The sequence below is a fragment of the Shewanella sp. S1-49-MNA-CIBAN-0167 genome (assembly GCF_040310145.1).
In the GTDB taxonomy this organism is placed as follows: domain Bacteria; phylum Pseudomonadota; class Gammaproteobacteria; order Enterobacterales; family Shewanellaceae; genus Shewanella; species Shewanella psychromarinicola.
The window spans coordinates 1-57,671 of record NZ_JBEOPO010000024.1; the positions used below are offsets into that span (position 1 = coordinate 1).

Sequence of the window (57,671 nt, forward strand, 5' to 3'; positions counted from 1 at the left end):
CCATTCGTCTAGAGGCCTAGGACACCGCCCTTTCACGGCGGTAACAGGGGTTCGAATCCCCTATGGGATACCATATTCAAATTTTAGTTATATTAGCTAGAATTTGGGGCTATAGCTCAGCTGGGAGAGCGCTTCGCTGGCAGTGAAGAGGTCCACGGTTCGATCCCGTGTAGCTCCACCAAATATTTGGTAACTAATGCATATTCAGTATATGACATTAATAAAAAACCACCTTCGGGTGGTTTTTTATTACCTGATAATTCTCTTTATTTAATCCATTTAAACTCATATTGTTCAGCCACCACTACCCTATAACATCACCATCAACGCTAACGTATGACTTTCCAACCATGACCATCTCTCGCTGCGTGACAATCCTCACACAAAATAACTTCCCACATAGCTATATAAATTAAAGCTATTACACCTCAATTAGTTACATATTAATAACATACGGCCAGATGCTTGCTTCTTATTATCTATCCTCATAAGTATTTATGGCGTACTTGTTCTAGAGCAAGTCAGCTCCTTGAGGAAAATATAACCCTAAAAAAAGGAAGCTAATTATCATAAAAAAATCAACAATCACCTTTTACACCGCCACTAAAGTCAATGGCTAAGCTAGTAACTATTGCTTCAGTTTTCGCGGCGAGTTTTAATGTTTTTGCTGACACTATAGAAATTACTTTTTCGCATCTCGTGGCCGAAAGCACGCCAAAAGAACAAATAGCACTTAAGTTTGAAGAATTGAGAGAACAGCGTTTACCCGGTGAGTAAGTTGTTAAAGTATTTTTAACTTACCGCTAATTGGCTGGGCATTGCTATATATGATATTAATATGCCGCAACTCGATGGTTTGAGTTTATTGCAACAACAGAAACAACAAGACGTTGAATTGCCAGTGGTACTATTAACCGGTCTGGTGATATGGCTATGGTCGTAGACGCTCAAAAAATGGCGCTTACGACTTTATTGAGAGTTAATCTACTTCGGAAACATCAATAACTTGCTTTTGGTGTTTCCCTAAGCGCCAAATAGTAACTAGGAGCAACACCAAAAGACTCATAGAGCCCACTACCACGCCATTCCATTCAGCTTTATGCCAAAACAACATTAAATATGGCCCACCTAAAGATGCACCAAGATAATAGCAACATAAATACAACGACGTCGCTTTAGCACGGTGACTCGTGGCACGAATAGCCACAAACGAATTACAGCAGCTATGAGTTAAGAAAAAACCGCAAGCGGTAATCAAAAATCCGACCACAATCGCAGTCAAGGTATCCACCAAGGTTAATAATGTGCCTGCAACCATTAAGCATAATGCCACTCTAAATAACGGCATTGACCCATATCGTACAATCCATTTAGCCGACAGCCAAGCAGCAAAGGTGCCACTCAGGTAGCATAGAAAGATTAATGTGGCTTGAAAACGACTGAGTCCATAAGGTTCGGCCATAATATGTAACTGAATAAAGCTAAACTGATTAACCATCATCATAAATGCTAATCCGCCAATTATATAAGCCAAACGCATTTGAGTGTCAGATAAATGGAACATAAAACCATTAAAATCTTGTTTGGCTTTGCGGCGCCAATTAATTTTTTCCTTTATAACAGAAGGTTTAATCTCCCTACGTGGCAATAAGTATGTAACAAACGCAACCCCCATGAATGTCACAATAAAAATTAATCCCATTGAAGATTGCCACGATAAATATTGGGCCATTAACCCCCCCAATAATCGACCCGCAATGCCACCAATGCTGTTTGCCATTATGTACACAGCAGCCGCTTTAAGCATAAAAACTGGATCTAACTGCTCTTTAAAATAGGCCATTGAAATAGCAGGCACTGCTGCTAATAATATCCCTTGCAGTAATCTAACCCACACTAAAGCATCAAAGCTTTGTGCAAAAACCAATAAAATATTTGATGCTGCCAGCAACCATAAACTCATAACAATGGGCGCTAAGCGTCCAATTCTATCGGATAACAAAGCATAGAAAAGTAACGAGAAAGCTAAGGTAAAGCTAGTCACAGACAACACTAACGTGGCTTGTGCGCCCGACACATCAAAATGCTCCGCAATAGACGGCAGCATACCTTGCAATGTGTACAAGTTAATGTAAATCACCATAGAAGCTAAGCACAACGCCCAAATGAGGCGCGTTTCAGCATGGGAGCGCAACGTTGGCGTAAACTCTGTCATAGACCACCTAAACAACAAAATAGGGCAGGAAAAAGATTATTACCCGCCGAGTATATTAATCAATGGCGGGGATAAGAGTTTGTGAGCAAGGTTACGAAGCGGCTATTTAACGCGTTTCATTAACACTTGAGTGGTAAATTGACCGTTGTTGATCACACGGAACTTATCATAGGTCTGAAAAATCGCATTACCTTGGTAAGTGATCATCGCCACCACACCATAATCGACACCACGACTAATTAGCCCTGCTGGTAAGCTAAATTTAAACGGAACAGGCACTCTGGCAATATCAAAGTTTTTTTGAGCAATTATGGCCCCTGGGGTATTGAAATCAATTAATGCAATATTGATTTTACAACCCTTTGGCAAGGTAATTTTTTCTGCATATCCTGCATAACCATTAACAATAATGGGTTTTTCAGGCTCGATTGTCGTACATCCATGTAACATCATAGCAATCAAAGCGACAACCGCTAATTGTATGCCTTTGTTAATTATTATCATATTAGCGTCCTACTTGGTCATTCTGAGTAAACCTTCCTGTGTGGCAGAAGCCACAAGACGTCCTCGCTGATCAAAAAACTGCCCTTTCACAAATCCACGTCCACCGCCAGCATTAGGGCTATCAATACAGTATAGGAGCCATTCTCCCATATTAAATGGACGATGAAACCACATAGCATGATCAATGGTGGCCATACGCATACCTGGGGTTAAAAATGACACACCGTGCGGTTGAGTTGCCGTCATTAAAAAATTAAAATCCGATGCATAAGCTAATAAATATTCTTGAATGCTGTGGTCTGATGGGATTTTTCCATTGGCACGCAACCATACATACCGTTTAGGCTCTGTGGCACTTGGCGCAATAGGATGAACGGGGTGAACTAAACGCATTTCAATCGGAGAATCTGCCATAAATTTTTCGAGCATTTTCGCAGGTACTTTATCACGCATGGTCATCGCGAGTTCTTGCTGATTCAATAAACCTTCAGGTCCTGGCACATCAGGCATGAGATCTTGATGTTCAAAGCCTTCTTCGACTGTTTGGAACGAACATATCATGTAAAAAATGGGTCGACCTTTCTGAATAGCCTTCACACTACGCGCACTAAAACTGCCTCCATCACGCATATTTTCAACATCATAAATTATCGGTAACTTTTCATCACCGGCACGCAAAAAGTATGAATGCAAAGAATGTGCATGGCGATCTTCGCTAACCGTTTGTTTTGCAGCACTTAACGCTTGTCCCATCACTTGGCCCCCAAACACATGCCCGAAGCCTAAATCTTGACTCTGACCACGAAACAAGCCTAATTCAATTTGCTCAAGTGACAACAATGACAATAAATCGTTTAATACCTGACTCATAACACCTTCTTTACGACATGGATTAACGTTAAGGTTACCTTAGTTAAGCTTATGTTTTCTAGCTTATTCTATGGTAATTGTTGTATTTCAGCTATCTTATGACAAATCGCAAAAGAGTGATGCAACGCAAAGATTCATATCTGCACCGTAATTGAATTTTTGGTATGCTATTAACATGACTAATCAACACTGCGTTTCACAATATTATGCAACCTAGCTCAATGCAATCATGGTTTATTGCTATTCGTCCTCGAACGCTCCCTGCGGCAATTGGTCCATTATTAATCGGAAACATGCTGGCAATTGGACTCGAACACTTTAGCTTACTCATCGCGTTTACCTCAATGCTATGTGCCGTATTATTACAAATTTCAGTTAATCTCGCTAATGACTACTTTGACTTTAAAAATGGCATTGACACCGAAGAGCGTATCGGACCTGTAAGAGTGACTCAAAGTGGTATCCTAGCGCCCTCATCAGTTCGAAATGCCATGATAGGCTGCTTGATCACATCATTATTAGTCGGTTCATTATTAATACTTCACGGAGGATGGCCTATTGCCATTCTTGCTGCAGCCTCTATTTTAGGCGCGTTATGTTATAGCGGCGGTCCCTATCCACTTGCCTCACATGGATTAGGCGAAATAGCAGCATTTGTTTTTTTTGGTTTAGTGGCCGTTGTTGGCAGTTACTATTTACAAGCAGGAACTACCACCATAACAGCATGGTTACTCGGTTGTGCCATTGGCTTTTTTAATGCTGCCATCATGCTGGTCAATAACACTAGAGATATTTCAACCGACACCAAAGCAGGTAAAAACACCCTTGCGGTGAGAATAGGAGAAGCACAGGCTAAAGTGCTATATCAAAGTTTTGTCTACTTACCTTTTGGTATCATTATCGCGGGATTTTTATTAGGTTCATTGGATGGATTACCGGTATTGTTATCGGGAGCCTCGTTAATCATTGCGCGTAATCTCAGCCGCGAATTTCACGAGAATTCTGGTGAAGCATTGAATCCGATATTGGGACAAACCGCTAAATTAACTATGATTTTCAGCGTGCTGTTTAGCGTTGGATTGTACTTTTCACTAACCTGAATGTCCTATTTGTTAAATGTCATCTATCACTTAACGTCCTGAATAATTAAAAAGGCGCCTCATTGTAAAATCAGGCGCCTTTTTAAAGTGTGAAGGTCATTACACTTTAGATAAAGTACGCTGCTTCGCACTCCAATCTAAATGGTATTTCTCACCCGCTGGCTTATCAGTACGTTCAAAAGTGTGCGAGCCGAAAAAATCACGTTGGCCTTGTAGTAAGTTCGCTGGTAACGTTTCACTGCGGTAACTGTCATAATATGCAATCGCCGAACTAATACATGGTGCTGGAATGCCTTGCATAACAGCGGCCGCAACGGTTTTACGCCAGTTAAGCTGCTTCTGTGACAAGGTTTGACTAAAGGTATCGGCCATCAATAAGTTTGTAAGGCTTACATCTTCTTGATAAGCCTTAGTAATTGATTGCAAAAACGTCGCGCGAATAATACAGCCTGCACGCCATATTTTAGCTATTTCAGCAAAATCTAAAGCCCAATTTTGCTCTTTTGCTGTCATCGCCATGAGCTCAAATCCTTGAGCATAACAACAGACTTTAGCGCAATATAAAGCATCTTCAAGATTGGCAATAAATTCCGTTTTCTCTGCACCACTAAAACTAACGGGAGCTGGACCCGCTAGCGTTGTGCTTAGCTGCATACGCAAGTTTTTTTGAGTACTGACAGCACGAGCATATACCGCTTCTGCAATCGTTGGCGCCGGACAACCAATTTGCAAGCTGCTCACTGCCGTCCATAAACCAGTGCCTTTTTGACCTGCTTTATCAAGGATCATTTCAACTAATGGCTTACCCGTTAGCGGATCGGCTTGTTGCAAGACTTCAGCGCTAATGCCCATAAGGTAACTGTTAAGAATACCTTTATTCCAGCCATTGAAAATGTCACCGACATCATGAGCTGACATGCCTAAACCATCACTAAGCAATTGATAAGCTTCGCAAATAAGCTGCATATCCGCATATTCAATGCCGTTATGAACCATTTTAACGTAATGACCAGAACCTGCAGGACCTATATACGCAGTACAAGGCTCACCTTCGGTGACCGGATTACCCGGCTCAAAACGTTCTATAGGTAAACCAGTGGTTGAATCAACTTTAGCGGCAATCGCTTTCCAAATAGGTTCAACATAACGCCATGCTTTTTCATCGCCACTGGGCATTAATGAAGGGCCAAAACGCGCGCCAACCTCACCACCTGAAACAGCCGAACTGAAAAAGATAAACTGTTCTTTATAGCGAGACTCTCGCTCTACTGTGTCAGTCCAAAGACTATTACCCGTATCAATAACGATATCATTGGCTTCAATACCAGCTTCGATTAACGATTTACAGACTCCGTCAACAGGCGCTCCTGCAGGCACAGATAATACAATGACTCGAGGCTCAACTAAATTAGCAAGCATTTCTGTAAGATTATTACAAGCTTGCATGCGCGGTGCCGTACCCGCTTTACGCTCATTTTCTTCTTGAGCCACAGCTGCGTTGACTTTTGGAGTATCTAAATCGAAAACTGCAACATGGTAGCCGTTGTCAGCAATGTTTAATGCGAGGTTCTTGCCCATAACACCAAGGCCGATAACGCCGACGTGTGATTGTTGGATGTGGTTATTCATTAGTGTAGTTCCCACAGGTCACAGAGATTAATCGCGTAGTGCGAATCCATTTGGTTGGCAATTATAGCGATTCTTGTAACTAAATTACCAGTAACAAAATGCGGAAACGCTGTTTTTTACAATGTATGCTCAATTTAATTAACAGATTGCTACAATAGGAAAAATCAGAAACACCATTGGCGTTTCTGATTTTTTATTAGTCGAATACAATGTCGACGCGCTACTGAAGCTAAAATAAAATGACTAAAAAGTATACTAGCAGGTCGACTAACACCGCTGTGCCTGAGTAATGGTCTCATTACAAGGGATGAGTACCACAGAAAGCTCTGAACTAAGATTTAGTCAACTCAGTCGTTAACGCATTGGCATAACCCATTTTAGTGAGCGCATTACGTACTATGTCTAAGGTTTGTGGATCTTCAATGGTGGCCGGCATGGTGTAATCTTGATTGTCAGCAATTTTACGCATTGTGGCTCGCAATATTTTTCCTGAACGGGTTTTAGGTAATTTTTGTACTGCACTCACTAGCCTAAAAGAAGCCACGGGGCCTATTTCATGGCGTACCAGTGCAAGCAACTCTTTATACAATGCTTCATCTGACAAGGTAACGCCGTTTTTAAGCACCACCAACCCAAGAGGCACTTGGCCTTTTAGTTTATCTTGCACACCAATCACCGCCGCCTCAGCAACCGCATCATGTTGACAAAGTACTTCTTCAAATCGGCCTGTTGATAAACGATGTCCTGCGACATTAATAATGTCGTCGATGCGACTCATAATGTACAAATAGCCATCTTCATCTATGTAGCCAGCATCACCGGTTAAGTAATATCCAGGATACATAGATAAGTAACTGTCAATATAACGTTTATCGTTTTGCCACAAGGTCGTTAATGTGCCAGGAGGTAATGGCTGCTTTATCACCACATTGCCGCTTTCATTGGGTGCCACTTGTTGCCCCATCGCATCGAGGATCTCCACTTGATAACCCGGCACGGCACGCGCTGGCGATCCCGGTTTAATTTCTATCGGATCGGTTCCCATCAAGTTTGCCGCTACTGGCCAACCTGTTTCAGTTTGCCACCAATGATCAATCACAGGTTTACCTAAATGATGCTGACTCCAATTTAAGGTGTCTGGATCACAGCGCTCACCCGCTAAATACATTTGCTTGAGGCAGCTTAAATCAAATTTCTTAATGAAGTCGCCTTCAGGGTCTTCGCGTTTAATGGCTCTAATGGCAGTCGGCGCAGTAAAAAAGCTGCGAACTTGCTTTTGTTCGATAATCCGCCAAAAGGCGCCAGCATCAGGAGTACCAATGGGCTTACCTTCATACATAACGGTGGTTGCACCAACCAATAGCGGTCCATAAACAATATATGAATGCCCTACCACCCAGCCAACATCCGATGCAGCCCAAAACACATCACCTACACCGGTGTCGTAAATGTGTTTCATCGACCACGCCAATGCAACTGCATGACCGCCATTATCACGCACCACCCCTTTCGGTTGTCCTGTCGTGCCTGAGGTATACAGCACATACAATGGGTCAGTTGCATCCAGCGATACACAATCAGCATCAGGCGCATCCACCAGCGCATTATACCAATCAAGATCGCGGGGCGAGAGTAATTCAGCCTTGTATTCAGTACGATTTAAAATAATACAGTGATCGACTTGGTGGCTAGCTTGAGCTAAAGCATCATCTAGTAGCGGTTTGTAAGGCACCACACCTGAAGGTTCGATACCGCATGAAGCAGACAAAATCAATTTTGGCTTGGCATCATTAATCCGCGTAGACAACTCATTGGCCGCAAAACCACCAAAGACCACAGAATGAATCGCGCCAATACGCGCGCACGCCAACATGGCATAGGCCGTTTCAGGCACCATGGGCATGTAAATCACCACACGGTCACCTTTCTTTACACCCAGCGAGACCATTAAGCCCGCCAGTCTTTTAACCTGCGCTAGTACCGATTGATAACTAACGGAATATTCATGCTGTGTCACTGGGCTAATATAATGGATCGCTGTTTGTTCGCCTCGGCCAGCTAACACATGACGGTCTACCGCATTAAAACAGGTATTCATCTTGCCATCGGCAAACCAGCGATAAAAAGGTTTTTGACTGGCGTCTAATACTGTTTTAGGAGTAAGGTCCCAACTGATGGCTTCGGCGGCTTGTAGCCAGAATACTTCGGGCTCGGCTATCGATTGTGCGTGCATTGATAGTCCTAAATCAGCCATATCGCTCTCCGTTAATCAACTTGTATTACAATGATTATGAGCAGAATTCATTAAATTGCCCTATTAGACAAAAGGATAATAGCCACGATAATCAATAAGAAAACCGTTAGATCCATCCAAGTGTTTAGCTTAAGGTTGAACGTTCAAGTTATTAAAATAAAACACAATATAACAATTAGTTAGAGTACAACAACCGATAGAGTGGAAAGCAAAAATAACACTTTAACTGTCGGTATTATATCGAAAAAAGCCATGCAAACTTTACCTTTACGTAAACTTCATATATCTTGCATCAAAAGAAACACTTTTGGTGACATGATGAGCACAACCCATAGCCCTCAATCAACGTATTCAATCAGTGACTTATCAAAAGAATTTGATATCACCACCCGCAGTATTCGTTTTTACGAAGACCAAGGTTTGATTAAACCTAAGCGGCGCGGACAAACCCGTATATACAGTCTGAAAGACCGAGTGCGGTTAAAACTCATTTTACGCGGCAAACGCCTCGGTTTTTCGTTAGCAGAAACGCGTCGTCTATTTGAACTTTACGATGCAGATAAAAGTAGTTCAACGCAGCTCAACACCATGCTTGACTTAGTTAATGAAAAAAAATCGGCTCTACAGCAGCAAATGGACGACATTAAAGTGGTGCTAATGGAGCTGAATTCGGCCGAGCAGCAATGCCGAGTCGCGTTAGAAGACAATAGCCTCAAAAAGAGCAAGTAAGCCAACTAGCGACATAATACTGATAATAATAAAAGGCTTACTCAATTAAGTCTAACGTAATACTCCACTGCCAAAAACGCATATAAGCGTTGGTAGATAATGTTTTGCCAGATAATAATAAATTCAACAGGACACATGCATATGAGCGACTTATATACCAGCCTAAACTTTGGTTTAGGTGAAGACGTAGACATGTTACGTGATGCCGTTCGTGGTTTTGCCGCTAACGAGATTGCCCCAATGGCCGCCCAAGTCGATATCGACAACGCCTTCCCTAATCAATTATGGCCAGTGCTTGGCGATATGGGGCTATTAGGCGTAACCGTTGATGAGCAATATGGTGGCGCCAACATGGGCTATCTTGCCCATGTCGTTGCGATGGAAGAAATTTCACGCGCATCGGCATCCATAGGCCTAAGTTATGGTGCTCACTCAAACTTGTGTGTTAACCAAATTAACCGTAATGGAAATGACACTCAAAAAACAAAATATTTGCCTAAACTGATCAGTGGAGAGCATATTGGCGCCTTAGCCATGAGCGAACCTAATGCCGGTTCAGATGTGGTGTCAATGAAGCTACATGCCCGTAAAGAAGGCGATCGTTATATTCTGAATGGCAACAAAATGTGGATAACTAACGGCCCAGACGCTCACACCTATGTTATTTATGCTAAAACAGATGTAGACAAGGGTGCACATGGCATTACCGCGTTTATTGTTGAACGCGATTCTAAAGGTTTCAGTCAGGCACAAAAACTCGACAAGCTGGGTATGCGCGGTTCAAACACCTGTGAATTGGTGTTTGAAGACTGTGAGGTACCAGAAGAAAACATCTTAGGCGGCCTCAATAACGGCATTAAAGTGTTAATGAGTGGCCTTGATTACGAACGAGTTGTGTTATCTGGCGGCCCATTAGGCATTATGTCAGCGTGTATGGACATCGTCATACCTTACATTCATGAGCGTGAACAATTTGGCAAATCGATTGGTCAATTCCAATTAGTGCAAGGTAAGTTAGCCGATATGTACACTGGCATGAATGCCGCAAAGGCTTATGTTTACAGCGTGGCCAAGTCTTGTGACCGTGGTGAAGCGACTCGTAAAGATGCAGCAGGTGCCATTTTATACAGCGCAGAGCTTGCGACTAAAATGGCCTTAGATGCGATTCAACTTCTTGGCGGCAATGGTTATGTTAACGAGTATGCCACTGGTCGTTTACTGCGTGATGCCAAGCTTTACGAAATTGGCGCGGGCACCTCAGAAATCCGCCGCATGTTAATTGGCCGCGAATTATTTAACGAGTCAAAGTAAGCAACATTTGCCTCCTCTGTAGGGCGACATATTCAACGTGTCATGTCGCCCTTATCAAGCCCCTTTTTTTTGCTTCATTAAGGACATAGAAATGACGCAACTGAGCAGCCGCATCAATCCTCGCAGTGACGAATTTAAAACCAAGTCAGACAGCATGGCGTTATTAGTCAACGATCTCCAACAAAAGCTGGCAAAAATCGAACAAGGCGGTGGCCCTGTTGCCCTTGAACGTCACTTGTCGCGAGGTAAATTATTGCCTCGTCAACGCGTTGAAAAGCTACTCGATCCCGGGTCACCCTTCTTAGAGTTATCGCAATTTGCCGCCTACGAAGTCTATGACGAAGAAGTGCCTGCAGCCGGCGTTATCGCTGGTATCGGCCGTGTCAGTGGTGTTGAATGCATGATCATCGCCAACGATGCCACAGTAAAAGGCGGTACTTATTATCCTATCACCGTGAAAAAGCATTTACGGGCCCAAGACATTGCCAGTCGCTGTCACTTACCGTGTATTTACCTAGTTGATTCTGGGGGCGCCAATTTACCCCGCCAAGATGAAGTGTTTCCTGACCGGGATCATTTCGGCCGAATTTTCTATAACCAAGCACAAATGTCAGCTAAAGGTATTCCGCAAATTGCGGTGGTAATGGGTTTATGTACCGCGGGCGGCGCCTATGTGCCAGCGATGGCAGATGAATCTATTATTGTTAAAGATCAGGGCACCATCTTTTTAGCAGGGCCGCCACTAGTGAAAGCGGCAACCGGAGAAGAAGTCAGTGCAGAAGAGCTCGGCGGCGCAGATGTTCACACTAAAATATCTGGTGTTGCGGATCACTTGGCGCAAAATGACGACCACGCACTCGAGCTTGCTCGCCGAGCTATACTGCGTTTGAATCACCAAAAACACATCAAAAGCTTATTAAGTCCAGCTAAGCCGCCACAATTTGATATCCATGAATTGTATGGCATTGTCGGTACCGACCTTAAAAAGCCGTTCGATGTAAAAGAAGTGATTGCCCGTGTGGTTGACGATTCTGACTTTGACGAATTTAAAGCCAACTACGGCGCAACCTTAGTGTGCGGGTTTGCTCGCATCCATGGTTATCCGGTCGGAATTGTGGCTAATAACGGCATTCTTTTTTCCGAGTCGGCGCAAAAAGGCGCTCACTTCATTGAACTGTGTTGCCAACGTAAAATCCCCTTATTGTTCTTACAAAATATCACCGGTTTTATGGTGGGTAAAAAGTACGAACATGAAGGCATTGCCAAGCACGGCGCCAAAATGGTCACTGCGGTATCTTGTGCCAATGTACCTAAATTTACTGTAATTATCGGTGGCAGTTATGGCGCCGGTAACTACGGCATGTGCGGCCGCGCATTTGAACCCACCATGATGTGGATGTGGCCTAACGCCCGTATTTCAGTGATGGGCGGCGAACAAGCTGCGGGTGTATTAGCCACCGTGCGCCGTGACGGTTTAGCCCGTAAAGGGGTTGAATGGTCTGCAGAAGATGAACAAGCTTTCCGTAAACCCATTGTTGAACAATACGAAAAAGAAGGTCATCCGTATCATGCCAGCGCCCGTCTTTGGGATGATGGCATTATTGACCCAGCACAAACTCGTGACGTTGTCGGATTAGCGTTATCGGCAGCGTTAAATGCTCCTATTGAAGACACCCGTTTTGGGGTGTTTCGCATGTAACTCATGCGGTTAATTCAACTAACTAGGAGTAAGTACAATGTTATCAAACCAATATAAACACATTGAATGTGGTGTAGCGCAAGGCGTTGCACAGCTCACCTTAAACCGGGCCGAAGTTCACAATGCTTTTGATGAAGTGATGATCAGCGAAATGATCAACGCCATCGAAACCTTTGCCAGTGACAGTCAATGCAATATGCTCATTTTACGTGCCAATGGCAAAAACTTCAGTGCAGGTGCAGACCTAAACTGGATGCGTAAACAAGCAAAAATGGACGTTGGCCAAAACCTTGCTGACGCCCATGAGCTTGCCAAGCTGATGCATGTACTGGACAAGTTTCCCAAACCAACCATCGCCCTCGTTCAAGGTGCCGCCTTTGGTGGTGCATTAGGGCTGATTTGTTGCTGCGACATTGCCATTGCCACTGCTCGCGCTAGCTTCTGTTTAAGCGAAGTGAAACTCGGTCTTATTCCCGCAGTAATAAGTCCGTATGTGTTGCGCGCCATGGGTAACCGCCAATCTCGTCGCTTTATGCTGACCGCAGAACGTTTTAGTGCCGATGTAGCCTTAACCCATCAAGTGGTCCACGAGATCAATGATGATTTAGACGCCGCTGCTGCGCCATTTATTGCCGCGTTTAATGCCAACAGTCCACAAGGCATGGCATGGGTAAAAACCTTAGTATCACGATTAGAAGATGGCGTGATCGACGACGCTACGCTCAATTTCACCAGCGAGCAGATTGCTCGAATTCGAGTATCAGATGAAGGTCAAGAAGGTCTTAATGCCTTTTTTGAAAAAAGACCCCCAGCATGGCAAACCGCCAAATCTGATCCACAAGGAGCCCAATAATGTTTACCAAATTACTGATCGCAAACCGTGGTGAAATTGCTTGTCGTATTATTAAAACGGCCCAAACCATGGGGGTACGCACCATTGCTTTGTATTCTGACGCCGACAAAGACGCCCGTCATGTGGCCATGGCAGATGAGTCGTTTTACTTAGGTGGTAGTGCCCCTGCTGACTCGTATTTAAAAGCCGATTTAATTATCGAGATTGCAAAAAAGTCAGGCGCAGAAGCCATCCATCCTGGTTATGGTTTTCTGTCTGAAAATGCCGATTTCGCCCGCAAATGTGAACAAAATGGCATCGCCTTTGTTGGTCCAGGTAGTGACGCGATTGATGCTATGGGCAGTAAAAGTGCCGCTAAAGAAATCATGTCTAAGGCCAATGTACCGCTAGTGCCGGGTTATCATGGTGAAGATCAAACTGACGCTACCTTGATTGCCGAAGCTAAAGCCGTTGGCTTTCCGCTATTAATTAAAGCGGCTTATGGTGGCGGCGGAAAAGGTATGCGCATCGTCGAAAACGACGGCGAAATCCTTGCAGCGATTAACTCCGCACGCCGTGAAGCCAGCTCGTCATTTGGTAACGATAAACTCTTGATGGAACGCTACTTACGTCAACCTCGCCATGTTGAAGTACAAGTGTTTGCCGACAGTCAAGGTAATGCCATTTACTTATCCGATCGAGACTGCTCCATCCAACGTCGCCATCAAAAAGTGGTTGAAGAGGCGCCTGCACCGGGGTTATCAGATGAGTTACGCGCCCAAATGGGTAATGCCGCGGTTGCCGCCGCTAAGGCGATTGATTACGTCGGTGCCGGTACGGTTGAGTTTTTACTTGATACCGACAACAGCTTTTACTTTATGGAAATGAATACCCGTTTACAGGTCGAACACCCCGTCACCGAAATGGTCACCGGCCAAGATCTTGTCAAATGGCAGCTTCTTGTGGCCAGTGGCAATGAATTACCGCTTCGCCAAGATGAAGTGCGTATTCATGGTCATTCATTTGAAGTGCGTATTTACGCTGAAGATCCCCAAAACGAATTTTTACCCGCCAGCGGTAAGCTCAACTTTTTGCGTGAACCTGAGCAAAATCGCCATGTGCGTATCGACTCGGGCATTCGTGAAAACGATGTCATCAGTAACTTTTATGACCCAATGATCGCCAAATTGATTGTGTGGGATGAGTCGCGACCAAGCGCACTGCAACGCTTAGTACATGCGCTTGAGTCATACCAAATAAGTGGCCTTAAACATAACATCGAGTTTTTAGCCAACATAGCTGAACACCCAGCCTTTGCTGCTGCAGACTTCTGTACTGACTTTATTGAACGTTATGGCGACACCTTAATTGGTGATGCGGCCATTGAAGCCGATACCGCATTAGCCCTAGCAGGGCTTTTTCAAGTACTGTCACGTAAGCATGCGGCTAAAGCATTGGCAATTAATAGCGCTGACCCATACTCACCGTGGGGCTTAGTGAGCGGCTTTAGATTAAACAGCTCCAGCGTACATCGGGTGTCGTTATTAACCGATGCCGCAGCCGATGTTCAGCAACATGATTTGTTACTCACCGCCGTTGGCGAGCAATATCAACTGTGTTTACACGACCAAGTACTGACGTTAGCGGGTGAACTCAAAGCCGATTTACTCTTAGCAGAAATTAACGGCCATAAAAGTAAAATCCCAGTAAGCCATCAAGGTGATGACTTCACCCTGTTCTTACCGTCAGGCAGTTACCACTTTAAAGCCATCTTGGCACAAGTGATTGAGGACGTGGTTAACCATGCAGATAAACTTAAAGCGCCAATGAATGGCACCGTGGTGACCCATTTAGTGGCAGTGGGCGATGAAGTCAAAGCAGGCCAAGGTTTGCTAGTAATGGAAGCGATGAAAATGGAATACACCATTGAAGCGCCGTTTGATGGCATAGTCAGTGAATTTTACTTCCAAAGCGGCGAGCTTGTCAGCGATGGTGCCCAACTGTTAAATGTTGAGCCATTAGTGAATGAAACCAGCGTCGAGGAAGCATAAATGCTGCCCTCTAAAGTGAGCGTTTTTGAAGTCGGCGCCCGTGATGGTTTGCAAAATGAAGCGCCGGTAACAACGGCAGACAAGCTGACACTGATTGAGCAACTTGCCGATGCGGGTATTAAGCGTATTGAAGCTGGCAGCTTTGTGTCACCTAAGTGGGTGCCACAAATGGCCGACTCCGATGCGGTATTTCAGCAACTTAAACGTCAAATTAATCGCCGCCTTGGCGTGGTTTACAGTGCATTAACGCCTAACTTAAAAGGCTTTGAACTGGCACTCGCTGCTGGCGCTGATGAAGTGGCCATTTTTGGTGCCGCATCAGAAACCTTTAGCCAAAAAAATATTAATTGCTCCATTGATGAGTCAATAGAGCGCTTTATTCCGCTGATAGAAACTGCCAAAAAGCACAATATTGCCGTGCGCGGTTATGTGTCTTGTGTACTCGGTTGCCCATACGAAGGTCATATTAACGTCAGTGAAGTCGCTAGAGTATCTGAAATCCTTTATAAGATGGGTTGCTACGAAATATCCCTTGGCGACACCATTGGCGTTGGCACACCAAACCAAGCCCGTAAAATGGTCGAAGCCGTTGCTAATGTGGTACCCGTGGATAAATTAGCCCTGCATTTTCATGACACTTACGGTCAGGCACTTGCCAATATACTCGCCTGCCTTGAAACAGGTGTCAGCGTGTTTGACGCTTCGGTAGCCGGCCTTGGAGGCTGCCCTTACGCCAAAGGTGCATCGGGTAATTTAGCCACAGAAGATCTTGTTTACATGCTCCATGGCATGGGCATAGAAACGGGCATAGACTTAACAAAACTTGCACTAGCTGGCGACACTATTAGTCGCGCATTGGGGCGCACTAATGGGTCCAAAGTAGCAAATGCAATCAGAGCATAATCACATATACTCAAAATAGTTGGCACGACATAACGCTGGCAGTTGATATAAATATAACCATAAGGACAACAAGATGACAGGATTCAATAAAGTCGTCCACAGCTATGAAGAAGCACTAGCAGGATTAAAAGATGACATGACCATTATGGTCGGCGGCTTTGGTTTGTGTGGCATCCCAGAAGGGTTAATTAACCACATGGTTAAATTGGGCGTTAAAGGCTTAACGGCAATATCAAACAATGCCGGTGTCGATGACTTTGGTTTAGGGCTATTACTGAAACAACACCAAATTTCGACCATGATCGCTTCTTACGTGGGTGAAAACGCCACTTTCGAACAACAAATGTTATCGGGTGAGCTCAACGTTATATTAACCCCGCAAGGCACTCTAGCTGAAAAAATTCGTGCTGGCGGCGCTGGCATACCTGCATTTTTTACCGCCACAGGTTACGGCACGCCCATTGCTGATGGTAAAGAAACCCGTGAAATCAAAGGTCGTCACTACGTATTAGAAGAATCACTTAGCGCTGATTTTGCCTTAGTGCGAGCGTGGAAAGCCGATACTATGGGTAACTTGGTGTTTCGCAAAACCGCCGCTAACTTCAATCCGATGATGGCCACCGCGGGTAAAATTACCGTGGTTGAAGCAGAAGAAATTGTTCAACCTGGCGAGCTCGATCCAGACCACATTCATACACCGGGTATTTATGTCGATCGCGTGATCAAAGCCAGCTTTGAAAAACGTATCGAGCAACGCACAGTCAAAACAGCAACCGCTGCGGCAAAATAAGGGAGATAACACCATGGCATTGACCAGAGAACAACTCGCCCAGCGCGTAGCAAAAGAATTACAAGATGGCTTTTACGTTAACCTAGGCATTGGCATCCCTACCCTTGTAGCTAACTACATTCCTGATGGCATACAAGTGATGTTGCAGTCAGAAAATGGTTTGTTGGGGATGGGCGAGTTTCCTACTGAAGACAATATAGATGCAGACCTTATCAACGCCGGTAAGCAAACGGTGACAGCGGTAAAAGGGGCTTCATTTTTTTCATCAGCAGAAAGCTTCGCCATGATCCGTGGCGGCCATGTCGACCTCACCGTATTGGGTGCATTTGAAGTGGATATTAACGGCTCAATTGCCTCATGGATGATCCCCGGAAAACTGATTAAAGGTATGGGCGGCGCGATGGATTTAGTCGCCGGTGCTGACAATATTATTGTCACCATGATGCACGCAGACAAATACGGCAACTCTAAACTATTGTCAAAATGCGAGTTACCGCTAACCGGTTACGGCTGTATTAAACGGGTGATGACCGATTTAGCTTTTATGGAAATTAAAGAAGGTGCGTTCCATTTACTTGAGCGCGCGCCCGGCGTTACCGTTGAAGAAATTGTGGCCAAAACCGCTGGTAAGTTAATCGTCCCAGTACACGTACCTGAAATGACGTTTTAATTGCTATTAAACGGTCAAGATCAACAAAGCCCGCTTGTTTTTATATAACCAATGATGCGGGCTTTGTTATACCACTATCATAATATTATCGGCTTATTCCTCTGCCGGGACCACCAACACATTACTGCGCATGCGGCCTAAAATGGATTCAGCGGTATTACCAATAATGCGGCCTAATAATCCCTGTCGTTGCCGCGCACCAATAACAAAAAATTGGCTTTTTAATCGACAAGCCAGTTCAAATAAACACAGTTCAGGCTCACCCGAGATAATATGCATGCAATCAGAATCAATGCCTATGTCGGCAATTTTTTGCTTATGTTCTGCATAGGCTTTTTTGACTAAGGCATTAATGTCGAGTATATCCATGTCGCGAACAATTTGCGGTATTCGTAACACATAAGCGACATGTAACTGAGTTCCCGTCGCTTTAGCAAGCTGTTTACCATTGGCAATAACTGCGTCATTAAGTCGTTGTTTAGCTGGATGACTAGTACCTAAATCTATAGAAATGAGTGTGGTGTTGCCATTATTGAGCGGATTGTTTGTTAACAGTAATAGTGGCATTTTAGTATGGCGAATTAACTGCCAATCGGTAGGCAAATAATAATCAGCATGATGGACCGCCTTGACCATAAGATCAAAACCATGACGCGCTGAGTGATCACAAGCATGCTCAAAAAGATACTTACTCCATATCACGTGCAACGGAACATCTTCGGCATCAAGCGAATCTAAATGCTGTTGCAGTTGCCGTTCTCGTTGCGTCATTAATGCCTTTTGTGCAACTCCGGCTAAACGAGGGTTATCACAGTCTGCTCCAGTTAAATAGGCGTAAGTGTAAGCAAAAACCTCAGCCTGTTTATTAAGACTTTTTGCCAATGATAATCCTAGGGCAATGGCATCGGTATGCGCTTGTTCCATTTGAGCAATTACGAACATTTTGTTCATCCAACTCTCCTTGTGATGTCACTCTTTATCTGATAAAACAAAAATCTGTAGACCAACTTAATAAAGCTAATCAGTTTATTCGCACCTATTCCCCCCCTCTAATACTCCCCCAACGAGAATGAGGTTAACAACTCAGTAAAACGTGAGCTAATAACTATCTTTAGCTTAGCCATTAGCGTAAGTTTGTGCTTGAATATCGGTACAAAAATTGATCGGAATCAATTTTATTAGCGCAACTCGGTTCAATTACATTCTGCTCAACTTAGAGAGGGATAGATGGCAATAGACAGCTTTGTTATGTCGCTCTGTCTCATTCTTATTGTAGGTAGAATATTGGGTGAACTTAGTGACCGACTAGGATTCCCGAGCGTAGTGGGTGAAGTCACTGCGGGGATATTAATCGGCCCTTCACTGCTAAATTGGGTTACCCCTCACAGCACGTTAGCCATCATCGCTGAGCTCGGTGTTATTTTACTGTTATTTGATATTGGCTGTGAAACATCCATAAAAAAGCTAGCCCATTCAGGCAACAAAGCCGTCAAGGTCGCCCTATTAGGTATTGTCATTCCTTTAATCGCTACGGGATTAGCAAGCCTTTACTGGCTATCGATACCTCCTTTTACCGCATTATTTTTTGGCTGCGCCTTGACGGCCACCAGTATTGGTATTTCGGTGCGAGTATTGACATTAAACAATCAAAGCCAAAGTACCGCTGGACAAATCATTCTTGGCGCGGCTGTCATCGATGATATTATTGGAGTGATATTACTGAGTGTATTGTTTAATTTTTCTTCATCCGGTGAATTATCCATAAGCTCAATATTGATATTGTTTATCATGATTGCCTGCTTTATTATCCTCAGTCCGCCACTGGTCAGGATCATTATCTATTTAACCCGCTGGTTGCAGCTTAAAACGCGAATGCCTGGTTATGAAGTTTTTGTGGTGATGGCAATGATTTGTTTATTTGCTTGGTTAGCACATTGGTTTGGTACCCCAGCAATTTTAGGTGGATTTGCTGTAGGTATGGGCTTGTCACGGCAATTTACCTCGCCGTTAAATCAATACCTAAAAAACCCTTTTACTTATACCCATAAACTGGAACAATCAGCAAAGCCGCTAGTGCAGCTGTTCAGCCCGATTTTTTTTGTTTATGTCGGTATTAGTCTGGATCTAAGTCAACTTGATATGAGCTTCACCGGCTTGATATTACTCGCTTGGTTAACCTTAATCGCGGTGGCGAGTAAATTTATTGCGGGGTTAATGGCCAGCTCAAACTGGCAAGAAAAACTCATTGTCGGTTCGGCAATGGTGCCAAGGGGGGAAGTGGGATTGGTGTTTGCAGAAATGGGCCGTCAGCTTGGCGTTATTCAAGCAAAAGAATTTGCCATTTTAGTAATGATTATCGCCCTCACGACCCTGATAGGGCCACTTATTTTGAAATATATCTTGAGTAGAAAAACCTAATCACAATACACTCAGTCCCGTTCACCATCATAAATGAGCACGATGAGCAAAGAGTGGCGCGGTTATTGCCATAGTTAGTTCAATAATAGCTGCACCGCTTTATCCAAATTTGGATCATCGGGATTGGATGTATTGGTCACCCATGCAATGTGACCACTACGGTCAATAAATACTGTCGTCGGTGTGCCTCTAACACCATACAAGTTAGCAACTTTATCACCTATGATGAGCGTCTTCATTCCTAAACCTCGATCGAGCAAGCTTTGTCTGGGGTTGGCGCCATCGTCTTCGTTAAAACTAATTCCAATCATCTGCAAGTCTGTATGCTGATATTTCAGCCGCAGCTTTTCTAAACCGGGCTGAAGCTTTTTACAATATGGGCACCATGTGGCCCAAAAATGCACAATCACAGGTTTACCGGCGTAATCATGTAAATTAAATGGCTGGCCATCTGCCCGAGTTAGTTCAAAATTTGGAGCAATACGCTGATCCACTTTGGCCACCGCATCAGCGGCGCGTAAAGGTATAAAAGACAACAATAACAATGCAAATATAAACAATGCAGAAACACTGACTACAGGCCAAATAGATTTCATCACTCGCCCCTTTTAATAGATTTTTTCTGTTGATAAATGAATAAAACAATCTCAAATCGGGATAATAAGTGGTTAACAAACCGCTCTTTGTTCTGCGAATAAGGAAAGTCTGACATTGCAGACTTAAAATAAATTCGTTCTTATCGATTTATCCCATCTGTTATTCCGAGTTGAGATTATACAGACCGGACAAAACCCATTTTGTGTTCGCTTGCTGTGTATAAAAACGCTTTCATTAGTACTGATCTTTTCAAGCCCAAGTAAGGTATTAACATAGCGGTAAGCAACAGATAGATTAAAGAGTAAATAAATCGTTACAGCTTCGCCAAAAAGATAAGTTTACCCTGATGTAAAAAACTGAGTTTTTACTCGAATTTGCGTATGTTAGATAAGCATACATAATCTGATTCGACCAGTAGCAATGGTTACGACTTGTTACCGAGACCAAACTTAAATATAACATAACCAAGGAACGACCTTATGCCAATTTACCAAGCTCCACTTCGTGATTATCAATTCATTCTGTCTGAACTGCTTAATGTTTATCAACAAACTGATTTACGCGGCTTTGATGAATTAGATGCAGATCTCACTGATGCAATTTTACAAGGTGTCGCCGACTTCACTACCGACATCATGTTGCCTCTCAATGCTAGTGGTGACTTGGAAGGTTGTAAACTGGTCGATGGCAAGGTCATTACCCCTTCTGGTTTTAAGCAAGCTTATAAGCAATATGTAGAAGATGGTTGGGCCACATTAACTTGCGATCCTGAGTTTGGCGGCCAAGGTCTGCCAGAAGTTATTGGCACATTTGCCACCGAAATGAAAACGGCTACTAATATGGCTTTTGCTATGTATCCAGGGTTAACCCATGGTGCTTATTCGGCTATTCATGTGCACGGCAGTGATGCATTAAAGCAAAAGTACTTAGCCAAGCTAGTCAGTGGCGAGTGGACCGGCACCATGAACTTAACCGAGTCCCATGCTGGTACCGATTTAGCGTTACTTCGCACCAAGGCTGTCCCAGCCGGTGATGAGCTTTTTGCCATTAGTGGTGAGAAAATCTTTATATCATCTGGTGATCATGATCTTGCCGAAAATATTATTCACTTAGTATTAGCTCGCCTGCCTGATGCGCCAGAAGGCGTTAAAGGGATTTCGTTATTCGCAGTGCCTAAGTTTTTAGTCAATGCCGATGGCAGCCTAGGCGAAGCAAACACTCTGAGTGCGACAGGCCTTGAACATAAAATGGGAATTCACGGCAACTCAACTTGTGTAATGCATTTTGACGGCGCAATAGGCGAATTAGTTGGCGCAGCGCATCAAGGCTTAAAAGCCATGTTCACCATGATGAACCAAGCGCGTTTAGGTGTCGGTATTCAAGGTTTAGGCGTATCCGATATTGCTTACCAAAATGCATTGGTCTATGCCAAAGATCGTATTCAAGGCCGCGCCTTAAGTGGTGTTAAACAACCTGAGAAAGCCGCAGACTCTTTGTTAGTGCATGGTGACATTCGACGTATGTTGTTATCACAAAAGTCTTTCAATGAAGGTACACGTGCGCTAATGGGCCAACAGGCGTTATGGCTTGACCAAGTAGAACGTCATGCAGACCCTGAAAAAGCTAAACAAGCTAATGCACTTGCCGCCTTGTTTACGCCTATTGTTAAAGGCTTTGTCACCGACCAAGGCTTTAAAGCTTGTGTTGATGCCCAGCAGGTTTATGGCGGGCATGGGTATATTAATGAATGGGGTATGGAGCAGTATGTGCGTGATATTCGTATCGCGATGATTTACGAAGGCACAAATGGCGTACAGGCTCTCGATTTAGTTGGCCGAAAACTACTGAGCGACAAAGGCGCAGCATTAACGGTATGGTCGGGCATGGTGAAACAGTTAATTCAAGAAAACGCTAGCAACGAAGCCATGAAGCCTTATATTGCAGGGTTAATGGATGCGGCGGGCGATCTTGAAAAAGCCACTGGCTTTATAGTGCAATCAGCCAGCAAAAAACCAGACCTTATTGGCGCAGCATCAATGCCGTATATGCAACTCTTTGGCATTACCGCACTCGCTTGGATGTGGACCCGTGTGGCGGCAACATCATTGGCCGCATTAGAGGCTGGCACTGAAGAAGCCGAGTTTTATCAAGCTAAGCTTAATACGGCAAAATTCTTCATGAGCTACTGGGGCAGCCAAACTCGCAGCCTACGCAAACAAATTGAGTCTAGCAGCGCCGATATTGTCGATTTCGCAGAAGCCGACTTTTAATCACGGTATGATGCTGTCAAAACAACCGTAAAAAATCCTAAAAAAAACCGCTTCAATATCCATTGAAGCGGTTTTTATTTTATTCTGTCGCAGTAATTAAGTGTTAATCCCACAAAAATTCGCGAAAATGTTTACGGCAAACCGACTCGTAACTTTCATTACCGCCAATCTCAACTTGCTCACCTTCGCGCATTGGATTACCTTCATGATCAAGGCGAACCACCATGTTGGCTTTACGGCCACAATGACAAATGGTTTTCAGTTCGACTAGCTTGTCTGCCCACGCTAATAAGTAATGACTTCCCGTAAACAATTCACCTTGAAAGTCATTGCGCAAGCCATAACATAACACCGGGATATCGAGGTTATCTACAACATGTGTTATCTGCCTGACTTGGGCTTTACTTAAAAACTGACATTCATCAATCAATACACAGTGAATTTTTTGCTCATGATTCGAAGTCGAAATTAACTCAGTTAAATTATCGGTGCTACCGAATACCTGTGCCTCAGTTTCAATACCAATACGCGATGCCACTTTACCAACACCATAACGATTATCTATTGATGCCGTCATCACTAACGTGTGCATACCGCGCTCACGATAATTATAAGAAGACTGCAGTAATGACGTTGATTTACCGGCATTCATCGCCGAATAGTAAAAATACAGTTGCGCCAAAGTTAAGCGTCCTAATGTTTAGCCAGATAATATCGTCCATATTACCTTTTCTAGCATCGTAATGAAAAACAAAAATGGCGTATTCGTTACCCATACGCCATTTTTCAATGCGACACAAAGTGAGACCATTCAGCTGAACAAGACCATCATTTACAAAAAGCAGCCTTATTCATATCGCGCATTTTCTAGCCCAAAAGCGCAGGATCACAATACTGATCACAAATAATATCGAGCAACAAACAAGCCCGGCCATTAATGAACCGGTAAAACCAAGTACGATATAACCCACTAAACTAATCAAGGCCGCAATAAGTGCATAAGGCAACTGAGTCACAACATGGTCAATATGATGGCAACTGGCTCCGGTTGATGACAAAATCGTGGTGTCTGAAATAGGCGAACAATGATCACCAAATACAGCACCAGAAAGCACCGCTGCCAGCATAGGTAACATCATAGTGCTATCACTGCCCATCGCCATATCGGCCGCTATCGGTAGCATAATGCCAAAGGTGCCCCAACTCGTTCCGGTTGAAAATGCGGTAATGCCAGCTAATAAAAATAACATTGCTGGTAACAAAGCAAATGGAATGTTGTCAGTAGCCAAACTGGCCATGTACTTACCGGTTTCAAGCTGACCAATTACGCTGGAAATAGTCCAAGCAAATAATAAAATGTAAATTGCAGGTAGCATTGAACGTGCACCAACAGACATTCCTTTGAACAGCATAGTCAGCTCAACTTTCTGCTGGAACGCTAACAATACGGTGACAATCAATCCCACTAAAGATCCAAAAAATAGAGAAAAACTGACGTCTGTATTTTCGAATGCGCCTAACACACTAAACACTTGGTCTTTGGCTACTAATGCCTCAGCGCCACTGGAAACCATAAAGTAAACGGTCGCAAACACTAATATGGCGATAGGTAAAAACAACCCAATCACTTTACCGGTGTCAGCTTCCGGTAAATCGGTCACGGCGCCAGGTGGCTTGCCTTTTGATTCATCAAATAAGTTACCTCGAAGTGCATTAAATTCATGCTGGCGCATTGGACCCACATCTAAGCCAAAAATCGCCACACACACTAATAACAGTAACGAGAACAACGCATAAAAGTTCATTGGGATCATTTGAATGAACACACTTAGATGACCAGAATCAGCAAAACCATGTGCCGTTAAAATACCGCCAATGAGCGCAATAATATATGCCCCCCAGCTCGATACAGGAGAAATAACGCAAATAGGAGCTGCAGTAGAGTCAAGAATATAGGCGAGTTTAGCGCGTGAAATATGATATCTGTCTGTAATAGGTCGAGAAATAGAACCCACAACTAAACTGTTGAAGTAATCATCAATAAAGACTACACAACCGAGAAAAATGGTCATTAACTTAGCATCACGCTTATTACGAATGCGCAGTTTAGCCCAATCGGCAAACGCTCGAGCCGATCCACTCACGGTGATCAGCGCAGTGATCATCCCAAGTACAATTAAAAACCCTAGAATATAGACATTCCATGAACTCAGTTCACCGTCTTTCCAGACAAGCTGGCTAGCGGTTTGCACGATATACTCACCCGTTCCAACCAGCGAAAACTGAGTGAGCAATAAGGCACCAAAAATAATACCTAAACCTAAGGATAATAAAACTTTACGGGTTAATATGGCTAACGTAATTGCCACAAGAGGAGGCAATACAGAAAGAGCCGAATCGGCATAACTTGTCATCATAATAGTTAATTTATGTCTTCGTTGGATACGAATGAAGCAAAACTAAAAATAAGACTAAGCATACACAGAAAGCATATGCACAACTTACTAGTAGCACTCCACAGTAATACCCATTTAATATGAATATCATTATTTTTATCTTATCGATAAAAAACACCATGACAGTGCAGTCCCTTTCAAGAACTGCCCCAACAAATGCGCTTGATAGACCCATTTGCTTCGGCATTGCATCCTTTTATGTTGAATTATTGGCATCACCCAATTCAACATGACTTTTATGCAACGCACCTCTACTTTTGTTGTTTGTACTTAAAGCTCATTACAAACAGCGCGAACATACAACCATAAGTAGCATATGCAATGCCAGTAAAAAACACTTAACCGAAGTGCAAATAACAATAACAATAACTTAAACCACAACCTATTAGCATTAATGTAACGTTTTTACATAAAACACACGCTAGCGTAACGGGCACAGAAATAGCAACGGCATACAAGCGTCGACATTTGAACGGAAACCTCTTTTCAAGATCAGGATAGATCCAGTAATAATCCAAAAGTAATCCAAAAGTAATCCAATAAAAAAGGTTTCTACCTTATGAGTAGAAACCGTTTAGAATCGATCGACAAGACGCTCAATAACACTTCTACATCAGTAGCCATTGCTGACTAGATCAACTCGCATCTCTCTAATTGAAGCCCGATTATACGAGATTATTCAGTGCTGGTACCGCTTCAAATAAATCGGCAACCAGTCCATAATCAGCCACTTGAAAAATAGGTGCTTCTGGATCTTTATTAATCGCTACAATCACTTTTGAATCTTTCATACCGGCAAGATGTTGAATCGCACCAGAAATACCTACCGCAATATACAAGTCAGGTGCGACAATCTTACCCGTTTGACCCACTTGTAAATCGTTTGGCACAAAACCAGCATCCACAGCCGCACGAGATGCGCCAACAGCCGCGCCTAGTTTATCTGCCAATTGCTCTAATAAAGCAAAGTTCTCACCGTTACCCATGCCACGGCCACCAGACACAATAATGCCTGCATTACCGAGTTCAGGACGGACTGATTCAGTTAACGATTGAGATACAAATTCAGTGCGGGCATCAATTGCTTGACTTAAGTTTATCGCTTCAGCACTGCCTGTTGAGGCCGCAGCATCAAAGGCACTTGAGCGCACGGTCATGACTTTCTTGGCATCCAAGCTCTGTACTGTAGCAAGTGCATTACCAGCATAAATAGGGCGTACAAAAGTGTCACTGCTTACCACTTCAATCACTTCAGAAATCTGAGCAACGTCTAATAATGCTGCCACACGAGGTAAGGTATCTTTACCTACGCTCGAAGCCGCAGCCAAAATGTATTCGTAATCCGCCGCTATTTCAACGACCAGTTTTGAAACATTTTCAGCTAATTGAGCACCATATAATGCCGCATCTGCTACTAAGACTTTACTCACACCCGCTAAACTTTGTGCTGCACTTACCGCGGCAGAACAATCAACACCAGCAACCAATACATGAATATCACCACCAATGGCTGCAGCAGCGCTAACCACTTTAGCCGTATCAGTTTTCAGACTGATATTATCGTGTTCTGCTAATACTAAAATGGTCATATTAGATCACCTTCGCTTCATTTTTTAACTTATCAACTAACTCTTCAACAGAAGACACCATGATGCCTGCTTTACGCTCAACAGGAGGCGTAACGCTTAGTACCGTTTGATGTGTCTTCAAGCTCACACCAAGATCTGCTACCGTCATTATCTCTAATGGCTTACGCTTAGCCTTCATAATATTAGGTAATGAAGCATAACGAGGCTCATTCAAACGTAAGTCAACCGTAACAATCGCAGGTAATGGCATTTTTAAGGTTTGTAACCCACCATCTACCTCACGGATAACCGTAACAATATCACCCTCAACGTTGACTTCTGATGCAAATGTTGCTTGTGGCATATCAGTTAACGCCGCTAACATTTGTCCAGTTTGATTGTTATCGCCATCAATTGACTGCTTACCAAAAATAATTAATTGCGCTTGCTCTTTTTCTTGCACCGCTTTTAATAGCTTTGCAATAGACAACGGCACTAGCTCTTCATCGGTTTCAATATGTATCGCTCGGTCTGCACCTAATGCCATTGCTGTTCTTAATTGTTCTTGCACCGCTTTAGAACCAACACTCACTACCACAACTTCAGTAGCAATACCGGCTTCTTTTAAGCGAACAGCCTCTTCTATCGCAATTTCGCAAAATGGGTTTAACGCCATTTTAAGGTTTGTCATATCAACACTTGTGTTGTCAGCTTTTACTCTGACCTTCACATTGGAATCGACTACGCGTTTAACTGGCACCAATACTTTCATAGGGTTTCCTTCCTACACCTTCAATGTATTTGGACAACACATTGGCGTTTGCCAATGCAAGATGGGTTAACTTTACGTCCTGTTAACGTGAACGTCAATCAAAGTCAAACGCTTGTTTACATATTTTTTGTTGTTATGGTGGCAATCAAACTAAACAAACAGAGTTGAATTAGGGCTTAATGAGAAAGCTGAGTTAAATTTTATTTCATAAACAGATAATTTAATTTGATTCAATGCCAAATAGTTTCTATTATTACATCTATATTCAGTATTTATTTAGCTGTATTGGTAATAATTAGACAAATAATCTGATTTATATCTGATTTATATCTGATTTAGATTAAGAATATCGACTAAATAAACCATCAGTGGCACTGAAACGTTAATAACTTTATATCTTATAACTGTTTATTTTTATAAATCAATCATTAGGAAACTACATATCATGAGTGACTTTTTACACATATTAACCCACGGTCGCCGTTTTAAAGCTGCAGTAAAAGAATTGTCGCTTGATGATTTGCGTGAAGCCGCTGCAAAATTAGAAAAAATTATTGCCGAACGTCAAGAAGAAGATAAATTAGAACTCGAAGCTAATGCTGAGCGTAATGCACGTATTGCTGAAATTCTTGCCCAAATTCAAAACAGTGGTTTATCAATTGAAGATTTAGGTGAAGTCACCTCTTCAGCTAAAACGTCGACCAAAAAACGTGCACCACGTCCACCAAAATATCAAATCACCATTGATGACAAATTAATTCAATGGACTGGTCAAGGACGTATGCCAACCGTATTCAAACAACAAGTTGATAGCGGAAAGAACATGGCTGAATTTTTAATTCCTGGTATGGAATAATTTTCTGACTTAATGGTTAACAACACAATTATCCCTTAAATTTGAAAAGAGCTTACTTCGGTAAGCTCTTTTTTTATGGCCTTTAATCGCTTTATCATCGCCATCAGACAAGGTAAACTCACCCTTGTTGATCCATTTCCCATTAATAGAAGGTTACGGCTATGACTTTTCCTCTTAAACCTATTTTTATTGTCTCCGGTATCGCATTATTATTGAGTGCTTGTGCAAGTGATTACACATTCAAAAGTAATTTAGACAGTAAAAATATCAATGATTACTTTAAAGCCAGTGATGTCCAATTATACGAAGGTAACCAACTACCAAAAGGACCGTTTGCAGTATTAGGCTTAGTTGAAGGTGAAGCCTGTCAAGAAAGCAGCCAAGATGCACCGCCACAAATGGCCGTTGCACGTACCAATGCTAGAAGAGCAGCAGCCGATTTGGGCGCTAATGGATTCGTGGTTAAAAGTTGCTTTATTATTGCAGAAGCGGACACCAGTTGTTTTAGTCGTGCACTATGCGTAGGTCAAGCCATTAAAACGCCTACAGAAAAATAATAACTCAATATAATATATTGGTAGCCTATAAATGATGAGTGCCCATATAATACTCATCAAGATTTTTTATATTTTATGTCTGATTTCCTTTTTATGTTTAATCCAGGTATTGCATGACACAAGGTAACGATCAACACGGTCAAACAGATCCTATAAATAACAGATCTCGCGTTCCATTTAGCAGCCAATTAAATGCTGTTGCAATATGCCGAACACCTTATAAACAAAAGTTTGGCATTCCGCGTCAGCCCGGCTTAGTCGATGTGGTTGGTTATATTGAATTTGAACCTGCTTTTAATCACATTGATGCCGTCAGAGGGATAGAACAAAACTCGCACTTATGGTTATTATTTTGTTTCCATGAAAATATAGCACAAGGCTGGAAAACGATGGTACGCCCTCCCCGTTTAGGTGGTAATGAAAAATTGGGCGTATTTGCCACACGCTCAACGTTTCGCCCCAATGGTATTGGCCAGTCAGTGGTCAAACTCCATGGCGTGGTTCAACGCAAAGGTAAAGTCTGTTTAATAATATCGGGGATGGATTTATTAGACGGTACTCCCATCATTGATATTAAACCGTATATTCCTTTTTCTGATGCCATTGTCGATGCAAAAAGCGGCATAGCCCAAGATGCTCCCGTACTTATTGCGGTAACTTATACCGCAATAGCGCTGACACAAATAGCTCAATATGCTGCTATAGAACAATACCAAGGCTTAGCCGAATTAATTAACGGGGTATTATCTCAAGACCCGCGACCCGCTTATAAAAAAAATAAAGATGACTCCAAATTATATCAAGTTGCATTGTACGATTTAGATATTTTTTGGCATATCACTTCTCAAGGTATCGAAGTATTAGAGCTTAAACCGACCAAAGTGACATTATTAAAGGATTAAGCCAATGACAGACATTGATTACCAAGCTCAACACAAAAAACGTTTGTCATGGATGCCATGGCTGTATTTTTCGCTTAAAGCAAAACATTTAGCATGGGCAAAGCCCTGGCAAGATGACATTCAGCAGCGGTTGCGTCAGCTTGAAACCATTCATATTGGTGAACAATGCTTTATAGCGCCACAAGCTCAGCTTTTTGCCGAACCCGGTAGAGACATTAGCATTGGAGATCAATGCATGATTGCCGCCGAAGTGTTTATGCATGGTCCAATCACCCTAGGCAATGAAGTGGCCATTAATCATGGTTGTAGCTTAGATGGCGGCCGCAACGGCATCAAAATTGGCAGCCAAACCCGCATTGCTAATAACGTGACTATATATGCCTTTAATCATGGCATGTCACCCGACACCCCCGTTTATCAACAACCCGCAACATCAAAAGGTGTCGTGATTGGCCAAGATGTATGGATTGGCGCTCAAGCAGGCATTGTTGACGGTGTGACCATTGGGGATCATGCTGTTATTGGTATGGGCTGCATTGTCACAAAAGATGTTCCACACTACGCCATTGTTGCTGGTAATCCTGCCCGAGTCATTGGCGATAGACGTAAAAAATAACCTCAAATTGGAATAGAAGATGAGTTAAATCGACAAAAACGGATTGACTTCAAGTCTGCAATATCAAACTTTCCATTTGTTTACCAACAAGGCGCATTGATGCGTCAATAGCGTCCCTATAGCAATTTAATGTCTACGTGAATACAACACAGATAGCAGGACAAAGAGTGGTTTGATAACCGTTTATTATCCGGCGCGGAAGTTAAATAATAATATCCCACCATTAAAGCACCACAAAGCCTACTTTTGAGTCGAATTAGCAGGTGACATCATTGAAGCAGGTGCTAAAATGATGCTCATTCATAGTAACTATTTTGGACATTGGGAATGCGAGTTAGCAAGTACCTGCTTTCAACACAAAAAGAAACCCCTGCAAATGCAGAGGTGGTTAGTCATCAGTTAATGTTACGTGCCGGTATGATCCGTCGTAATGCTTCAGGTCTCTACACTTGGCTGCCGTCAGGTTTACGTGTATTACGTAAAGTTGAAGCTATTGTTCGTGAAGAAATGAACAAAACAGGCGCTATCGAAATATTAATGCCGTTAGTACAACCTGCTGATCTATGGGTTGAAACAGGCCGTTGGGACAAATTTGGTCCTGAGTTATTGCGTTTCCAAGACCGTAATAATCGTGACTTTGTATTGGGACCAACCCATGAAGAAGTGATCACCGATTTAGTCCGTAAAGAGCTAAACTCATACAAACAACTGCCGTTAACACTATACCAAGTACAAACCAAATTCCGTGATGAAGTACGTCCACGTTTTGGCGTCATGCGCGCGCGCGAATTCTTGATGAAAGATGCCTATTCTTTCCATTTAGATCAACAAACCATGGACAGTACTTACCATGCAATGCATACCGCATACAGCAATATACTGACTCGTATGGGCTTATCGTTCCGCCCTGTACTAGCTGATACGGGCTCTATTGGTGGCAGCATGTCGCATGAATTCCATGTGCTCGCAAGCAGTGGTGAAGATTTAATCGCTTATTCAACGGGCAGCGACTATGCCGCTAACATTGAAAAAGCTGAATCACCTATGCCAACCCAAACACGCGCAGAGCCAACTGAAGCAATGACGTTGGTCGCGACACCTAACGCAAAAACAATTGCCGAATTGGTTGAGCAATTTAATGTCGTCATCACCCAAACAGTTAAAACCTTAATTGTTAAAGGCGCGACTGAAGAAGCACCATTGGTGGCATTAGTTATCCGTGGCGATCATGAACTTAACGAAGTCAAAGCCGACAAGCTTGAATTAGTCGCATCGCCATTTGAATTTGCATCAGAAGCTGAAATTCGAGAAGCCGTTGGCGCAGGTCCTGGTTCTATCGGACCTGTCGGCTTAACTATGCCGATTATTGTTGATCACAGTGTTACTGTGATGAGCGATTTTGCCGCAGGTGCTAACGCTGAAGATAAGCATTATTTCGGTATCAACTGGGAGCGAGATTTCCCTTTAGCAACCGCTGCTGACATTCGTAATGTGGTTGAAGGTGAACCGACCCCAGATGGCCTTGGTACTTATGCAATGGCTCGTGGTATTGAAGTCGGCCATATTTTCCAGTTAGGAACAAGTTACTCTACATCAATGAATGCCACAGTGTTAGATGAAAACGGCAAAGCACAGGTGTTGTTGATGGGTTGTTATGGTGTCGGCGTGAGCCGTATTGTGGCTGCTGCCATTGAGCAAAACAACGATGATCGCGGCATTATTTGGCCAGAAGCAATTGCACCATTCACGGTGGGTATTTTACCCATGAATATGCATAAATCCCATCGCGTTGCTGACATCGCTGAAAAACTTTACCAAGACTTAGCGGATGCCGGTATTGAAGTATTAATGGATGATCGTAAAGAACGTCCTGGTGTTATGTTTGCTGATATGGAATTAATCGGTTTACCCCATGTTGTGGTTATTGGCGACCGCAATATCGATGCTGGCGTATTTGAGTACAAAAATCGTCGTACTGGTGAGAAACAAGATATCCCATTTGATGAGATTGTGGCGTTTTTAACCAAGGCCGCTAAAGGTTAACCCTTAATAATTAACAACAATACATTTTAAAAACGCACTTTATGGTGCGTTTTTTTATTGCTTCAAGAAAAACAGATGATACCTTTTTGATCAGTAATATTTAATGTTCAATGCTTAATGCTTACTGTTTACTCATAGACTGCTTACTCGCATTAAGATGAGAAACAGACGATAAATAGCATAGTCGACTTATTGGTAACTGGTATAAACTCGAAAAAGAATTCATACTAAAAATAAGTACATTTAAAACATTAAGGATAGATATTGTCAGTATCAACAGCATTAGTTTTAGGTGGCGGTGGGGCAAGAGCTGCGTATCAAATAGGCGTATTGAAAGCGCTAGTGCAGTTTTACCCACGCAACCATAATGTCCCATTTGATATCATTTGCGGGACATCGGCAGGAGCCATTAACGCAACATCTCTGGCAACCCACGCATCTTGCTTCCATTTGGGCATAAAAAAACTGGATTGGGTGTGGCGTCATTTTGAAACCCATAAAGTCTATCGGGCTTCCATCCCCCAAGTGTTAAGACATTTGGGCCGAATGGCAATCAAAGGCTTACAAGACGACAAGGTGAGTACGGACGCAGCAAGCCTACTTGATAATCAACCATTACGTGAATTATTGGATAAACTTATCGATTTTAAAAGAATCGACCGCAACATCAGTAACGATGCACTCAAGGCAATAAGTGTCGACGCCTCGAGTTATAACAATTCACGATCATATAGTTTTTATCAGGGCAATAAACACATTGAAAATTGGCAAAGTGCTAAACGAAGTGGTATTCGCAGCTTATTAAATACTGAGCATTTACTCGCAAGCTCTGCTATCCCAATGGTCTTTCCATCAATTAAACTTAATCAGGCTTATTATTGCGATGGGTCAGTCCATCAACTCTCTCCCTTATCAAGTCCGGTCCACCTTGGTGCCAATAAAATATTTGTTATTAATTTAGAAAGTCCACACAAAAATGTCCCTATCGAGTTTGAATATCATCCTAAAACAGCAACAATAGGAGGACATTTATTAGACACGATTTTTTCGGATACATTAAACAGTGATTTAGAAAGGTTACAGAGAGAAAATCAAACATTGTCATTCATGTCGAAAGAAGGACGTGACTCATTAAATCTTCGCCATATAGAGACATTGGTCATAAAGCCCAGTCAAGATCTCAGCCGAATTGCGGATCGATTTTATGATGACATGCCATTTGCAATCAAAATCTTATTGAAGTTTTTTGGCATTAATCGACAGTCAGATTCAAGTATCGTCTCATATCTATTGTTCGAAAAAAGCTATACCACAACCTTGATTGATTTGGGTTATCAAGATGCAATGGATAGAATAGATGAGATAAAACAATTTTTTGATATCCCGACTAAAGTTTAACCATTAAAGCGCAAAATATATGCGTTAGCTATATTTTAACGCCAGGATCGGTTGATGATAAAAGCACGAGTACACTCTGGTCACCTATTATCAAGTAATCCTTATGATACTGGTTTAACTTGAGTCAAATAGCCATTTAAAAATAATCTCTTAAAACGATTTGTTAAAAACAATCGTTTAAAAATAATCGTTTAAAAAAAATAACTTAAAAACAATCATTTAAAATAGTATCACCTACTCTAGAAAATCCTTTTGTAGTTTTTTATCATTGAGTGTAGACACATAACACCAAAACTGCTGAGGATAATATGCACGACAATTTTGTATCTAAAGGGGGCTTAGATGAAAATTTATGCTTAGTACTCGGATGGGTAATCTTAGGCTGCAGCCAACCGACTAAACAATCTCACGATTGATATAGCAACAAGCTGCAAAGCAACCTTGCAATGGCAGGTGTTTATCGTGGCATGTTCCCTTGCCCAAACTCGAACTTACATGCACCATCCACACCATAGGTTTAGACAGCGATCCTCATCCCTATCGAGGTAAAGGCACCTTCAAATAGGATCAAACGAGTAATATTATCATTTAGATCGCGACCATATTTATCGAGTCTATTCAGATCCCTTATCTTTATTAGATGTTAAATTTCAGCGAATTAAAGGCCCTGATGCAGAGCGATATAGCCTTGATATAATTGAAGGCTTAGGTAAATAACACCCATAACAAATCTGCTTAATTGATTTTAGCTGTGCTAAAATTCACTTATGAATCACTTAAAGAAAGATTGATGAGAAAAGGTATTTTATTAGCTGGAGGTTTAGGCACTCGACTATTTCCTATCACCCAAGTTGTCTGTAAACAGTTATTACCCGTTTACGATAAACCTATGGTTTATTATCCGCTATGCACATTGATGCAGGCTGGTATTACAGAGATTTTGCTTATTTGCACGCCTACCGATCTGCCTCTTTTTAAATCACTGCTGCACAATGGCCATCAATGGGGTATTAACATTGAATTTGCAACACAAGCAAAGCCTAAAGGACTCGCACAAGCACTCATTATTGCTGAACATTTTCTAAATGGTAGTCCTTGTGCAATGATTTTAGGGGATAATTTATTTTATGGCCATCAATTACAGCACACTCTACAATCAACGAATAAAATATCATCTGCCACCGTCTTTGGTTATCACGTTGCTAATCCACAAGCTTATGGGGTTATTGAGTTTGATAAACATAATCAAGTACTTTCTATTACAGAAAAGCCCGCTAAACCCAAATCAAATTTTGCCATGCCAGGGCTGTATTTTTTCGACAACAAGGCAAGCTATTACGCTAAGCAAGTCTTCCCCTCTGAAAGAGGAGAACTCGAAATAGTGGATGTGATAAATCAATATCTTGATAATAATAATCTTCAAGTCAATATCTTAGGCCGAGGAACCGCTTGGCTAGACACTGGTACACCCGATGCCATGGCAGAAGCGACACAATACATAGCTGCAATAGAAAAACGCCAAGGTTTAAAAGTGTCCTGCCCTGAGGAAATAGCCTATTCGATGGGATTAATTGATCAATTACAACTCAAAAAACTGGCTAAGCCACTGTTAAAAAGTGGTTATGGTGAATACTTACTGTCTCTATTAAATAAGAATTTTCCAGATGAAATGGATTAACACTCAACTCAAAGACGTGATGATTTTTAGCCCACGTAAGTTCATTGATGAGCGTGGATTCTTTATGGAAACGTTACGCCAAAACACCTTTAGTGACGCGTTTACTCAAAACAACTTAGATGTTCCTCAACTAGTCCAAGAAAATCAATCGCGTTCTATTAACAATGTCTTACGTGGACTTCACTTCCAGCAACACTTCCCTCAAGGTAAATTAATCCGGGTAGCAAGAGGAAGCATCTTTGACGTTGCTGTCGACATTCGTCAAGGGTCTACAACGTATGGTCAGTGGATAGGCCAAGAAATCTCAGACGAAAATGGCTATCAAATGTGGATCCCTGCGGGATTTGCTCATGGCTTTTACGTATTGTCTGACATCGCTGATGTTATTTATAAATGTTCACAATATTATCGACCAGATGATGATCAAACCATCGCATGGAATGATCCCGTGCTCAATATTCAATGGCCATTAAAACAACACCTTGCTCCTCTCGTCTCAGACAAAGATAACCCGATGCTAAACCCTAAGGTTATCTCATTTGGCCTAAAACAATGACACACAGAAACGAACAAGCACTCGCAATACTGATTACTGGTGGTTGTGGATTTATTGGATCGGCACTAATCAGATTTATCATTAATTTTACCCATCACAGTGTCATTAATATCGATAAGCTGACATATGCAGCGGATCCCAGCAGCCTTAAAATGCTAAACCAAAGTCAACGATACCATTTCATCGAAGGCGATATCTGTGATGCTCAATTATTAACCCAAGTATTTAATCGGTTTCAACCCGACGCCGTCATGCATTTAGCGGCAGAGACTCATGTTGATCGATCCATTTCAGGTCCTGCAGAATTTATTCAGACTAATATAGTCGGTACTTATCAACTTTTAGAAGCCAGCAGACAATTTTATAATGGTTTATTGAGCGCTAAGGCTGCACGATTTCGCTTCCATCATATTTCGACTGATGAGGTATTTGGTGACTTACCCGGCACAGGCTTTTTCAATGAGCAAAGTGCTTATGCACCCAGCTCACCTTACTCAGCAAGTAAAGCATCAAGCGATCATCTAGTCAAAGCCTGGTATCGAACCTATGGTTTACCCATTTTAATCAGTTATTGTTCTAATAATTATGGCCCATACCAACATCCAGAAAAACTGATCCCATTGACCATTACCCGCGCTATAGCGGGTGAGCAAATTCCTATCTATGGTAATGGTCTACAAATTCGAGACTGGCTTTATGTCGATGATCATGTTGAAGCTTTACTGACAATATTAACCTTAGGCAACGTGGGTGAAACCTATACGGTAGGCGGCAATAATGAGCAAACTAATATTGAGGTAGTGAGGTCGATTTGCGCACACCTTAGCCAATTACTCCCGGATCATCGCCTTGCTAGTGGCAATGGCTTTACCTCACTCATTGAGCATATTGAAGATAGACCCGGACATGATCGTCGCTATGCCATTGATGCCAGTAAATTGGCCACAACATTGAATTGGACACCTAAACATACCTTCTTTAATGGCTTATACCGCACTGTCCAATGGTATTTGGCTCACGTTCAATGAAAATATTAACCTTTGGTCAAACAGGTCAACTAGCCCGAGCCTTAAAACGTACTCAGCCTAATACGGTGGAACTGATCCAGCTCAGCCACCAACAAGTTGATATTACTCAGCCACAACGTATTGACGAAGCATTGGCTTATTATCGACCCAATATCATCATTAACTGCGCAGCCTATACCAACGTCGAAAAAGCCGAAATCAACCCTGAGTCCGCGATAAAAACCAATGCATTAGCCGTTGAGTATATCGCTAAAGCGGCCAGTGCTTATGGGATTAAACTGATCCAATTGTCAACAGATTATGTATTCGATGGCGGCTCATCGACACCTTATTTGGTGACACAAAAACCAGCGGCTATTAATACTTATGGGCAATCAAAATTACTCGCAGAAGCAACACTACTGAGCTACCAATCTGATCTATTTTGCATTGTACGTACCTCTTGGCTTTACCATCATACTGGCAATAATTTTCTGACCACTATGCTGAAGTTAATGTCACAGACGCATAATCAGGCAGCCATAGGCTCAAGTAAAGAAAACCCGATTAATATTGTTAATGACCAAACCGGCAGCCCGACAATGGTTGATGATCTTGCGCGTTTTTTGTGGAAACTGTGTTTACAAAAACAATGGTCAGCTATTTACCATTGGAGTGATGCTGGCATATGCACTTGGTATGAGTTTGCACAAGCGATAAAAACACAAGCGATAGGGTTAGGCTTATTACGTCAACCGATTTATTTACAGCCTATAACATCAGAACAATATGCTTCAATCGTCAATAGGCCAGTATTTAGTGCGCTAGATAGCGGTTTATCACACACCATTGCCACACAAAACCCCTGGCAACAACAATTATCCCTATGCCTAAATGAACTCAAACACAGCAAAGAATGTTTATTTGTCGCCAAAAATTGAATTGTCATTTCTACGTGCAATAATTTTTACCATCAAGGATTAAATATTTCGCTTTAGCTTATTATTAACTTTAGGTAAAAAAGGGGTTGTACCAAAAAAGGTACAGTTATCTGGAATGTTAAAAATGTCACACTCATTTGAATTTGATGAAGACGATGCGCCATGGGGCGATAACATCGAGGGAAAGGGAAAACCAAAATCGAAAAAAGTAAAACAACGCCGCCGAGATACCAAGCGAGGCTACTTTGACGATAATCCAGAAATGGAGTTAGCGCCTCCTAAGTGGAAATAATTTAACCGCATTGTCTCATCGAGTTTAAAAAGCAAGTTACCTGTAACTTGCTTTTTTATTGTCAAAAAATGACCTTGAGAGACTCACGAGCATTTAAATGACCTCAACTTGGAATAAGATATAGGCTAAACCGATAGCAATAAGTCTCTTTCAAGTCAGGCTATATTAAACGTGTCATTTGTTTTACCCGCAAGGCGAATTGAAGCTAAATAACAGCATACGTGATAATCGTCGAGGCGCTGGACAACGTTAACCAAAGGCTAGCCCAATGTTGACTCAGTGCATTTCGATGTAAGCAATGCCGCACCTTTACAGATACAATATGGTGGCCAATCCCAAGAAGGTAAAAAAACCTACCACGTCGGTGACAGTGGTGAGAATGACCGATCCTGATAATGCCGCATCTTGATTAAAACGTTGTAAGATCATTGGCACCATAACACCCGCAATAGCCGCAACCGCCATATTAATTAAGATGGCACAACCAATTACAATGCCCATTATCGTATCGTTAAACCACCACCCGGCAACAATACCAATGACAATCGACCACAACATGCCGTTAAGTGCACCGATCCCGAGTTCGTTTTTCATCAACGACATCACGTTACCGGCAGAAATCTGCCCCATTGCCATACCGCGGATCATCAGTGTTAACGATTGGCTACCAGCAATACCGCCCATTGAAGCCACAATAGGCATCAATACCGCTAATGCCACCACTTGCGACAACACATTTTCAAATAATCCAATGGTCGCAGAAGCTAAAAAAGCAGTGAGTAAGTTAATCCCTAGCCACACTGCACGACGTTTTGCTCCCACCATAATTGGAGCAAACAAATCGTCGTGTTCATCCATACCTGCGGTTGCCATTAATTGTGCTTCGTAATGTTCACGCACTAGGGCTGTAGCCGTTCTCAGTGTCATTCGGCCAATCAATATACCGTCATCATCGACAACCGGTAATTCAAGCTCACGACTATGCTCAATGGCTTCGGCCGCTTCGATCAAAGATGAGTCGGCAGAGATCACCCGGCTGTCTTCCCATATTAATACCTGTAATTGGGTATCAAGATCGGTCGTTTTAAAAACATCATAACGACGCACTGTCCCTAGATATTTATCGTTATTATCCACCAAAAAAAGGTGGTCATTACAATCTAAATCAATTCGACGAAAAAAACGTTGCCCTTGCGCGACCGTAGACGTAAGACTTAATGCCAACATTTGGTGATCAGCATAACGACCGATTTCATTATCAGAATATTGATCATACAGTTCGAAGTGCTTGCGCTGACGCTCCCCCATCTGTGCTAATGCACGATCGGTAATATTGTCTGGTAACGTATCACTCCACTCGATAAGATCTTCGGGACTTAATTGCGAAAAGAGTAAGTCTAACTCCTCGTCTGGCATTTTTTTCACTATGCCTAAACGAGGATCTGCACGCATTAAGTTTAAAACGTCAACACGCTCTTCTACATCAACTTGCTGCCAACGTTCATAACGCTCATCCAGCGGTAACGATTCTAAAAGTAAAGCAATTGTACCTGGTTCAGCTTCAGTCAAAATCTCACTGAACATTTCGGCCTGCTCATCACCCTCGGCTTCCGTTAATAAATGTACCACGTGACTGACATCAGCTTGTGGCTGCGAATTGGAGTCGATTTCATCTTCAGAGTTAAGTTCGTTCTTCAATTCATTCATAAGCCCGTCCTTAATCCTTGATAGTAAATTATGCGCAAACTATATTGAAATTAGTATTTATAAGCAAATAGATAAATTAAGTTGCGCGCAACTTAATTGCCAGCCAACCATATTTGTATTATAGTTTACTTTTCATATAAGGAGCTTCACATGACCGCTGCAATTTACCCTATTATCGTAAAAGACATTCAAGGCAAAGACGTTGTTATGGAGGACTTTAAAGATAAAGTTATCCTTATTGTTAACACGGCAAGTAAATGTGGATTTACACCGCAATACAAAGGTCTTGAAGCCTTATATCAACAATATAAAGATCGTGGTTTAGTTATTTTGGGGTTTCCTTGTAATCAATTCGGTAAGCAAGAGCAAGGTAATGAAGACGAGATCAGCCAATTTTGTGAACTCAACTTTGGGGTTACGTTTCCGCTATTCAGTAAAATTGATGTTAATGGTGCTAATAGTCACCCCTTGTACCAACACCTTAAAAAGTCTGCCAAAGGCCTTTTGGCTAGTGAGTCTATCAAATGGAACTTCACTAAGTTCTTAGTCGATAAACAAGGAAATGTTATTGAACGTTATTCGCCAACCACTAAGCCAGAAGACCTTAACGTTATTATTGAAAAGCTGCTAAGTTAGCCGTGGCTTTTACCTGTAATCGAATACCGTTAATCCATAATGTATGCGAGTTTGCTTTGGGCGATTGATGTCATGTTAATCGCCTTACTTTACTTCTTGGGGCATAGGCGGACGCTCCATGACCATGTTAAGTCAATAACATTTCCATTTAACGATATGCCCGAATTGAACATGCTCAAATTAAATACGCTCAAACCACAAGAAACACATTACAAAACACATCAAAACTTAAGTTTATGATAAATATGCAATATAAAATAAACATCATTATTTGGCTAAAAAAATACATTTATATTGAACTTTTAAACCACCACGTACTCAAACTTAGTAACAGTGATATTCACTTTTGTTCATCATCTCCCTGGGACTTCTAGCGCGGTCCCCTTGATCGCTAAGTCGATCGATAGGCAATTATTTGATTGCCTTTTTTTATGTCTATAGATTTGATCGCATATTTACCATTTATTGAACTTTCTAGAGGCGTTGTTCCACTATTAGTGTCTTACTTATAATAACTTACCTCAACAGGGGCTCATAACCCGTTATCAAACAGCGCTTTTGCCGCGGTCGAAGTTGTATCGACTTGCAATAGATCTTGTTAGCAAAAGACATGGAAAGTTTAATATTACTGACTTGAAATAAACCCCTTTTTTAACCAGTTATCCGATCTGCTTTCTAGAATTGAGATTAAGTAGGACTTGTTAAGTGTCATCACGACACACTAACAATCGATAACTAAGTAAAAAAACATACTGTACATCGCGATTAACACCCGTGTATATCGAACCACTTTCGACTATCAAAGATGAACAAATTCTAGCAATTAATGACGTTTAAATTTAGTACATCATTTAATGAACTTTTCCAAATAGCCCTAGTCATAGTATATGTAGCAAGTAAGAACACGAACTCACTAAACGTCTTCCTCCAACGGTTTAGTGTGTATTCAAAGCTCATATTTACTTGCCACTACAGTTTATGTTTATTGTTCATCATCATCATCCCTATTGGGGAGTGTTAACACGCTAGCGCACCGTTAATCACAACCCACAAAGAACGACTTAGGCAACCACATTGGTTGCCCTTTTTTTAGGCTCATTTTGTGAATTCTCTTTACGTATTGGTATAAACCAAGCCAAAAGTCATCATCGACGGCTAGCATAACCAACCGCAGGCCCCATTTGCTCTCGGGAAAAACCAACAGGTTGAATGTAGACATTATGATCTTGGTATAACGATTAACAACGTATTGTTATTAATAATTATTTAATAAGATTAATGCGTATGCCATAAGACTCATGATTATTTTTAGCTCAATAAATTTTGCCCGATAAAATTTATTAAAAAAAATCTCTCTTTCGGTGAACTTTCCTGATGACGCCCAGTCTGATTAATTGTACGGAATAAGATTTAGTTTGAAGTAAGTGCAGCGTCATGAGTTAATCTTCTCCCCCGAAAGTTAATTGAGTAAACTGCTTAGTGATTTATCTTACTTACCTCAAGCTTCAGTTAGGATTGAGTTACTGCTACACCGTTTTATGTTTATTGTTCATCATCATCCCTATTTGGGGAGTGTTAACACGCTAGCGCACCGTTAATCACAACCCACAAAGAACGACTTAGGCAACCACATTGGTTGCCCTTTTTTTAGGCTCATTTTGTGAATTCTCTTTACGTATTGACATCATCCCTCCCGCCCCAATTATCATCGTTCTCTACCATAACCAACAGCTAACGCCACTGGTACTCAGTAAAACCAACCATTGGGACATAAAAAACTTATGTTCCTGGCGCAGTATTAACAAGTCATTGTTATTAATAATTATTTAATAAGATTAATGCGTATTCCATAAGACTCATGATTATTTTTAGCTCAATAAATTTTGCCCGATAAAATTTATTAAAAAAAATCTCTCTTTCGGTGAACTTTCCTGATGACGCCCAGTCTGATTAATTGTACGGAATAAGATTTAGTTTGAAGTAAGTGCAGCGTGATGAGTTAATCTTCTCCCCCGAAAGTTAATTGAGTAAACTGCTTAGTGATTTATCTTACTTACCTCAAGCTTCAGTTAGGATTGAGTTACTGCTACACCGTTTTATGTTTATTGTTCATCATCATCCCTATTTGGGGAGTGTTAACACGCTAGCGCACCGTTAATCACAACCCACAAAGAACGACTTAGGCAACCACATTGGTTGCCCTTTTTTTAGGTTCATTTTGTGAATTCTCTTTACGTATTGACATCATCCCTCCCGCCCCAATTATCATCGTTCTCTACCATAACCAACAGCTAACGCCACTGGTACTCAGTAAAACCAACCATTGGGACATAAAAAACTTATGTTCCTGGCGCAGTATTAACAAGTCATTGTTATTAATAATTATTTAATAAGATTAATGCGTATTCCATAAGACTCATGATTATTTTTAGCGCAATAAATTTTGCCCGATAAAATTTATTAAAAAAAATCTCTCTTTCGGTGAACTTTCCTGATGACGCCCAGTCTGATTAATTGTACGGAATAAGATTTAGTTTGAAGTAAGTGCAGCGTCATGAGTTAATCTTTTCCCCCGAAAGTTAATTGAGTAAACTGCTTAGTGATTTATCTTACTTACCTCAAGCTTCAGTTAGGATTGAGTTACTGCTACACCGTTTTATGTTTATTGTTCATCATCATCCCTATTTGGGGAGTGTTAACACGCTAGCGCACCGTTAATCACAACCCACAAAGAACGACTTAGGCAACCACATTGGTTGCCCTTTTTTTAGGTTAATTTTGTGAATTCTCTTTACGTATTGACATCATCCCTCCCGCCCCAATTATCATCGTTCTCTACCATAACCAACAGCTAACGCCACTGGTACTCAGTAAAACCAACCATTGGGACATAAAAAACTTATGTTCCTGCCGCAGTATTAACAAGTCATTGTTATTAATAATTATTTAATAAGATTAATGCGTATGCCATAAAACTCATGATTATTTTTAGCGCAATAAATTTTGCCCGATAAAATTTATTAAAAAAAATCTCTCTTTCGGTGAACTTTCCTGATGACGCCCAGTCTGATTAATTGTACGAGTAAGTATGTAAGGAATAAAATGCAGTTTGAAGTAAGTGCAGCGTGATGAGTTAACCTTCTCCCCCGGAGCTAATTATTCGCACTGTTTAGTGGTTTATCCTACTTCCCTCAAGCTTCAGTTAGGATTGAGTTACTGCTACACCGTTTATTGTTCATCATCATCCCCATTGGGAAGCATTAACACGCTAGCGCACCGTTAATAGCAACCCGTAAAGAGTTATTTTGGCAGCCAATATGGCTGCCATTTTTTTCATTTTTTGATGTTAAATTGTTAATACTAAAGCAGTTAACTTGCTAAAGGTTAAGTAAATTGTCTAGCTGCACTTGCAATGAAGGATGATAACCAGGGCGAGCTTTAACATAAATATCGACTAATTCTTGCTGGTAACCGGCTATTTGTAATTCAACAAATAATGGCCTAACAAACTTTCCTCGGCCGATCCGGCATAAGTAGTCTTTTAGCGCAGGCAACACGGGATCAAAATGATTACGAATGGCGACTCGATACCAATCACATGCTATTTCGGCATTGTGGCTGTCTGTTAATATAAAGGTGTCGTCTAAATCTAATAAGGTGGCTTGATTAACGAATAACGGTAATTGGCTGAGAAAATACTGCCAGTGGTGAACTCGCCATTCATCTACCAACAACTCACTAGCGGGTGTTCCTTTGACAATAGCCTCAACAGCCAAATCGACTTTATCCAAACTACTTGATATTGGGGCAATAAACCATTGGGGTAATCCTTGGCCATACACCCACTCATTGATCTCTGCTAAGGTCAACTTATCGTGATGTTCTACCAGCAATGTTTGCTTTGCATAATCAATAAAAGTTTCGGTGGTGATAGCACTAAAAGAAAAATGTTCCACATATTGGAACAAAAACCGATCAAATGCAGCCCGACCTAAGCGGCGTTCAAGTTCATGAACAAACATCGACGCTTTATCGTAGGTAAACCGATTAAATGCCAGATTAGGATCACGGTCTTGTACATTGGCAGGTAAGGTTTGGCTGGACAAGGGAGTCGATTGTATTTCCTCCTGCAAACGACCGTACTCGATAACCCATTCAAGTTCTGCCTGCTCTTTACCATACACGGCTTCAACAATACGATTGGTAAAGTAAGTGGTAAATCCCTCATTAAGCCATAAGTCTCGCCAAGTCGCATTACTGACTAAATTACCGGTCCATGAATGAGCTAATTCATGAGCAACTGTTGAAACTAAACTCTTATCACCTGCAATTAACGTCGGGGTCATAAATGCTAACATGGGATTTTCCATGCCACCAAAAGGAAAGCTTGGTGGCAATACAATCATGTCAAAGCGACCCCAAGCATAGGGCCCTAATATGGACTCTGCCATTTGGATCATTGACTCGGTATCTTCAAATTCTTTGGTCGCAGCAGCAAGCATACCGGGTTCAGTATAAATACCACTACGAGGTCCAGTGGCTTGAAAACTTAACTCTCCAACGGCAATAGCTAATAAATGGGTTGGGATCGGTTTGTTCATGCAAAATTCAAACACACCATTATCCGGCAAATCAGGGATGTTTTCGGCACTCATTACCGCACGTAAACCATGCGGGGCGGTGATTGTCGCATTAAAGGTGATTCGGGCTTTAGGGGTGTCTTGTAAAGGTATCCAGCTACGAGCATTAATGGGTTGCGATTGGCTAAATAGATACGGTAATTGTTTGCCTAAGGTTTGCTCAGGCGTAAGCCATTGGAGTCCTTGAGCAGTTGTAGAGGTATGATAATGAATAACCACTTCATCTAAATTACCACCCACATCTATGACTAGTTTTTGACCTAATATGGCATTCACATCACTCACTTGATACGGCAACTGATTAGCGTGACTGTCAGTGATACCTTCTATGATCAAATCTCGACAATCCAACACTAATGAAAGTGCAGACATTTTTCGAGTAAATTGCAGCTTAGCAATTCCGCTGAGTTGTTGTAAGTCAAAATCAACCACAAGATTGAGCTCAAGATGATAGACGCATAAAGCATCAGTGTTGGCACTTGAATGATAATCGTGTTCTACATTCCATTTTGCAGTCACAAACAATCCTTACTTGTTAGAAAACAACCTAAACGTTCTAGGATAATAACATTGGTATCATCATAAATATGCTGTCACTCGCCGTGGTAGGTCTTTTACAGCCAAGCTGGTAAATATCACTTTTGAATAAAAAACTCATCTTTTTTGATATTCAAGGGAACTAACTCAAAAATGATGAGTCATATTATATGAACCGAATTTGAAATACTTTTTATTTGTACCAAGTAGCTTATTTTTGTTCATCATCATTCTCCTATTCGATAGTTGTAAAAATCTATCAACAGTATTGCCCTTAGCAATAGCAGCAACCTCTTAGTTAGGTTGCTTTTTTTTATGTTTTTTTTAACGTTAAAAAACAAAAAAGGCCTCCAAGAGGCCTTTTTAAGTTTACTGAAAGTGAGTTAATTAAAGCTTAACACCCACTTTACCTAAATCTTTAGCAATAACTGAGATGGGTAATGGAACATAGCCATCTTTTTCAACAATTTGTTGACCCTGCTTAGACAATACGAAACGTAAGAATTCACGGTCCATTGGAGCTAAGTCTCTGTTCGGGTGCTTGTTTACATAAACGTATAAGTAACGTGAAAGTGGGTAAGAACCGTCTGCAGCATTAGCATCAGTTGCTTCGATAAACTTATCACCATTCTTAGAGATTGCAACAGCCTTGACGCCAGCCGTTTTGTAACCGATACCTGAATAACCAATCCCATTCAGTGACTGAGAAACAGACTGAACCACAGAAGCAGAACCAGGTTGCTCATTTACGTTTGGACGGAAATCACCTTTACATAACGCTTTTTCTTTAAAGTAGCCGTATGTACCAGACACTGAGTTACGACCGTAAAGCTGAACGTCTTTCACAGTCCAATTACCATCTAAGCCAGCATCTCCCCAGTTATTAATTTCTTTGGAGCCACACTTATGGGTAGCAGAAAAAATACCGTCAATTTGTTCAATACTTAGACCCGTGATAGGGTTATCTTTGTGTACAAATACGGCTAACGCATCGATAGCAACACGGATCTTAGTCGGCTTATAACCAAAATGCTTTTCAAATGATTCAACTTCATTAGGCTTCATTTCACGGCTCATTGGACCAAACTGAGAAGTACCTTCAGTTAATGCTGGAGGCGCAGTTGAAGATCCAGCAGCTTGAATTTGAATGTTAACGCTAGGATAAATATGTTTAAACTCTTCAGCCCATAATGTCATCATGTTTGCTAATGTATCAGAACCGACAGAAGACAAGTTACCAGAAACACCACTTGTTTTTTCATATGCAGGTAAATTTGGATCAAGAGCAGCCACAGATGCTGCAGAGAATACGCCAGCGGCTGTAAGTGTGATGGCGCCGACAAGTTTTTTCAGTTTCATTATAATGCTCCAGAATTAAGCGTACTAAGTTTTTAAAACGTAGTCAGTATCGACCCCATTGATGACAAGTCTATGACTTTGACGTGACAGTTGTGTGACAATGGTAGTAAAACTGTCTTATTTCGAAAGTTTACAATCAATATCATTTATATCAATACCTTAAAAAAACAAACTATCACAACACCGCGCGATATAATGAAAGTAAAACACAGTTCAGAGTGCAAAACAGGTCATTCTTAGTTAAGAAAAACCTAAAACGACAGCATTGTGACATTCATAATCGCATAAATTTTATACTAGTCGTAATAATATGAGTGATCCCATCCGAGTAAGGTAGTGATCAATTCAAACCATCACACTCTAATTAACAGGCTTTATTGTTAACCTCAACGTTGGATAAGAGATGGGATACATAGTTAAAAACGGATTGATTTCAAGTCTGCAATATCAAATTTGCTATGTGTTTTTTGCTAACAAGGCGTATTGACGGGTCAATAGCGGGTCTATTGTAAGTTGATACAACGCAGGTAGCGGAACAAAGGGCTGTTTGATAACCGTTTATTACCCAGAATAGAGGATATTTACCAAACTAAGTGGTTCTGAATGGATTGGGTTGGCACAACACGTTTGAGTTGACCATCATCAGTCAAAAAAAAACAGCAAAAATGCTGTTTATTTATATCCAAACGACCAGATGCTATTGCCGTACTAACAAATGCGAAGGAATGATAAAGCTGAAAATACTGCCTTTGCCGTACTCACTCGTCACGTTAAGTTCACTGTAATGATGATTTAAAGCATGCTTTGCAATGGCCAACCCCAAACCACTGCCGCCAGTTTTACTCGAACGGGCATTATCGACCCGATAAAAGCGTTCAGTTAATCGGTTGATATACTGTGGAGCAATGCCCACACCGGTATCTTTGACTGAAAACAGTGCTCCTGTGGCCACACTGCGCCACGTCACCGAAATGGTCCCCCCCGGAACGGTATAATGAATCGCATTAGAAATTAAATTTGAACAAGCACTGCGCAATTGCAGTTCATTACCACGAGTATTTAAGCCTGGCTCACAATTAAACACTAAAGTATATTCAGTTCCAGCCAGTGCATAAGCCTCTTCTTTGAGGATATCCATCATCAATGCCATATTGACCGTTTGCGATAAATCGATATCCACGGCATCTTCAATACGCGACAGCGCCAACAACTGCTCAACCATCGACTGCATCCGAGTCGTTTGTTGTTGCATCATTGATAGTGGTTTGTGATTAGGTGAATCAGGTGCTTCCATTGTTTGCATAATTTCTAAATAGCCCTGCAATACCGTTAGCGGGGTTTTAAGCTCATGGGAAACGTTGGCGACAAAATCTTTGCGCATACCTTCTAATTGGTGAATACGAGTGATATCACGAGCAATTAATAACAATTGTCGGTCACCGTAACCTATTACTCGAATTTCAAGTAAACGCTTATCTGAGACAGGAGATGGGATTTCTAATGGTTCGTTGTATTGTGCTTTCTTTAAATAAGTAGAAAAATTAGGATGACGAATGAGGTTATCGATCCTAAGACCATTATCTTGAGGCCAAACAAATCCTAAAATTAACTGCGCCAGTTTGTTGCACCATAAAATATTGTGCTCGGCATCAAGAACCACCGCCGCATCAGGTAAGGCCTCCGCGCCTTGACGAAAACGAGCTAATAAAGTGGCTAATTGGCCCACTCGACGACGATTTTTCCCCTGCAGACGATATATTCCATTAAACACCCCTTCCCAACTTCCACGCCCTTGTGGAGGCGTGAGCTTTTTATCCTTCCATAACCAAAAGTTTAAACGAGTAATTTGGCGATAATGCCACACAAGTAATGCAATCGTTCCTAATAACATAACGATAACAACTTGATCAAATAAGGCTCCAATGAGCATAAATAAAACAAGCAGTAAAGCAAACCGAAAAAATAAACGATATCCAGAGTACGAGATAAACATAGGCTACCTAAATGCGAACGTACCGCCACCAACTCAATTCAGTGCCGTTACTGATTATTAGGGCTAACGAAGAACCACAAGATAGCCTAAATAGACTCTTATGGCTAGACAGCAAAAAAAGCGTTTTTAAAAAGTTCTGCTTATCATGTCAGAACCCTTCGAGACGCCAATACAAATTACATTCTGGTTGAAAATCGGTAGCCTGCACCACGAACAGTCTGGATCAATTTATCATGCCCAGCCTCTTCTACGGCTTTTCGTAAACGTCTAATATGCACATCAACAGTCCGATCTTCAACATACACATTGGTGCCCCAAACGTTATCGAGTAACTGCTCTCGACTATAGACACGCTCTGGATGGGTCATAAAAAAATGCAACAAGCGAAATTCTGTTGGCCCCATGTCGAGCACAGTATCACCGACTGTCACTCGATGACTAACAGGGTCAAGTTGTAATCCTTGCACATCAATGATTTCTTCTAAGCGAGTTGGAGCGCTTCTGCGCAAAACGGCTTTAATTCTTGCAACAAGTTCTTTAGGCGAAAAGGGCTTAGTTATATAGTCATCAGCCCCCACTTCAAGGCCTTTAACTTTATCTTCCTCTTCACCACGGGCTGTCAGCATAATAATCGGTATCTGACGCGTAAACTCATCTTGCTTTAGGCGTTTAGCTAATTGGATGCCACTCCCTCCAGGGAACATCCAATCCAATAAAATTAAGTCTGGGTATGGCTCTTTAAGTAGCTCAATCGCTGAATCAAAATCTTCAGCTGCAACTGTCGTAAAACCATGTTGATCCATCACAAATGTCAGCATCTCACGGATTGCTGATTCATCTTCTACTATTAAAATCCTAGCTGTCATATTGGGTTTCTACGTTAATTTGCCACAAAACTATTATTGGACACTTTTGTTACAGATTTATGATCTAACGGCTAATTCTGACATTAAATACGTCTTTTTGTCACAAAAACTTCATTGCTGTTAATATGATGCAATTTCAACTCAGGATAATAATCGATTATCAAACAGCCTTTTGGCCCGCTAACAGTGTAGCATTCACTTGCAATAGGCAGGCTCTTAGCAGGTAAATAAGCCTTGCTAGCAGACAAATAACAACTGTGATATGAAAGGCTCAAATAGGCTAATTACTTTCATTTATCCCGTGTCTTAATCCAAAGTTGAACTTACTCAAGCAGCCCATTGTTAACGATTTATCCCGTTTATTATCCCAGGTGTAAGTTATGTAACAAAAAAGGGCCTAAGCCCTTTTAAATTACTATCTAAATCAACATGCTCATTCAGATTAAAACTTATGTTCTAAACCAATACCAATATAAGTATCATCTTGATCGTTTGAGTCAAATGAGTTTGCAGTGTAAAAAGCAAATAACTTGGTTGGTTTACCTAACTTGTAGTCTGCACCGACTGACCATGAATCACCTTTGTTTTCCATGTCTTGGTATTGGGCTTTTAAGGTAACATCATTGATACCATAAGCCGTGCTTAATAAGAAACCATCATCTTTGATGCCACTGTCTAGCTTTTCTTGTTGCTGGTACATACCACCAATAACAAGACCTGCAACTTTACCTTGTACCGTGGCACGAGCAGTGTCATAACCTTTTACTTTTGAATCATAGGCAATCGATGCATATATTGGTGTGCTTTTTAGGCCTGCATCACCATACATAACAGCCATACTCACGCCATCCTCACCAGTGGTATTGTCACCAACAACTTGATCCGAATCACCTGATGCTACATAAGTCACACCCGCTTGGAAGTCACCCAACATTGGCGTGTAGTATGTTGCCGTCTGTGCCATGCGGTTTTCACCTTTGAACATGGTCTTTATATCGCCTGCAAGGTCATTAAACTGATCTATTTTACCTTGTGAAATTTTAAAAATAGTATCGTTCCGACCAACAGATACCGCACCAAAATCACCTTTTAAACCCACAAACTGATTACGTGCTTTAAAGTTTTCTTTGGTATCGTCACCGGTGTCTACTTCATACTCGATAGTGTAGAAGGCTTCTAATGAGTGACTTAACTCAAACTCACCCGTCACACCAAAGCGTGAAGCATTACTTTGAATACTCGTTTCTGTTTCATCAGCAACATCATTTGATTGTGCTGTGACATTTAACTTACCGTAAACTTGAAGAGGATCTGCTGCGTACGCACTTGAAGCGACTGAGACTGCTATTGCAGAGGCTAATAGAGTTTTACAAAATACATTCATCATTTCATCCTTTCGACGCTAAATTCGTCATTGTTATTTGGTTGGAACGAGCTGAAGTCTGCCTCGGTAATGTTGCAGAAATATTTCATTGGTCAATTAAATATTAATATTCATCGTAATATCTTCTAAGAAAAAGCCCTAAATATAGCTATAACAGTGGTTTCGGGGTAGTTTAATGAATTGTGACAATTTGATGAATTCTGACTTGAGTGATTGCATTTAGCCTAGCTGACAGCTTTTTTTGGAGGTTTACCGCTTAGCTTCTATCCCGTAGAATTGCACCATTGTATTTTTCTTCTTTAATTAACGAGAGCCTTCTATGTGGTTTAAAAATCTCACCTTGTATCGTTTCAATAAGCCTTTTACAACAGACACTGAAACATTAGAAACGGCCTTAGCTGATTTCACTTTCTCACCTTGTTCAAGCCAAGATATCAGTAAATTTGGTTTTTCAAATGCCCTTGGTAGAAAAGGCCAAGCATTAGTACACAGCGCTGAGAATCGCCATTTAATTTGCGTCACTAAAGAAGAAAAAATTCTTCCAGGCCAAGTGATCAAAGAAGCTTTAGATGAAAAAGTGGCCCAAATTGAAGAGCTAGAAAGCCGCAAAGTCACCAAGAAAGAAAAAGACACCATTAAAGATGAAATCACTACCACGCTTTTACCTCGAGCATTTTCTCGTCGTAGTCAAACTCATGCACTCATCATGCCTGAGCTAGAGATGATTTTAGTCGACAGCTCAAGTGCGACTAAAGCCGAAGAGTTACTCGCGTTACTTCGTAAAGCAATAGGCAGCTTACCGGTTATCCCACTAAGCTATGCCACTCCAATCGAGTCAACCTTAACTCAATGGTTACAAGCGGGTGCAGCGCCGGCGCCATTTGAAATGCAAGATGAAGCCGAACTTAAGTCAGATTCAGACGAAGGCGGCATTGTGCGCTTTAAGCAACAAGTACTCCAAGAAGACGAAGTACTTGCCCACATTGCAACAGGTAAACAAGTGCATAAATTAGCCTTACATTTTGGCCAGTCGATTGCCTTTTTAATGCAGTCTGATGCCAGCATTAAACGACTTAAGTTTTCTGAAGAATTTAGAGCCGGTAATGATGAAGTCGGTACCGAAGATCCACTGGCTCGTTTAGATGCTGACTTTTCCTTAATGGGCAGCGAATTAGTGGCCTTCATCAATGCGGTTAATCAAGCATTTGGTCCTTTAGAACAGAGTGTTTAACCCCCGTAGGGATGCCCGATGAAACTTTATGGTAGCTTCACGTCTCCTTATGTACGCCATTGCAGAATTGCCTTATTGGAGTCGAGATTAGATTGTCAATTTATTGAAACAGATCAAGTCAGTAGCGCAAAGCTATCGCCAACTAAACGGGTGCCATTTTTACACGATGAAGAGTTATCATTAACTGATTCCAGCGCAATATTGCGCTACATCCGTCAAAAGTCATCAAAAACCTGTCTTGACACTGTGATAGAACTTGATCAATTTTGCATGATAAATACTGCGCTAGACAGTTCAATTAACTTATTTTTTCTGTCTCGTGATGGCGTTGATATTGAGCGTGTTGATTACACCATAAGACAAGCACAACGCATTAAAACATCATTAGCAGAGTTTGAAAAACTTGAGCTACCGTTGCACGGACCGTTTAATGATGTGCAATTGCGATTGGGTTGTTTTTTAAGTTGGGCGGTTTTCCGCCAACGGATTAATATCGAAGATTATCCTAAATTAACACTTTTTTTAGCGGCAATAGAAAAAGAGCCATTTTTTATCGAAACAGCTCCTCCTGCGTAATCGTCACATAAAAATGCCCTGTTCTCAGGGCATTTTATTTATCATAACGGCTCGCATCTCAATACTGAATGAGATATACAACCAAGCCACTTCAACATGCTCGTTTCAAAGCCCCGTAGGATAACTCAACAAGGCAGTGATTGAAGAGAATCAATATCACTATTCCTAGAGCGCTGCTAGGACGCTACGCGGCTAGATTCTATAAAAGCGGACAACACAGCGAAGCTGTCACTACCGCTTGAGGTAGCAAGCTGTGACGAGCAAAAGGGCGATAACAAGCCAAGAGCTTAGGCGCGAGACCGCTTTATCCGTGAGCGCAGCGTTCGCTTGTTATCGTTTCTGAAGCGTCACATCTCCACATGCTGCATCCTGCATTTCAAGGTCGTTTGGGTATATGCAAATCAACATTTTAGTCAGTGGATTTAATCCAATCGCCTTTGTCATCAAAAGGCCAATCAACACCTAGCCAGGCTTGATAGAATGCTTTCTGAGCATCGGAGACCTCAGCCACAGCTTCAATCGACAACTCGCCTTTAGGTTGTTCCGTCAGCTGTAGACTCACCTCTTTTAAACGATCATCACTAAATAAACTGAGCTTAATCTTATCGCCGACATTAAAATCGTTAAGGCGTTTAGTGAATCCATCCGCAGTCACTTTTAATCCATTAACCGCCACTATTTCATCACCTGCAGCAATACCAGCATTCCATGCTGGGCCATGTTTTAACACATTAGCAATCGTCAAGTCACCGTGTAACTCAGACAGGGTCATTCCCGCATCGATAACGGTTTTAGGGGCTTTACTATAGGTGGTGATTAACCCTGCATGGGCGAGTAATTCATCAAACGGCAAACTAAACGGTTGATTAACAAATTCTTGCCACCAGGGTTGATAATCTTTACCAGATAGCGTTTTCAAAATTGATTGCACATCTGCAACCTTGTAGCCCATTGGCACTTTATATTGCTGATAAAGTGCTTTATGAACATCACGATAAGAATGTTCAAGTTGGGTATCACTCAGTAAGCTAAAATCGAGCGCCATTGAAGCCAAATAACCTTCAGAGTATATGTTGACACTGTGGTTGACCGCATAGTCGCCCCAAGTACTGCTCCATTGACCTAAACTGGCTTCTGCAACAGATTGGATTTCACGGCCAGGATTATGCTGATTAAGCACAATCCGTTTACTTAAATCGTCAAAAAATTCTTTAGCTGTCATCACGCCAGCCCGCAACAATAATTGATTTTGGAAATAACTGGTGGAGCCTTCAACCATCCACAGTAAATCCGTCATGTTTTCTGACTGGTAATCATAAGGCACCAGCCCTTGAGGGCGATAGGATTTTACATTCCAAGAGTGAATAAACTCGTGAGAGGCGGTACTGATAAAACGTAAATAATCTTGGCGCTCACGAAAGTTAAATCGTGGTAGCTGGATAACTGTAGAATTGAGGTGCTCTGTTGCGCCACTTGCACCGCTGGTTGCATGCACCATGTAAACATAGCGTTTAAACGGATAATCAGCCCAAATAGTCGAGGCCTGGCCGCTTATTTTACGTAAATCGGTAAGAATTTGAGTCGTGTCATAATTACCCTCACCCCAAAATACCACTTCATATTGACGATCGTCAGCCTCGAAACTAAAATGCTGGTTTATTCCAGTTTCAATTGGCGAGTCAACTAATACATCATAATTGGGCGCTTTAAATGAATGTGACGTACTGCCTTTATCCATGCCGGAATAACTCTGCCAACCTGTAGGCACTGCCATATTAACCGTAACGGGTTGCTGACTAAATGCTGGGCTATACATAAATACTCCACTGCCATCTAAAAAGGCATGGCTATTATCAATGTGACGCAAACGGTCACCAAGCTCATTGGCATGTAGTTGGTAAGTCACTTTAACGGCTGTGGGTTTGATTAATGCTATTTGCCATTCGCCGCTGGCGGTGCGCTTCCAAGGTAATGACTGACCTTTGCTGTCGGTCGCATTAAACAATCTTATGCCATCAGCAATGGGTAATACTTGATAACGACCCATTCGCCATACTGGTAAATTAACGGTTAACACTTTTAAGTCAGTTTGAGGAAATGAAACACTCACCTGAGCTAAATGGTGCGCGGGTTGATTAATATCGATATGGTAATCGACATCAGCAATTGCTGGCGTTGTCCAGCTCATCGAAAAAATGGCACTGCTGGTAAAAATTGCAAGAGAAGTAGGTTTCACTCTAGGTTCCTTCTGGTATGATTCTATTGTTTTTATTTTAAATTCCAAACAATTATAACGATCTAGACTCATTAACACAGTGGTAAATTACAACTTGATTGTAAAAACCCATAAGCTACCTCAACCTAATAGAGGTTGGCTTTGCATTTTGTGTACAATCAAGTCCACGTTAACTATAAAGGTCTCTATTACTATGCTGCGATGTTTTACTCTTGTCATATTATGTTCGATACTATTTAGTTCAGCGGTTTGTGCAAGAGATATTGAACAGCAAGAAATATTGTTCAAAGAAAATCCACAGAAGCTTTATACCAAACTAATAAGGGCAACCGAGTTTCCTTTGAAATTTTCGAATAGAGCGGAGTTCGAACAAGTCGCTGGTGAACTAAGTTACCAACCAAATGAACTTCATCGCGACTTAGAACTACTTGCTCGGTTGAATTTAGAAGCAAAACTTAACTCACCAACTAAATATCAAGATGCCGAATTGCTCATAACACAATTAGACGCCATCGCATCAACAACACTTGAAAAAGCGTTAATGGTTATGCTTAAAGCACGGATTAAGGGGCGTAAAAACCAAGAATATAATCAGGTGTTAGTTGAATATAATGATGCTTTGAATATGGTTAACACCGATGTAAGCCTAGAAAGCACGCTGTTCAAATTGACACTTCATGATCAATTGAGCATGCTACACTCATTGTTACTTCAACCAACACCCGCGTTATCTCACTTAAATCGTTACCGCCAAATCGCTTATCAATTACACAATAATTACTTAATATCAGATGCAGAAACGCAATTCGGTCGTTATTACAATCTTAATGGGGATCAGGCAAAGTCATTACAGCATTATAGTGAAGCATTTCGGTTAGCTAACAACTTAGATTATCCGGGAATTAAAGCCCATACACAGCTCAATCTTGCCCGAACATACCGTGATTTAGAACAATGGGATGATGCACTAAAATATGCCCATAATGCAGCAGAAATACTTCAAGCGATAGGCCAAGATGTTTACTTAGCCGAAACAATGACTGTCATCGCAATGATTTACGCAGGCCAAGATCAATGGAATAAAACCATCGATTATTATTTAAATGTCCAGCAAGTCAATGAGCGGATGGGAAACGAAATTGCAATAGGTCTCACATATCACAATTTAGGTGAAGCCTATTTTAAATTAAATAATTCCCAAGCCGCATTGAACGTAATGCAACGTGCAAATGATATATTTAGGGCACGAAAAATAGAGCATTACTTAGTCTATAACGAGCTACTATTTGCTCAAATATGTACCAGCGAAGGCATGTGGCCTGAAGCTATTGAGCACGCAAGTAAAGCCATTGAGTTGGCTAAAAAGAAACATTTAACTAAAGTTCAAACTGAAGCATTAGGTTATTTATCTACAGCATATCGCAAAACCAACAACCTCAATGCAGCACTTGAAACTGTCGATGTCATTGTTGAATTGATCAATAAATCACAAGAAAAAGAACAACAAACCAATGATTTTCCTGAACTCACTGAACAAAAATTAAAATTCGAACTGGGTTTATTGAGTAGTAAATTAGAACAGCAAACCGCTAAAAATAAATACAATCAATTTATCATTTTAGGGTTGATTATTGTGTTTAGTATTACGCTCATACTAATGGTTTTTTTCTACAGAAAATTTCAACACCGCAATATCTTGTACCATAACGCCCAACGTTTGAACACAATAGATCCTATAACACAAGCACAAGGTTACAGGGCGTTTATTCAACGGATCAACACCTTAAAACACCAAGAGCCTAAAGCATTAGCGCTAGTGAACATTAATGAATTGAACAATATTGATATTCAACTTGGACACACTGAATCAGTTGTATTGATGCAGCACTTTAATAGTCAGTTCAGTAAGCACCTAGACACTGAAGTGTTTATCATCCGTCCCGGGTTGATTGGATGTTATTTCGATAAGCAGTATGACGCAAAAATCATCTTAAATGCCGTAATAAAGAGCCTTAAACAATT

45 protein-coding genes, 1 tRNA gene, 1 pseudogene and 1 riboswitch (1 of these 48 running past the window's edge) are annotated in these 57,671 nt (G+C 41.6%); of the genes and pseudogenes, 29 read left to right on the plus strand and 18 right to left on the minus strand.

From position 1 onward, the window contains the following. Positions 1-105 precede the first annotated feature (105 nt). From AAEZ00_RS12430 to AAEZ00_RS12440, 3 genes and pseudogenes are all read left to right on the plus strand, one after another. Positions 106-181 (plus strand) — tRNA-Ala (locus AAEZ00_RS12430). Between the two features lie 431 nt (positions 182-612). Further along, positions 613-777: a hypothetical protein gene (locus AAEZ00_RS12435; protein ID WP_206191876.1), complete on the plus strand. Its 165-nt coding sequence runs from the start codon at positions 613-615 to the stop codon at positions 775-777. Between the two features lie 19 nt (positions 778-796). Beyond that, positions 797-977 (plus strand): annotated as a pseudogene (locus tag AAEZ00_RS12440) (response regulator); the annotation flags it as partial. Positions 978-979: 2 nt separating this feature from the next. Here the strand turns inward: AAEZ00_RS12440 and AAEZ00_RS12445 are convergent. The 3 genes from AAEZ00_RS12445 to tesB form a co-directional block, all read right to left on the minus strand. Next, positions 980-2,215, minus strand: a complete 1,236-nt coding sequence (locus AAEZ00_RS12445) for an MFS transporter (RefSeq protein WP_351078562.1) — start codon at positions 2,213-2,215, stop codon at positions 980-982. A 102-nt stretch (positions 2,216-2,317) separates the two neighbouring features. Then, positions 2,318-2,719, minus strand: a complete 402-nt coding sequence (locus tag AAEZ00_RS12450) for a YbaY family lipoprotein (RefSeq protein ID WP_101030200.1) — start codon at positions 2,717-2,719, stop codon at positions 2,318-2,320. A gap of 9 nt (positions 2,720-2,728) precedes the next feature. Further along, positions 2,729-3,589, minus strand: coding sequence for an acyl-CoA thioesterase II (tesB, locus tag AAEZ00_RS12455; RefSeq protein WP_124013928.1), 861 nt, complete (start codon positions 3,587-3,589; stop codon positions 2,729-2,731). A gap of 206 nt (positions 3,590-3,795) precedes the next feature. Here tesB and AAEZ00_RS12460 point away from each other — a divergent pair, with 206 nt between their 5' ends. Continuing rightward, entirely contained in the window at positions 3,796-4,689 is an 894-nt protein-coding gene (locus tag AAEZ00_RS12460; RefSeq protein ID WP_267898620.1) for a 1,4-dihydroxy-2-naphthoate polyprenyltransferase, read from the plus strand. Positions 4,690-4,788: 99 nt separating this feature from the next. Here AAEZ00_RS12460 and gnd read toward each other — a convergent pair whose 3' ends face one another. Beyond that, positions 4,789-6,318, minus strand: coding sequence for an NADP-dependent phosphogluconate dehydrogenase (gnd, locus tag AAEZ00_RS12465; RefSeq protein ID WP_124693481.1), 1,530 nt, complete (start codon positions 6,316-6,318; stop codon positions 4,789-4,791). A 331-nt stretch (positions 6,319-6,649) separates the two neighbouring features. Then, positions 6,650-8,572, minus strand: coding sequence for a propionyl-CoA synthetase (locus tag AAEZ00_RS12470; protein WP_351088691.1), 1,923 nt, complete (start codon positions 8,570-8,572; stop codon positions 6,650-6,652). A 318-nt stretch (positions 8,573-8,890) separates the two neighbouring features. On the opposite strand from AAEZ00_RS12470, the gene AAEZ00_RS12475 reads away from it, so the two are divergent. The 8 genes from AAEZ00_RS12475 to AAEZ00_RS12510 all read left to right on the plus strand — a co-directional run bounded on the left by AAEZ00_RS12475 (position 8,891) and on the right by AAEZ00_RS12510 (position 17,557). Further along, on the plus strand, positions 8,891-9,301 hold the full coding sequence (locus tag AAEZ00_RS12475; RefSeq protein WP_101034624.1) for a MerR family transcriptional regulator: 411 nt from the start codon (positions 8,891-8,893) through the stop codon (positions 9,299-9,301). A gap of 141 nt (positions 9,302-9,442) precedes the next feature. Next, positions 9,443-10,612 (plus strand): isovaleryl-CoA dehydrogenase, encoded by a 1,170-nt coding sequence (locus AAEZ00_RS12480; protein ID WP_124013932.1) that lies wholly within the window; start codon positions 9,443-9,445, stop codon positions 10,610-10,612. A 91-nt stretch (positions 10,613-10,703) separates the two neighbouring features. Further along, positions 10,704-12,311: a carboxyl transferase domain-containing protein gene (locus tag AAEZ00_RS12485; RefSeq protein WP_124013933.1), complete on the plus strand. Its 1,608-nt coding sequence runs from the start codon at positions 10,704-10,706 to the stop codon at positions 12,309-12,311. 37 nt (positions 12,312-12,348) lie between these two features. Continuing rightward, complete coding sequence (locus AAEZ00_RS12490) at positions 12,349-13,164, plus strand: enoyl-CoA hydratase-related protein (RefSeq protein WP_101030193.1); 816 nt, start codon at positions 12,349-12,351, stop codon at positions 13,162-13,164. Then, the gene (locus AAEZ00_RS12495; protein WP_351078574.1) at positions 13,164-15,194 is read left to right on the plus strand and encodes an acetyl/propionyl/methylcrotonyl-CoA carboxylase subunit alpha; all 2,031 of its coding nucleotides are present in this window, start codon (positions 13,164-13,166) and stop codon (positions 15,192-15,194) included. Before AAEZ00_RS12490 ends, AAEZ00_RS12495 begins: the two co-directional genes overlap by 1 nt. Further along, the gene (locus AAEZ00_RS12500; RefSeq protein ID WP_351078578.1) at positions 15,195-16,097 is read left to right on the plus strand and encodes a hydroxymethylglutaryl-CoA lyase; all 903 of its coding nucleotides are present in this window, start codon (positions 15,195-15,197) and stop codon (positions 16,095-16,097) included. It abuts the gene before it with no gap. Between the two features lie 73 nt (positions 16,098-16,170). Continuing rightward, entirely contained in the window at positions 16,171-16,887 is a 717-nt protein-coding gene (locus tag AAEZ00_RS12505; protein ID WP_351088692.1) for a CoA transferase subunit A, read from the plus strand. Positions 16,888-16,900: 13 nt separating this feature from the next. Continuing rightward, the gene (locus tag AAEZ00_RS12510; RefSeq protein WP_124013935.1) at positions 16,901-17,557 is read left to right on the plus strand and encodes a 3-oxoacid CoA-transferase subunit B; all 657 of its coding nucleotides are present in this window, start codon (positions 16,901-16,903) and stop codon (positions 17,555-17,557) included. 93 nt (positions 17,558-17,650) lie between these two features. On the opposite strand, the gene AAEZ00_RS12515 is transcribed toward AAEZ00_RS12510, so the two are convergent. Then, positions 17,651-18,508: a universal stress protein gene (locus AAEZ00_RS12515; RefSeq protein ID WP_351088693.1), complete on the minus strand. Its 858-nt coding sequence runs from the start codon at positions 18,506-18,508 to the stop codon at positions 17,651-17,653. Between the two features lie 276 nt (positions 18,509-18,784). Here AAEZ00_RS12515 and AAEZ00_RS12520 point away from each other — a divergent pair, with 276 nt between their 5' ends. Continuing rightward, positions 18,785-19,975 carry a cation:proton antiporter gene (locus AAEZ00_RS12520; RefSeq protein ID WP_351088694.1) on the plus strand — a complete coding sequence of 397 codons (1,191 nt, stop codon included), beginning with the start codon at positions 18,785-18,787 and terminating at the stop codon, positions 19,973-19,975. A gap of 74 nt (positions 19,976-20,049) precedes the next feature. On the opposite strand, the gene AAEZ00_RS12525 is transcribed toward AAEZ00_RS12520, so the two are convergent. Continuing rightward, the gene (locus AAEZ00_RS12525; protein ID WP_351078592.1) at positions 20,050-20,571 is read right to left on the minus strand and encodes a TlpA family protein disulfide reductase; all 522 of its coding nucleotides are present in this window, start codon (positions 20,569-20,571) and stop codon (positions 20,050-20,052) included. Between the two features lie 480 nt (positions 20,572-21,051). Here AAEZ00_RS12525 and AAEZ00_RS12530 point away from each other — a divergent pair, with 480 nt between their 5' ends. Beyond that, the gene (locus tag AAEZ00_RS12530) at positions 21,052-22,842 is read left to right on the plus strand and encodes an acyl-CoA dehydrogenase C-terminal domain-containing protein (protein WP_351078595.1); all 1,791 of its coding nucleotides are present in this window, start codon (positions 21,052-21,054) and stop codon (positions 22,840-22,842) included. A gap of 103 nt (positions 22,843-22,945) precedes the next feature. On the opposite strand, the gene AAEZ00_RS12535 is transcribed toward AAEZ00_RS12530, so the two are convergent. The 4 genes from AAEZ00_RS12535 to AAEZ00_RS12550 all read right to left on the minus strand — a co-directional run bounded on the left by AAEZ00_RS12535 (position 22,946) and on the right by AAEZ00_RS12550 (position 27,638). Further along, on the minus strand, positions 22,946-23,524 hold the full coding sequence (locus AAEZ00_RS12535) for a thymidine kinase (RefSeq protein ID WP_101030177.1): 579 nt from the start codon (positions 23,522-23,524) through the stop codon (positions 22,946-22,948). A gap of 169 nt (positions 23,525-23,693) precedes the next feature. Continuing rightward, positions 23,694-25,259 (minus strand): Na+/H+ antiporter NhaC family protein, encoded by a 1,566-nt coding sequence (locus AAEZ00_RS12540; protein WP_351078598.1) that lies wholly within the window; start codon positions 25,257-25,259, stop codon positions 23,694-23,696. An 83-nt stretch (positions 25,260-25,342) separates the two neighbouring features. Continuing rightward, positions 25,343-25,560, minus strand: a riboswitch (Lysine riboswitch). A 403-nt stretch (positions 25,561-25,963) separates the two neighbouring features. Then, positions 25,964-26,887: an electron transfer flavoprotein subunit alpha/FixB family protein gene (locus AAEZ00_RS12545; protein ID WP_124013944.1), complete on the minus strand. Its 924-nt coding sequence runs from the start codon at positions 26,885-26,887 to the stop codon at positions 25,964-25,966. 1 nt (position 26,888) lies between these two features. Continuing rightward, the gene (locus tag AAEZ00_RS12550) at positions 26,889-27,638 is read right to left on the minus strand and encodes an electron transfer flavoprotein subunit beta/FixA family protein (RefSeq protein ID WP_101030174.1); all 750 of its coding nucleotides are present in this window, start codon (positions 27,636-27,638) and stop codon (positions 26,889-26,891) included. Between the two features lie 445 nt (positions 27,639-28,083). Here AAEZ00_RS12550 and AAEZ00_RS12555 point away from each other — a divergent pair, with 445 nt between their 5' ends. The 11 genes from AAEZ00_RS12555 (at position 28,084) to AAEZ00_RS12605 (ending at position 38,484) form a co-directional block, all read left to right on the plus strand. Next, positions 28,084-28,494, plus strand: coding sequence for an H-NS histone family protein (locus tag AAEZ00_RS12555; RefSeq protein WP_351088695.1), 411 nt, complete (start codon positions 28,084-28,086; stop codon positions 28,492-28,494). 161 nt (positions 28,495-28,655) lie between these two features. Then, a complete protein-coding gene (gene rcsF / locus AAEZ00_RS12560; RefSeq protein WP_351088696.1) occupies positions 28,656-29,051 on the plus strand; it encodes an Rcs stress response system protein RcsF in 396 nt (131 codons plus the stop codon). Positions 29,052-29,164: 113 nt separating this feature from the next. Further along, a complete protein-coding gene (gene tsaA / locus AAEZ00_RS12565; protein WP_351088697.1) occupies positions 29,165-29,953 on the plus strand; it encodes a tRNA (N6-threonylcarbamoyladenosine(37)-N6)-methyltransferase TrmO in 789 nt (262 codons plus the stop codon). Between the two features lie 4 nt (positions 29,954-29,957). Continuing rightward, complete coding sequence (locus AAEZ00_RS12570; protein WP_335689417.1) at positions 29,958-30,569, plus strand: acyltransferase; 612 nt, start codon at positions 29,958-29,960, stop codon at positions 30,567-30,569. Positions 30,570-30,896: 327 nt separating this feature from the next. Next, the gene (locus tag AAEZ00_RS12575; RefSeq protein ID WP_124013948.1) at positions 30,897-32,612 is read left to right on the plus strand and encodes a proline--tRNA ligase; all 1,716 of its coding nucleotides are present in this window, start codon (positions 30,897-30,899) and stop codon (positions 32,610-32,612) included. A gap of 264 nt (positions 32,613-32,876) precedes the next feature. Beyond that, positions 32,877-34,010, plus strand: coding sequence for a patatin-like phospholipase family protein (locus AAEZ00_RS12580; protein ID WP_124013949.1), 1,134 nt, complete (start codon positions 32,877-32,879; stop codon positions 34,008-34,010). A 790-nt stretch (positions 34,011-34,800) separates the two neighbouring features. Then, positions 34,801-35,688 carry a glucose-1-phosphate thymidylyltransferase RfbA gene (rfbA, locus tag AAEZ00_RS12585; protein WP_124013950.1) on the plus strand — a complete coding sequence of 296 codons (888 nt, stop codon included), beginning with the start codon at positions 34,801-34,803 and terminating at the stop codon, positions 35,686-35,688. Continuing rightward, complete coding sequence (rfbC, locus tag AAEZ00_RS12590; protein ID WP_124013951.1) at positions 35,675-36,244, plus strand: dTDP-4-dehydrorhamnose 3,5-epimerase; 570 nt, start codon at positions 35,675-35,677, stop codon at positions 36,242-36,244. Before rfbA ends, rfbC begins: the two co-directional genes overlap by 14 nt. Then, the gene (rfbB, locus tag AAEZ00_RS12595) at positions 36,241-37,272 is read left to right on the plus strand and encodes a dTDP-glucose 4,6-dehydratase (protein ID WP_101030165.1); all 1,032 of its coding nucleotides are present in this window, start codon (positions 36,241-36,243) and stop codon (positions 37,270-37,272) included. The genes rfbC and rfbB overlap by 4 nt, the downstream gene beginning before the upstream one ends. Beyond that, positions 37,269-38,192, plus strand: coding sequence for a dTDP-4-dehydrorhamnose reductase (gene rfbD / locus AAEZ00_RS12600; protein ID WP_351078608.1), 924 nt, complete (start codon positions 37,269-37,271; stop codon positions 38,190-38,192). The genes rfbB and rfbD overlap by 4 nt, the downstream gene beginning before the upstream one ends. A 124-nt stretch (positions 38,193-38,316) precedes the next feature. Continuing rightward, positions 38,317-38,484 carry a small highly charged protein gene (locus AAEZ00_RS12605; protein ID WP_101034621.1) on the plus strand — a complete coding sequence of 56 codons (168 nt, stop codon included), beginning with the start codon at positions 38,317-38,319 and terminating at the stop codon, positions 38,482-38,484. Between the two features lie 309 nt (positions 38,485-38,793). Here AAEZ00_RS12605 and AAEZ00_RS12610 read toward each other — a convergent pair whose 3' ends face one another. Then, positions 38,794-40,191, minus strand: coding sequence for a magnesium transporter (locus AAEZ00_RS12610; RefSeq protein ID WP_124013954.1), 1,398 nt, complete (start codon positions 40,189-40,191; stop codon positions 38,794-38,796). A 150-nt stretch (positions 40,192-40,341) separates the two neighbouring features. Here AAEZ00_RS12610 and AAEZ00_RS12615 point away from each other — a divergent pair, with 150 nt between their 5' ends. Beyond that, positions 40,342-40,827 (plus strand): glutathione peroxidase, encoded by a 486-nt coding sequence (locus AAEZ00_RS12615; RefSeq protein WP_124013955.1) that lies wholly within the window; start codon positions 40,342-40,344, stop codon positions 40,825-40,827. A 3,377-nt stretch (positions 40,828-44,204) separates the two neighbouring features. Here the strand turns inward: AAEZ00_RS12615 and AAEZ00_RS12620 are convergent. The 5 genes from AAEZ00_RS12620 to AAEZ00_RS12640 form a co-directional block, all read right to left on the minus strand. Then, positions 44,205-45,986, minus strand: a complete 1,782-nt coding sequence (locus tag AAEZ00_RS12620) for a M1 family metallopeptidase (RefSeq protein ID WP_351088698.1) — start codon at positions 45,984-45,986, stop codon at positions 44,205-44,207. Positions 45,987-46,391: 405 nt separating this feature from the next. Then, positions 46,392-47,363 carry a PstS family phosphate ABC transporter substrate-binding protein gene (locus tag AAEZ00_RS12625; protein WP_351076393.1) on the minus strand — a complete coding sequence of 324 codons (972 nt, stop codon included), beginning with the start codon at positions 47,361-47,363 and terminating at the stop codon, positions 46,392-46,394. 697 nt (positions 47,364-48,060) lie between these two features. Further along, positions 48,061-49,356 (minus strand): phosphate regulon sensor histidine kinase PhoR, encoded by a 1,296-nt coding sequence (gene phoR / locus AAEZ00_RS12630; protein ID WP_351076396.1) that lies wholly within the window; start codon positions 49,354-49,356, stop codon positions 48,061-48,063. 176 nt (positions 49,357-49,532) lie between these two features. After that, a complete protein-coding gene (phoB, locus tag AAEZ00_RS12635) occupies positions 49,533-50,222 on the minus strand; it encodes a phosphate regulon transcriptional regulator PhoB (protein ID WP_335689258.1) in 690 nt (229 codons plus the stop codon). 442 nt (positions 50,223-50,664) lie between these two features. Beyond that, entirely contained in the window at positions 50,665-51,609 is a 945-nt protein-coding gene (locus tag AAEZ00_RS12640; protein ID WP_351076400.1) for a porin, read from the minus strand. Between the two features lie 316 nt (positions 51,610-51,925). Here AAEZ00_RS12640 and rdgC point away from each other — a divergent pair, with 316 nt between their 5' ends. Then, positions 51,926-52,837: a recombination-associated protein RdgC gene (rdgC, locus tag AAEZ00_RS12645; RefSeq protein WP_124014113.1), complete on the plus strand. Its 912-nt coding sequence runs from the start codon at positions 51,926-51,928 to the stop codon at positions 52,835-52,837. An 18-nt stretch (positions 52,838-52,855) separates the two neighbouring features. Then, positions 52,856-53,413 (plus strand): glutathione S-transferase family protein, encoded by a 558-nt coding sequence (locus tag AAEZ00_RS12650; protein ID WP_124014114.1) that lies wholly within the window; start codon positions 52,856-52,858, stop codon positions 53,411-53,413. A gap of 409 nt (positions 53,414-53,822) precedes the next feature. Here AAEZ00_RS12650 and AAEZ00_RS12655 read toward each other — a convergent pair whose 3' ends face one another. Continuing rightward, the gene (locus tag AAEZ00_RS12655; protein ID WP_351088699.1) at positions 53,823-55,649 is read right to left on the minus strand and encodes a M61 family metallopeptidase; all 1,827 of its coding nucleotides are present in this window, start codon (positions 55,647-55,649) and stop codon (positions 53,823-53,825) included. Between the two features lie 340 nt (positions 55,650-55,989). Between AAEZ00_RS12655 and AAEZ00_RS12660 the strand changes: the two genes are divergently transcribed. After that, on the plus strand, positions 55,990-57,671 hold the 5' portion of the coding sequence (locus tag AAEZ00_RS12660) for a tetratricopeptide repeat protein (RefSeq protein ID WP_351088700.1). The gene runs 328 nt beyond the window's last position; the window shows 1,682 of its 2,010 coding nt (coding positions 1-1,682); its start codon is at positions 55,990-55,992; its stop codon lies beyond the right edge, outside the window.

Excerpts from the sequence above, each read along its gene's own strand:
- tsaA (WP_351088697.1), top strand. The coding sequence starts at position 29,165 with ATGACACAAGGTAACGATCAACACGGTCAAACAGATCCTATAAATAAC.
- tesB (WP_124013928.1), bottom strand. The coding sequence starts at position 3,589 with ATGAGTCAGGTATTAAACGATTTATTGTCATTGTTGTCACTTGAGCAA.
- AAEZ00_RS12615 (WP_124013955.1), top strand. The coding sequence starts at position 40,342 with ATGACCGCTGCAATTTACCCTATTATCGTAAAAGACATTCAAGGCAAA.
- rcsF (WP_351088696.1), top strand. The coding sequence starts at position 28,656 with ATGACTTTTCCTCTTAAACCTATTTTTATTGTCTCCGGTATCGCATTA.
- rfbC (WP_124013951.1), top strand. The coding sequence starts at position 35,675 with ATGAAATGGATTAACACTCAACTCAAAGACGTGATGATTTTTAGCCCA.
- AAEZ00_RS12545 (WP_124013944.1), bottom strand. The coding sequence starts at position 26,887 with ATGACCATTTTAGTATTAGCAGAACACGATAATATCAGTCTGAAAACT.
- rfbA (WP_124013950.1), top strand. The coding sequence starts at position 34,801 with ATGAGAAAAGGTATTTTATTAGCTGGAGGTTTAGGCACTCGACTATTT.
- AAEZ00_RS12435 (WP_206191876.1), top strand. The coding sequence starts at position 613 with ATGGCTAAGCTAGTAACTATTGCTTCAGTTTTCGCGGCGAGTTTTAAT.
- AAEZ00_RS12475 (WP_101034624.1), top strand. The coding sequence starts at position 8,891 with ATGAGCACAACCCATAGCCCTCAATCAACGTATTCAATCAGTGACTTA.
- AAEZ00_RS12575 (WP_124013948.1), top strand. The coding sequence starts at position 30,897 with ATGCGAGTTAGCAAGTACCTGCTTTCAACACAAAAAGAAACCCCTGCA.
- AAEZ00_RS12445 (WP_351078562.1), bottom strand. The coding sequence starts at position 2,215 with ATGACAGAGTTTACGCCAACGTTGCGCTCCCATGCTGAAACGCGCCTC.
- gnd (WP_124693481.1), bottom strand. The coding sequence starts at position 6,318 with ATGAATAACCACATCCAACAATCACACGTCGGCGTTATCGGCCTTGGT.
- phoR (WP_351076396.1), bottom strand. The coding sequence starts at position 49,356 with ATGTTTATCTCGTACTCTGGATATCGTTTATTTTTTCGGTTTGCTTTA.
- AAEZ00_RS12505 (WP_351088692.1), top strand. The coding sequence starts at position 16,171 with ATGACAGGATTCAATAAAGTCGTCCACAGCTATGAAGAAGCACTAGCA.
- AAEZ00_RS12520 (WP_351088694.1), top strand. The coding sequence starts at position 18,785 with ATGGCAATAGACAGCTTTGTTATGTCGCTCTGTCTCATTCTTATTGTA.
- phoB (WP_335689258.1), bottom strand. The coding sequence starts at position 50,222 with ATGACAGCTAGGATTTTAATAGTAGAAGATGAATCAGCAATCCGTGAG.
- AAEZ00_RS12500 (WP_351078578.1), top strand. The coding sequence starts at position 15,195 with ATGCTGCCCTCTAAAGTGAGCGTTTTTGAAGTCGGCGCCCGTGATGGT.
- AAEZ00_RS12625 (WP_351076393.1), bottom strand. The coding sequence starts at position 47,363 with ATGAAACTGAAAAAACTTGTCGGCGCCATCACACTTACAGCCGCTGGC.
- AAEZ00_RS12610 (WP_124013954.1), bottom strand. The coding sequence starts at position 40,191 with ATGAATGAATTGAAGAACGAACTTAACTCTGAAGATGAAATCGACTCC.
- AAEZ00_RS12570 (WP_335689417.1), top strand. The coding sequence starts at position 29,958 with ATGACAGACATTGATTACCAAGCTCAACACAAAAAACGTTTGTCATGG.
- rfbD (WP_351078608.1), top strand. The coding sequence starts at position 37,269 with ATGAAAATATTAACCTTTGGTCAAACAGGTCAACTAGCCCGAGCCTTA.
- AAEZ00_RS12550 (WP_101030174.1), bottom strand. The coding sequence starts at position 27,638 with ATGAAAGTATTGGTGCCAGTTAAACGCGTAGTCGATTCCAATGTGAAG.
- AAEZ00_RS12555 (WP_351088695.1), top strand. The coding sequence starts at position 28,084 with ATGAGTGACTTTTTACACATATTAACCCACGGTCGCCGTTTTAAAGCT.
- rfbB (WP_101030165.1), top strand. The coding sequence starts at position 36,241 with ATGACACACAGAAACGAACAAGCACTCGCAATACTGATTACTGGTGGT.
- AAEZ00_RS12490 (WP_101030193.1), top strand. The coding sequence starts at position 12,349 with ATGTTATCAAACCAATATAAACACATTGAATGTGGTGTAGCGCAAGGC.
- AAEZ00_RS12470 (WP_351088691.1), bottom strand. The coding sequence starts at position 8,572 with ATGGCTGATTTAGGACTATCAATGCACGCACAATCGATAGCCGAGCCC.
- AAEZ00_RS12650 (WP_124014114.1), top strand. The coding sequence starts at position 52,856 with ATGAAACTTTATGGTAGCTTCACGTCTCCTTATGTACGCCATTGCAGA.
- AAEZ00_RS12540 (WP_351078598.1), bottom strand. The coding sequence starts at position 25,259 with ATGATGACAAGTTATGCCGATTCGGCTCTTTCTGTATTGCCTCCTCTT.
- AAEZ00_RS12640 (WP_351076400.1), bottom strand. The coding sequence starts at position 51,609 with ATGATGAATGTATTTTGTAAAACTCTATTAGCCTCTGCAATAGCAGTC.
- AAEZ00_RS12495 (WP_351078574.1), top strand. The coding sequence starts at position 13,164 with ATGTTTACCAAATTACTGATCGCAAACCGTGGTGAAATTGCTTGTCGT.
- AAEZ00_RS12450 (WP_101030200.1), bottom strand. The coding sequence starts at position 2,719 with ATGATAATAATTAACAAAGGCATACAATTAGCGGTTGTCGCTTTGATT.
- AAEZ00_RS12530 (WP_351078595.1), top strand. The coding sequence starts at position 21,052 with ATGCCAATTTACCAAGCTCCACTTCGTGATTATCAATTCATTCTGTCT.
- AAEZ00_RS12485 (WP_124013933.1), top strand. The coding sequence starts at position 10,704 with ATGACGCAACTGAGCAGCCGCATCAATCCTCGCAGTGACGAATTTAAA.
- AAEZ00_RS12515 (WP_351088693.1), bottom strand. The coding sequence starts at position 18,508 with ATGAACAAAATGTTCGTAATTGCTCAAATGGAACAAGCGCATACCGAT.
- AAEZ00_RS12605 (WP_101034621.1), top strand. The coding sequence starts at position 38,317 with ATGTCACACTCATTTGAATTTGATGAAGACGATGCGCCATGGGGCGAT.
- AAEZ00_RS12510 (WP_124013935.1), top strand. The coding sequence starts at position 16,901 with ATGGCATTGACCAGAGAACAACTCGCCCAGCGCGTAGCAAAAGAATTA.
- AAEZ00_RS12480 (WP_124013932.1), top strand. The coding sequence starts at position 9,443 with ATGAGCGACTTATATACCAGCCTAAACTTTGGTTTAGGTGAAGACGTA.
- rdgC (WP_124014113.1), top strand. The coding sequence starts at position 51,926 with ATGTGGTTTAAAAATCTCACCTTGTATCGTTTCAATAAGCCTTTTACA.
- AAEZ00_RS12525 (WP_351078592.1), bottom strand. The coding sequence starts at position 20,571 with ATGAAATCTATTTGGCCTGTAGTCAGTGTTTCTGCATTGTTTATATTT.
- AAEZ00_RS12460 (WP_267898620.1), top strand. The coding sequence starts at position 3,796 with ATGCAACCTAGCTCAATGCAATCATGGTTTATTGCTATTCGTCCTCGA.